At 41.1% G+C, this 57,671-nt stretch carries 43 protein-coding genes and 3 pseudogenes (1 of these 46 only partly in view); 18 read left to right on the top strand and 28 right to left on the bottom strand.

Translation table 11 applies throughout. From position 1 onward, the window contains the following. Positions 1–314 precede the first annotated feature (314 nt). From M0M83_RS04475 to M0M83_RS04545, 15 genes are all read right to left on the bottom strand, one after another. Positions 315–797, bottom strand: a complete 483-nt coding sequence (locus M0M83_RS04475; protein ID WP_213912913.1) for a hypothetical protein — start codon at positions 795–797, stop codon at positions 315–317. Continuing rightward, positions 787–1,605 carry a winged helix-turn-helix domain-containing protein gene (locus M0M83_RS04480; RefSeq protein ID WP_213912912.1) on the bottom strand — a complete coding sequence of 273 codons (819 nt, stop codon included), beginning with the start codon at positions 1,603–1,605 and terminating at the stop codon, positions 787–789. The genes M0M83_RS04475 and M0M83_RS04480 overlap by 11 nt, the downstream gene beginning before the upstream one ends. A 351-nt stretch (positions 1,606–1,956) precedes the next feature. Next, complete coding sequence (gene hpaC / locus M0M83_RS04485) at positions 1,957–2,475, bottom strand: 4-hydroxyphenylacetate 3-monooxygenase, reductase component (protein ID WP_125892066.1); 519 nt, start codon at positions 2,473–2,475, stop codon at positions 1,957–1,959. A 19-nt stretch (positions 2,476–2,494) separates the two neighbouring features. Next, positions 2,495–4,057: a 4-hydroxyphenylacetate 3-monooxygenase, oxygenase component gene (gene hpaB, locus M0M83_RS04490; protein ID WP_125892068.1), complete on the bottom strand. Its 1,563-nt coding sequence runs from the start codon at positions 4,055–4,057 to the stop codon at positions 2,495–2,497. A gap of 522 nt (positions 4,058–4,579) precedes the next feature. After that, positions 4,580–5,470 carry a 4-hydroxyphenylacetate catabolism regulatory protein HpaA gene (gene hpaA, locus M0M83_RS04495; RefSeq protein ID WP_102139502.1) on the bottom strand — a complete coding sequence of 297 codons (891 nt, stop codon included), beginning with the start codon at positions 5,468–5,470 and terminating at the stop codon, positions 4,580–4,582. A gap of 276 nt (positions 5,471–5,746) precedes the next feature. Next, positions 5,747–7,114: a 4-hydroxyphenylacetate permease gene (gene hpaX / locus M0M83_RS04500; protein ID WP_213912911.1), complete on the bottom strand. Its 1,368-nt coding sequence runs from the start codon at positions 7,112–7,114 to the stop codon at positions 5,747–5,749. 163 nt (positions 7,115–7,277) lie between these two features. After that, a complete protein-coding gene (hpaI, locus tag M0M83_RS04505) occupies positions 7,278–8,084 on the bottom strand; it encodes a 4-hydroxy-2-oxoheptanedioate aldolase (RefSeq protein ID WP_125892074.1) in 807 nt (268 codons plus the stop codon). A 10-nt stretch (positions 8,085–8,094) separates the two neighbouring features. Next, the gene (gene hpaH, locus M0M83_RS04510) at positions 8,095–8,898 is read right to left on the bottom strand and encodes a 2-oxo-hept-4-ene-1,7-dioate hydratase (RefSeq protein WP_125892076.1); all 804 of its coding nucleotides are present in this window, start codon (positions 8,896–8,898) and stop codon (positions 8,095–8,097) included. 120 nt (positions 8,899–9,018) lie between these two features. Then, positions 9,019–10,482, bottom strand: coding sequence for an NAD-dependent succinate-semialdehyde dehydrogenase (locus M0M83_RS04515; RefSeq protein ID WP_125892078.1), 1,464 nt, complete (start codon positions 10,480–10,482; stop codon positions 9,019–9,021). Next, the gene (locus M0M83_RS04520; protein ID WP_248467702.1) at positions 10,479–11,705 is read right to left on the bottom strand and encodes a Bcr/CflA family multidrug efflux MFS transporter; all 1,227 of its coding nucleotides are present in this window, start codon (positions 11,703–11,705) and stop codon (positions 10,479–10,481) included. The genes M0M83_RS04515 and M0M83_RS04520 overlap by 4 nt, the downstream gene beginning before the upstream one ends. Positions 11,706–11,745: 40 nt before the next feature. Next, entirely contained in the window at positions 11,746–12,129 is a 384-nt protein-coding gene (locus tag M0M83_RS04525; RefSeq protein ID WP_125892082.1) for a 5-carboxymethyl-2-hydroxymuconate Delta-isomerase, read from the bottom strand. A gap of 9 nt (positions 12,130–12,138) precedes the next feature. Further along, positions 12,139–13,020 carry a 3,4-dihydroxyphenylacetate 2,3-dioxygenase gene (gene hpaD, locus M0M83_RS04530; protein WP_248467703.1) on the bottom strand — a complete coding sequence of 294 codons (882 nt, stop codon included), beginning with the start codon at positions 13,018–13,020 and terminating at the stop codon, positions 12,139–12,141. A 249-nt stretch (positions 13,021–13,269) separates the two neighbouring features. Continuing rightward, positions 13,270–14,736 (bottom strand): 5-carboxymethyl-2-hydroxymuconate semialdehyde dehydrogenase, encoded by a 1,467-nt coding sequence (gene hpaE / locus M0M83_RS04535; RefSeq protein WP_213912907.1) that lies wholly within the window; start codon positions 14,734–14,736, stop codon positions 13,270–13,272. Then, positions 14,736–15,515 carry a fumarylacetoacetate hydrolase family protein gene (locus M0M83_RS04540; RefSeq protein ID WP_125892088.1) on the bottom strand — a complete coding sequence of 260 codons (780 nt, stop codon included), beginning with the start codon at positions 15,513–15,515 and terminating at the stop codon, positions 14,736–14,738. The genes hpaE and M0M83_RS04540 overlap by 1 nt, the downstream gene beginning before the upstream one ends. Then, complete coding sequence (locus tag M0M83_RS04545; RefSeq protein WP_248467704.1) at positions 15,515–16,144, bottom strand: fumarylacetoacetate hydrolase family protein; 630 nt, start codon at positions 16,142–16,144, stop codon at positions 15,515–15,517. The genes M0M83_RS04540 and M0M83_RS04545 overlap by 1 nt, the downstream gene beginning before the upstream one ends. Before the next feature lie 430 nt (positions 16,145–16,574). Here M0M83_RS04545 and hpaR point away from each other — a divergent pair, with 430 nt between their 5' ends. The 4 genes from hpaR (at position 16,575) to M0M83_RS04565 (ending at position 25,142) form a co-directional block, all read left to right on the top strand. Further along, entirely contained in the window at positions 16,575–17,030 is a 456-nt protein-coding gene (gene hpaR, locus M0M83_RS04550) for a homoprotocatechuate degradation operon regulator HpaR (protein ID WP_102139493.1), read from the top strand. A gap of 501 nt (positions 17,031–17,531) precedes the next feature. Continuing rightward, on the top strand, positions 17,532–19,205 hold the full coding sequence (locus tag M0M83_RS04555; protein ID WP_248467705.1) for a ShlB/FhaC/HecB family hemolysin secretion/activation protein: 1,674 nt from the start codon (positions 17,532–17,534) through the stop codon (positions 19,203–19,205). Positions 19,206–19,229: 24 nt separating this feature from the next. Continuing rightward, complete coding sequence (locus M0M83_RS04560; protein WP_248467706.1) at positions 19,230–24,527, top strand: DUF637 domain-containing protein; 5,298 nt, start codon at positions 19,230–19,232, stop codon at positions 24,525–24,527. A gap of 12 nt (positions 24,528–24,539) precedes the next feature. Beyond that, the gene (locus tag M0M83_RS04565; protein WP_213912901.1) at positions 24,540–25,142 is read left to right on the top strand and encodes a hypothetical protein; all 603 of its coding nucleotides are present in this window, start codon (positions 24,540–24,542) and stop codon (positions 25,140–25,142) included. Positions 25,143–25,278: 136 nt separating this feature from the next. Here M0M83_RS04565 and M0M83_RS04570 read toward each other — a convergent pair. Together M0M83_RS04570 and M0M83_RS04575 are read right to left on the bottom strand one after the other, a co-directional pair. Next, a pseudogene (locus tag M0M83_RS04570) lies at positions 25,279–25,473 on the bottom strand (choline transporter); the annotation flags it as partial. A 442-nt stretch (positions 25,474–25,915) separates the two neighbouring features. Further along, complete coding sequence (locus M0M83_RS04575) at positions 25,916–26,836, bottom strand: SEL1-like repeat protein (protein WP_213912899.1); 921 nt, start codon at positions 26,834–26,836, stop codon at positions 25,916–25,918. Between the two features lie 31 nt (positions 26,837–26,867). Here M0M83_RS04575 and M0M83_RS04580 point away from each other — a divergent pair, with 31 nt between their 5' ends. After that, entirely contained in the window at positions 26,868–27,347 is a 480-nt protein-coding gene (locus tag M0M83_RS04580; RefSeq protein WP_125895269.1) for an Hcp family type VI secretion system effector, read from the top strand. Here M0M83_RS04580 and M0M83_RS04585 read toward each other — a convergent pair. Next, on the bottom strand, positions 27,344–28,360 hold the full coding sequence (locus M0M83_RS04585) for a hypothetical protein (RefSeq protein WP_213912898.1): 1,017 nt from the start codon (positions 28,358–28,360) through the stop codon (positions 27,344–27,346). The two genes, M0M83_RS04580 and M0M83_RS04585, sit on opposite strands and share 4 nt — an antisense overlap. A gap of 307 nt (positions 28,361–28,667) precedes the next feature. On the opposite strand from M0M83_RS04585, the gene cdiI (M0M83_RS21965) reads away from it, so the two are divergent. Further along, positions 28,668–28,760: a ribonuclease toxin immunity protein CdiI gene (gene cdiI, locus M0M83_RS21965; RefSeq protein WP_423811129.1), complete on the top strand. Its 93-nt coding sequence runs from the start codon at positions 28,668–28,670 to the stop codon at positions 28,758–28,760. Between the two features lie 145 nt (positions 28,761–28,905). Here the strand turns inward: cdiI (M0M83_RS21965) and M0M83_RS04590 are convergent. Further along, a pseudogene (locus M0M83_RS04590) lies at positions 28,906–29,172 on the bottom strand (choline transporter); the annotation flags it as partial. Between M0M83_RS04590 and M0M83_RS04595 the strand changes: the two are divergent. From M0M83_RS04595 to M0M83_RS04605, 3 genes are all read left to right on the top strand, one after another. Beyond that, positions 29,153–29,431, top strand: coding sequence for a hypothetical protein (locus tag M0M83_RS04595; RefSeq protein WP_248467708.1), 279 nt, complete (start codon positions 29,153–29,155; stop codon positions 29,429–29,431). The pseudogene M0M83_RS04590 and the gene M0M83_RS04595 sit on opposite strands and share 20 nt — an antisense overlap. Positions 29,432–29,572: 141 nt before the next feature. Then, the gene (locus M0M83_RS04600; protein WP_248467710.1) at positions 29,573–29,968 is read left to right on the top strand and encodes a hypothetical protein; all 396 of its coding nucleotides are present in this window, start codon (positions 29,573–29,575) and stop codon (positions 29,966–29,968) included. 50 nt (positions 29,969–30,018) lie between these two features. Beyond that, entirely contained in the window at positions 30,019–30,378 is a 360-nt protein-coding gene (locus M0M83_RS04605; protein ID WP_248467712.1) for a hypothetical protein, read from the top strand. Positions 30,379–30,383: 5 nt separating this feature from the next. Here M0M83_RS04605 and M0M83_RS04610 read toward each other — a convergent pair whose 3' ends face one another. Both M0M83_RS04610 and M0M83_RS04615 read right to left on the bottom strand, forming a co-directional pair. Continuing rightward, a complete protein-coding gene (locus M0M83_RS04610; RefSeq protein WP_248467713.1) occupies positions 30,384–31,340 on the bottom strand; it encodes a DUF4225 domain-containing protein in 957 nt (318 codons plus the stop codon). Further along, positions 31,340–31,819 (bottom strand): Hcp family type VI secretion system effector, encoded by a 480-nt coding sequence (locus tag M0M83_RS04615; RefSeq protein WP_213912894.1) that lies wholly within the window; start codon positions 31,817–31,819, stop codon positions 31,340–31,342. The genes M0M83_RS04610 and M0M83_RS04615 overlap by 1 nt, the downstream gene beginning before the upstream one ends. A gap of 335 nt (positions 31,820–32,154) precedes the next feature. Here M0M83_RS04615 and cdiI (M0M83_RS21970) point away from each other — a divergent pair, with 335 nt between their 5' ends. Further along, the gene (gene cdiI / locus M0M83_RS21970; protein ID WP_423811129.1) at positions 32,155–32,247 is read left to right on the top strand and encodes a ribonuclease toxin immunity protein CdiI; all 93 of its coding nucleotides are present in this window, start codon (positions 32,155–32,157) and stop codon (positions 32,245–32,247) included. Positions 32,248–32,392: 145 nt separating this feature from the next. Here the strand turns inward: cdiI (M0M83_RS21970) and M0M83_RS04620 are convergent, their stop codons facing one another. The 4 genes from M0M83_RS04620 to M0M83_RS04635 form a co-directional block, all read right to left on the bottom strand. Continuing rightward, positions 32,393–34,399: a BCCT family transporter gene (locus M0M83_RS04620; protein WP_125893718.1), complete on the bottom strand. Its 2,007-nt coding sequence runs from the start codon at positions 34,397–34,399 to the stop codon at positions 32,393–32,395. Between the two features lie 420 nt (positions 34,400–34,819). Beyond that, a complete protein-coding gene (locus tag M0M83_RS04625; protein ID WP_125893738.1) occupies positions 34,820–35,086 on the bottom strand; it encodes a DksA/TraR family C4-type zinc finger protein in 267 nt (88 codons plus the stop codon). 71 nt (positions 35,087–35,157) lie between these two features. Then, positions 35,158–35,598: a GNAT family N-acetyltransferase gene (locus M0M83_RS04630; RefSeq protein WP_213912892.1), complete on the bottom strand. Its 441-nt coding sequence runs from the start codon at positions 35,596–35,598 to the stop codon at positions 35,158–35,160. Between the two features lie 142 nt (positions 35,599–35,740). Continuing rightward, the gene (locus M0M83_RS04635) at positions 35,741–36,064 is read right to left on the bottom strand and encodes a hypothetical protein (RefSeq protein ID WP_125893722.1); all 324 of its coding nucleotides are present in this window, start codon (positions 36,062–36,064) and stop codon (positions 35,741–35,743) included. A gap of 300 nt (positions 36,065–36,364) precedes the next feature. On the opposite strand from M0M83_RS04635, the gene M0M83_RS04640 reads away from it, so the two are divergent. Beyond that, positions 36,365–37,051 carry a DUF421 domain-containing protein gene (locus M0M83_RS04640; RefSeq protein ID WP_213912891.1) on the top strand — a complete coding sequence of 229 codons (687 nt, stop codon included), beginning with the start codon at positions 36,365–36,367 and terminating at the stop codon, positions 37,049–37,051. A 49-nt stretch (positions 37,052–37,100) separates the two neighbouring features. Here M0M83_RS04640 and cptA read toward each other — a convergent pair whose 3' ends face one another. After that, positions 37,101–38,810 carry a phosphoethanolamine transferase CptA gene (gene cptA, locus M0M83_RS04645; protein ID WP_248467715.1) on the bottom strand — a complete coding sequence of 570 codons (1,710 nt, stop codon included), beginning with the start codon at positions 38,808–38,810 and terminating at the stop codon, positions 37,101–37,103. Positions 38,811–39,171: 361 nt separating this feature from the next. On the opposite strand from cptA, the gene M0M83_RS04650 reads away from it, so the two are divergent. The 6 genes from M0M83_RS04650 (at position 39,172) to M0M83_RS04675 (ending at position 55,670) form a co-directional block, all read left to right on the top strand. Further along, complete coding sequence (locus M0M83_RS04650) at positions 39,172–40,350, top strand: ion channel (RefSeq protein ID WP_248467717.1); 1,179 nt, start codon at positions 39,172–39,174, stop codon at positions 40,348–40,350. 33 nt (positions 40,351–40,383) lie between these two features. Next, positions 40,384–41,016, top strand: coding sequence for a cytochrome c biogenesis heme-transporting ATPase CcmA (gene ccmA, locus M0M83_RS04655; protein ID WP_125893730.1), 633 nt, complete (start codon positions 40,384–40,386; stop codon positions 41,014–41,016). Next, positions 41,001–41,666, top strand: a complete 666-nt coding sequence (gene ccmB, locus M0M83_RS04660) for a heme exporter protein CcmB (protein ID WP_004914238.1) — start codon at positions 41,001–41,003, stop codon at positions 41,664–41,666. Before ccmA ends, ccmB begins: the two co-directional genes overlap by 16 nt. A gap of 428 nt (positions 41,667–42,094) precedes the next feature. Beyond that, on the top strand, positions 42,095–43,804 hold the full coding sequence (locus M0M83_RS04665; RefSeq protein WP_248467718.1) for a ShlB/FhaC/HecB family hemolysin secretion/activation protein: 1,710 nt from the start codon (positions 42,095–42,097) through the stop codon (positions 43,802–43,804). Between the two features lie 11 nt (positions 43,805–43,815). Then, on the top strand, positions 43,816–55,353 hold the full coding sequence (locus M0M83_RS04670) for a hemagglutinin repeat-containing protein (protein WP_248467720.1): 11,538 nt from the start codon (positions 43,816–43,818) through the stop codon (positions 55,351–55,353). A 2-nt stretch (positions 55,354–55,355) separates the two neighbouring features. After that, positions 55,356–55,670, top strand: a complete 315-nt coding sequence (locus M0M83_RS04675; RefSeq protein WP_036942875.1) for a hypothetical protein — start codon at positions 55,356–55,358, stop codon at positions 55,668–55,670. Between the two features lie 46 nt (positions 55,671–55,716). Here the strand turns inward: M0M83_RS04675 and M0M83_RS04680 are convergent, their stop codons facing one another. Together M0M83_RS04680 and M0M83_RS04685 are read right to left on the bottom strand one after the other, a co-directional pair. Next, positions 55,717–55,896, bottom strand: a complete 180-nt coding sequence (locus tag M0M83_RS04680) for a SymE family type I addiction module toxin (RefSeq protein WP_336432228.1) — start codon at positions 55,894–55,896, stop codon at positions 55,717–55,719. Positions 55,897–55,902: 6 nt separating this feature from the next. Then, positions 55,903–56,022 (bottom strand): annotated as a pseudogene (locus M0M83_RS04685) (helix-turn-helix domain-containing protein); the annotation flags it as partial. A gap of 63 nt (positions 56,023–56,085) precedes the next feature. On the opposite strand from M0M83_RS04685, the gene M0M83_RS21685 reads away from it, so the two are divergent. Further along, positions 56,086–57,671 carry the 5' portion of a VENN motif pre-toxin domain-containing protein gene (locus M0M83_RS21685; RefSeq protein WP_248467724.1) on the top strand. The gene runs 400 nt beyond the window's last position, so 1,586 of the gene's 1,986 nt are visible here — the first part of the coding sequence; the start codon lies at positions 56,086–56,088; its stop codon lies off the right edge, out of view.

A 57,671-nucleotide genomic window follows, 5' to 3' on the forward strand; every position in this document is an offset into this window, starting at 1 on the left:
GTTAAATTTGATAATCACAAAACACTTAACGTATTCATCAAATAGTTTTTAGCGTGGTCATTTCGACGAGGAGAATGTTACCCTTAATTTAAGTTTTTCGGAATAAAAATCTTCCGTTTTAATAAAAAACGAAATATTAATCTAATGTTGATTTTATATTAATGTTTTTTAATGTTTTTATTCTGAATTTGCTTTAATTGAAATGTTTTAATGTTTGTAGGTTTAAGGTATTTTAAGGTGATTTAATATGGTGGCGTGTTTTAGAAATAAAAAAAGCATCAAGATATAAAATCTGGATGCTTTTTTTCCACTAATTAGATAGTGCAAATAAAAAGAGGAGAGAAATTCTCTTCAAAAATATAATTTTTATCGCTTAACCTTTTTATTTTTACAAAGTAAAGTTGATTAATTTCAGGTACTCCTCGAATATTGAACTTACCTTTCGCCTGGTCACCGGGATCTGTAAATATATTTTCTACGCGTAAAAAAAAATGATCACCTAAAGTTTCTTTTTTAATTAGGTACTTTCTGGAAATATTATAATTTTCCCCTTCGCTATTGATTCTTCCATTCATAACAAAAGTATGCTGGTCAGGTTTGTTTTCATTAGGAATGACACTAAGCAGATAGTAGCCTTTTAAATCAGAGCGACTATCTGAGATGTTTATTTTTACAGTTGCCCTGCAGTTGGGAATGATGGGAGTATTAATGATGTGATAAGCATATAAACTTACAGAAACCAAAATTATAGCTATGGTTAGTAAGAATAATATTTTTACGGGTGATTTATCTGACATAAAAATTCTCACAGCTCACAGTTGTGTTATCTTTAGGTACAGTAGGGCAGTATGATAAAAACAAAAAGTTATCATATAAATTTTTATCATTGGCAATAATGCCTACATTATAATAAAAAACCGTTGCCGATTTTTTACAGTCGATATCTAGCTTAGTTAGTTCATTTTGAATTGTTTCAAAGCTGATTGTTGTGGTGTCTGGCTTATGATAACTATTTATGTAGCGGATACTGCATTGATCGATACGACCAACTTCAGGATATTCTGTTCGGCTTGCAAAGAAATAACTTTTAAATAGGTATAATAAGCAGAAAATAATGAGTCCAATAAGTGAAATTTCAACATATCGGTTATTTAACATGTAGTTTTTTTTATTTCCAGCCGCTTGGGTTTGAGTACCTTCGAGCATTTCCGATGAAGGGGTTATTTCCAAGTCAGTAGTAAATAATAATTCATCACTATTATCATTTATTTCCTCACGCCCATTCTCAATTTTTAGGCCAGCAGAAAATTTAAACCCAACTTTAGGTACAGTTGTGATAATTTCATCATCAGAAAAAGATGATAAATGGCGTCTGAGTACAGAAACACTACTATTTAGGTTATTATCAGAGACAACTTGGTTATGTTCCTCCCAAACCCTGCGTAATATGGTTTCTCGGTCAACGATATCATGGTTGTTTTGCACTAAAACTAATAACAAGCGATTTAGCGTGGTCGTTAGCTTTAAGGCATCATTAATATCGTCGGTATATAACAGCCCCTGATGACTGTCATAATTAATATGATTATTAATCAAATAGTTCATTTTTAGATTGATTCTATTTATAGTTAAAATATTTATATTATTTGAGTTTATACCTGTTATTTATGTTGTGTCAATTAAGCATATTTGGTGTAATTTTGAACTTGATTAAAAATCAAATGGTTATGTTTTTGTTTACGTATGCTATGTGTAAGAGAGGAAGCGTGGTTTGTTTTTCAGAATAATGCTATTTTTTAATGTTATTATAAAATAGCTAATATAGGTAAAAGAAATTTCAAGATGAAACATTTTATGGGGGGGAAGTTATTAGGTCACTATTATTTTAGTGAAATCATGGTATATAAAAAAATAGCCCCAAAGATAAGAGGCTATTTAATCTAAATACTTTAGCAATTAAGCGGTTGGCTCAAGTATTTGGTGCATAACAGGGTGGAATCTACGTTTGAAATAGACTAAGCCATGGCCTTCATCACGTACAATGATTTGTTTCATTTCAACCATATAGACAGAATGCGTGCCAATATCTTGAACTTGTGTGATCTCACCTTCAAGGTTGGCAAGGGCATTTTTTAACAGGGGTTGCTGTAAAATACCACTTTCCCATACACTCCAGCCGAAACGCTCTTCCATCGTTGAACCTTTCATGCCTGCGAAATGGCATGCGAGGTCTTCTTGTTCATGGCTTAGCACGTTGACACACAGGCGGCCATTCTTTTGAAATACCGCATTCATAGCGCTATTGCGGTTAACACAGACCATCAAAGTGGGTGGCGTATCTGTAACTGAACAGACTGCGGTAGCTGTGATTCCACAGCGACCCTCAGCCCCATCCGTGGTGACGATATTGACTGCTGCACCAAGACTTGCCATCGCATCTCTGAAACGCAGGCGATGTTCATTTTCTAAAGACATTTTGACCTCCTGCTGCCGATTATTTCAGCAGCGAATCTAACTGATTAATATCATTGTTGTTATGCAGGTGTGGACGTTTCCATCCGTGTTGATCGTAGTCTGATAAACAGCGATCAACCATATCTGTCATGGCTTTCATATTGCCAGAACCGTATGCATGACGCAGACATTGCAGGCGAATTTCATCTTGGCTCCCTGCGTAGTTAATTTCATACAGTTCGTGGCGGCCACCAAATTCACTACCGATTGCATCCCACATAAGTTTAAGGATCTTGATACGTTCAACGTGATCCATCCCATTAGAGCCGCGAACATATTTAGCTAAATACTTATCAATTTCTGGATTATTCATATCACGAACGCTTGATGGTAGGTAAATCAGGCCACTTGTCACGTTACTTTCAATGATATTCTTGATTTTGGTGTAAGCCATTGGTGCCATAACACGGTAAGTTTGGATGGCTTGTGTATCTGGTAGATAAGCACCGCCTTCCCATGCTTGCGCTTCAGAGGTCATTGCATCGGTTAATGACCAGAACAGATTGCGCCACGCGACCACTTCACCGAGATCGGCCTGTACACCACGGAAATCAATAACACCTGTACATTCTAAACTTTTTTGTAACAATCCGGTAATGAAGTCTAATTTAACCGCTAAGCGGACACAAGCTTGTAATGGGAATAAACGTGCAAAACCACCTTGAACTGCCCAATTACGTGCACGGTCGAAATCACGATAAATTAGCACGTTTTCCCATGGGATTAACACGTGATCCATAACGAGAATGGCATCATTCTCATCGAAACGGCTTGATAATGGGTAATCAAATGGTGCGCCAGTGGCACCAGCCACTAATTCATAAGATGCACGTGAGATTAACTTCACGCCATCTGCATCCATTGGTGCAACAAACATCAGGGCAAAGTCAGGGTTATCGCCCATCACTTGTGCGGAACCAAAACCGATAAAATTGTAATGCGTCAATGCCGAGTTAGTCGCAACGACTTTGGCTCCACTGACAATAATCCCTGCATCTGTTTCTTTTTCGAGTTTGATATAAACATCTTTCACTTCATCAGCAGGCTTATGGCGGTCGATTGGCGGGTTAACAATCGCATGGTTAAAGTACAGGCCGCTTTCTTGAATGCGCTTGTACCAATTGCGCGCGTTATCTGCAAATTGACCATAATATTCAGGGTTTGCACCTAAACAGCTGGCGAATGCCGCCTTATAGTCTGGAGTGCGTCCCATCCATCCGTAGCTCTGACGTGACCAATCTGCGATAGCGTCACGCTGTTGGCGCAGTTCATCGGCACTTTTAGCGAAGCGGAAGAATTTGTGAGTGTATCCACCGTTGCCTGTGTCGGTGTTCCAGCAAAGTTGGTCATGAGTCGTTTTATCATGAAGCGCATCATATAATTGTCCTATAGAAGCAGCTGAATTACGAAAAGCAGGGTGAGTGGTGACGTCTTTTACGCGCTCGCCATAAATATAGATTTCGCGGCCATCTTGTAAGCTTTTTAAATATTCTTGGCCATTAAAAGGGCGTTTAGCATCGGAACGAAAATCTTCTGGTTTCATGTCTACCTCGTTATCTCACAATGAGGGCTTGCATTGATAGGGCACAAAGGCTGCAAGCTAAATATGTTAATTTTATGTTTGTTTTGTGTTTCTTAATTGAATCGCTTTACGAGGAGGTTTTAAAGAGACTTTCTAAAGGTTCACTGGTACTTTTCGTTGAAAGGCGATTTTTGTGGGAGAAATGTGATCATCTCGATGTTTTAATATTAATATAATGCTTTATGGTGTATATAACGTATTGATTGTAATTGTTAAGTTGGTTTATTTCTATGTTAATGTTGTATTTTGTTTTAGTATGTTATTGTTCTTTTTTTAACCTGATAATTCACTTTTAGTTAAGCACTGTTGGCATTTTTATAAAATTAAAACAAAATGTATAAAACATCAAAAATGTTTTTAAAATGTAAAATATTTTGAGGGGTGATAGTTTGTAGGGACAGAGGAAAGATGGTTTGATATGTAAATAGAGAGGCTTGATGATTTTTTATCTAAATATAAGAATAAAATCACTAAGGATCTCTTTTAATGAATATTTTGTTCTCGCCATAGGCTCGGAGAGCACCCGACTAACCGGTTAAAAAACCGCGCAAAATAGGCGGGGTCTTTGAAACCGAGTTGGTAAGCAATCTCAGAAACAGGGCTATCGGAAAATAACAACATTCGTTTAGCTTCACGTAATATTCGGTCAAAAATCAATCTTTTCGGTGGCCGGTTAGCAAACCGCCGGCACATATCTTTAAGGCGTGACTCTGTGACATCAAGTTTTTTGGCATATTCAGGTACTGCAAGGTGTTCATGATAATGCAAGTCAATAAGCTGATTAAACCGCTGGAATAGACGATGTTCGCCTCTAACCCCCGTTGTTGGGTGTTCATCAAGTGGAATCGAGCGCAGCAGAAACGTAAATAACGCTTGGGCTAAAGAAGCGAGGGCTTGGTCTTTACCTATATAGTTATTAGCCGATTCACGTGCCATCAATGCCCAGTAATGGTTAAAGGTATCGATATCATCAGGTTTATCAGCAACAGATAAACATATAGCTGGAATATCCACTAAGTCGGGATTTGCTGGGTATAACGACCCCAGTAATGGCGTAATTAAATCCTGTCTTACGGTTAATACATGGCCATCAGTGTCTTCTTGAGTGAAAAATGCATGGGCAACGGATGGAGGCGTAAGAATAAATAATGGGGCTTGAACGGAATAGCGCGACTCATCGAGCTGCAAAGTAATATGGCCCGTAACCAAATAGTGCAATTGGAAGAAACCGTCATGGCGATGCGCTTGCATATCACGACCAAAGAAGGCCGCCATATTGCCAAAGGTTTGGTAATGGACGTCGTCGGTGCCTTGGGTTTCGTCGTAGTCTGTACTGATGTCAATATTCGTAATTAAAGTTGAGTTACCCTTCATTCTTCGGCTTGCAGCGTTGTTGGCCTCACAAGCCAACCCTAGTCACATACTTCAGTATGCTCCTAGGGATTAGCTTGCTTGCCGCTTAGCTGCAACTCGAATTGCTCTTCATTCTTTGGCCCGCAGCGTTGTTGGCTTCACATGCTAACCCTAGTCACATACTCGTGTATGCTCCTAGGGATTAGCTTGCTTGCCGCCTAGCTGCAAGCCAAATTATTTTGAGCAATATCCATGGTTATTGAGTTACAGCACTCTAATTTATTAAACCTTACATTTTTAAGGTGTTGCCCTTGGTCTTGAGTTTTTCATTGGGATAGCAATGACTAACAGCGCGCCGACCACCAGCAAACCAGCCACAAAATAGAGGCCTGAGTTAAAGCTACCGGTTTGGTCTTTTAGCCAACCAATTAACAGTGGACTGACGGCAGAACCTATATTACCCGTTGCGTTGATAACCGCAATACCGATGGCACGAGCACGTAAACTGATTGATTGGTCTGGGGTTGTCCAGAACACGGCCATCGCAGTAAATGAACCCGTTGAGGCCATAATAATACCAATTAATTGAATGACGGGATGGCTTGTCATCGCAGCGAGAACCCAGCCGGCAGCCGCAAATAAATACGGTAAAGCGGTATGCATTTTCCGTTCTTGTAATCTATCAGAGCGACGACTCCAATAGATCATCCCGAGAATAGTACAAAATTGTGGGATAGCGGTTAATAGCCCAATCATGGCATTACTACTGCCTTCATTGAAGCTTTGCATGATCTGCGGTGTCCAAATATTAATCGCACTTAATGTATTGGTTAAACAGAAATAAGCAACGGTGTACATCAAGATCACTGGGGTGAAAATTTCTTTCCATAAGCTTTTGTTCTGCAATGCGGTATGGCTTTTGGAGCCATGCGGCTGCACAAGCTCTAGCTGATCTTGGTCCATCATTTCTTGCAGTGTGTCTTTGTCTTCTTGGGTCAGCCATTTGGCTTTCTTTGGCGAATCATCAAGGTAGAACCAAACCAACACACCGAGGATCACGGATGGGAAGCCTTCCAGCAGGAACAGCCATTGCCAACCTTTTAGGTTTAAAATGCCATCCATACCTAGAATATAACCGGATGCGAGTGAACCGAATGCCATGGTGACAGGCATCGCAATCATAAACAAAGCATTAGCACGAGCGCGGAAATAGGCCGGGAACCAGTAAGTCAGATAAACTAAAATCCCAGGTAGGAAGCCCGCCTCTGCGACTCCCACTAACATCCGCAGGACGTATAAGCTCGTTGGCCCTGTGGCAAACATGGTAGCCGTAGATGCGATCCCCCAAAGTACCATGATGGTGGCTATCCAACGGCGAGCGCCAACAATCCCCAACATAATGTTACTGGGAATACCAAAAATCACGTAAGTGGCGTAAAACAAGGTAGCCGCTAAGCCGAACATGGTGGACGTTAGACCGATGTCTTTCCCCATGGTTAGACCCGCAAAGCCAATATTAATACGGTCTAAGAAGGAAAAAACAAATAGCACAAATAAAAAAACAATCAAACGTTTAAATAATTTATTAATTACCCGTTGCTGCGGCTCGGTTAAATTTTTATGTTGTTCAGCAGGGTTAGTGCTTGCAAGTTGTTGATTACTCATATTGTAGGGCCCTCAATTCTTTCTTTTACAGATTATTATAGGTACAAGGGACGAGTAGGCAGTCATGGTGCTGTCTGCCCAATGTTGCGATATTGATTTCTTATTTATCTAATTAAGTTATTTGTCTGTAGGGTTAAAATTAACTTATTTAGAGATAGTGTAATTAATAAACGCTTGGTGTACTTGAAGTCACCTCTGAGACGGTTTTACCAAACTTTGCGGCTAGCGCTTCTGCGGTACGAGCCAGTAGCGTGGTATCAACCCCGACGGCAACAAATAGTGCGCCGAGTTTCAGATAATGTTCAGCCACATCTGGGGCTGCCATCAAAATACCGGGTGCCAAGCCAGCCTCACGAATTTGTAAAATTGCCTTTTCGATTGCGGCTTTGACTTCAGGGTGGTTAGGGTTCCCTGAAAAGCCCATATCCGCACTAAGATCTGCAGGGCCGATAAACACACCATCGACGCCTTCAACTTTTAGGATCTCGGGAAGGTTATTCATGGCTTCACGAGTTTCAACCTGTACTATCACACACATTTCATCATTGGCACGGGTTAAATAATTAGGCACTCGGTTCCAACGGGAAGCACGTGCTAAAGCACTGCCGACACCGCGTATACCCGCTGGTGGATAGCGTGTTGCGCGTACCGCTTGTTTGGCTTGCTCTGCGTTTTGTACCATTGGCAGCAACAACGTTTGTGCGCCAATATCCAGTAATTGCTTAATAATGACCGGATCATTCCAAGGTGGGCGTACCACGGGTTGTGAAGGGTAGGGAGCAATCGCTTGTAATTGAGATAATGTCGTTTGCACATTATTTGGTGCATGTTCACCATCAATTAGTAACCAGTCAAAGCCTGCACCAGCAAGTAACTCAGCACTATATGGGCTGCACAAGCCAAGCCATAAACCAATTTGTGGTTGCCCACTTTTTAGCGCTTTTTTAAATTTATTTTCTAAAATATCCATGCCATTTTCCTTACACGAAGCGGCAGCTAATTGAACCCATATTGCCGTAATCAACGTGAAACACATCACCTTTACGAGCAGGAACAGGGCGTGTAAATGAGCCACCTAAGATAATTTGGCCTGGCTCAAGTTGCACATTATGCGGTGCTAATTTATTGGCTAGCCATGCCACGCCATTCGCTGGGTGATTGAGTACAGCAGCGGCTACGCCAGATTCTTCAATGACGCCATTACGATAGAGCAGGGCGCTAATCCAGCGCATATCCAAATCGCGTGGTTTGATTGGTCGGCCACCTAAAATCACCGCGCCATTCGCTGCGTTATCTGAAATGGTATCGAACACTTTACGTGGTCGATTGGTCTCAGGGTCGATGTTGTGACAACGCGCATCGATCAGCTCAAGGGCTGGGATCACATAGTCAGTGGCGTTATACACATCAAAGATGGTGCAGTTTGGCCCACGTAATGGCTTTGCGAGTACGAAGGCTAATTCAACTTCAATACGTGGCACGATAAAGCGGTCTGTTGGAATATCACAGCCATCATCAAAAAACATATCGTCAAGAAGCGCACCGTAATCAGGTTCATCAATTTGTGAACTTGCTTGCATGGCTTTGGATGTTAACCCAATCTTATGGCCTTTGAGCACACGTCCTTCAGCAATTTTCACGCCAACCCACTCTTTTTGAATAGCATAAGCGTCATCGATCGTCATTTCTGGGTGATCGAGGGATATTTGACGAATTTGCTCACGTGACTTTTCAGCCTGATTTAGGCGCTGTGCGATTTGTGAGATTACATCTTTTTGTAACATGCTGTTAATACTCCTATTCACCTATTCTATTTCGAGAGCAGCGCTGCACTAAAGCGCTTCGCTGCCACTCGAACTATTCAAGGTGTAAATTGAATGCGTACCCAGCGGTACTCAATTTAACTAATTGGAAAGACCACCAAAGCAGAGGTATTTCACTTCCAAATAATCTTCAATTCCGTAGCGTGAACCTTCACGCCCCAGACCAGACTGCTTAATACCACCAAATGGGGCTACTTCGTTTGAAATAATGCCTTCATTGATACCCACCATGCCGCTTTCTAATGCCTCTGCAACACGGTAGATACGACCGATATCTTTTGAATAGAAATAAGATGCCAAGCCAAATTCAGTATCATTTGCCAGAGCAATCGCTTCTTGCTCATCGCGGAATTTAAATAAAGGTGCCAGTGGGCCGAATGTTTCTTCTTTAGCGACTTTCATGGCTTCAGTGACGCCAGTGATAACGGTAGGCTCAAAGAACAGCCCCCCTAATTTTGCCGGTTTGCCCCCAGCGATGACTTTTGCACCGTGGGAAACCGCATCCGCAATATGTTCTGTGACTTTATCGACCGCGGCTTGGTTAATCAGAGGGCCTTGCTGGGAGTCAGCTTGTGTCGCAGGGCCAATTTTCAGCTCATTCACGGCTTTTGCTAAACGAGTTGCAAATTCATCGTAAACGCCTTCTTGGACTAAGATACGGTTAGCACATACACAGGTTTGCCCACTGTTGCGGAATTTAGCCGCTAACGCACCTTGTACGGCTGCATCTAAATCGGCATCATCAAACACGATAAATGGTGCGTTACCACCGAGTTCCAGAGACATCTTTTTGACCGTATTGGCGCACTGTTCCATCAGCAACTTACCGACTCGCGTTGAGCCCGTAAATGTGAGTTTGCGAACAATTGGGCTTGAAGTCATCACGCCACCAATAGCTTTAGCATCCGTACCTGGAACAATGTTAAACACACCAGCAGGAATACCCGCTTCTTCCCCTAACGCTGCCAACGCTAATGCAGATAATGGTGTTTCTGCCGCGGGTTTTAATACCATCGTACAGCCTGCTGCTAATGCGGGGCCGACTTTGCGAGTGATCATGGCATTTGGAAAATTCCATGGTGTAATGGCCGCAACCACACCCACAGGTTGTTTTATCGTCACAAGGCGACGCCCCGGTAAAGGTGATGGGATGGTTTCCCCATACACACGTTTACCTTCTTCTGCAAACCACTCAATAAAGCTGGCACCATAGGCAATTTCTCCCATCGATTCAGTGATCGACTTACCTTGTTCAGCACTGAGTAATTCAGCCAATTCCTTTTGGTTATCCATCATTAAACGGAACCATTTGTTTAAAATTTGGCTACGCTCTTTGGCGGTTTTAGCGCGCCATGCGGGGAGTGCTTTTTCTGCGGCTTCGATAGCTTGTTGGGTCTCTAACGCACCGACATTGCTGACGTTAGCGATAACCGCATTATTTGCAGGGTTAGTGACCTCAAACACACCTTTATTTTGGGCATCAACCCATTGGCCGTTGATATAAGCTTGTTGGCGAAATAATGTAGAATTGGTATTTATGCTCATTTTTCGTTGTTCTCCGAAGACACTGATTGGACTTGTGGGCGGATATTTTTAGCTGATAGCTGTTGGCTAACAAAACTTAACCCGGCACACAGCGCCATAACAAGTGCCATAGCGAATGGGGATTCATCTTGTAATACAGAAACTGCAACGCTGGCGACAGCCGCTAAGGCAAACTGAATGGAAATCGCAAGTGCACTGGCACTTCCTGCGATTTTCCCGCGATGTTGCAGTAAGAGTGACAAACTGTTGGTGCCGATAGCATTGACCATCGATAAGAACAGCACGACTAGAATAACAATTATGGGCAAACTTTGTTGGTAAAATAGGAGTAACAGCAGACCAAACGCTAATTGAAACCCACTTTGCATAGTCAGTATGCGCGTTAAACTATAGGTTTTTAGCAGTTTAACGTTCAGCAACAACATGACAATCATCCCCAAGATGTTACAGCCGAACAGCAAACCATAATGTTGTTCAGAAACACCGAAATAATTGATGTACACAAACGGTGAACCACTAATAAAGGCAAACATACCGGCAAAAGAGAATGCCATAGTGCCAATAATACTCAGTGCTTCTCGGTCTGTGAGCACCTGCGCATAATTCTTGAAGGCGACACAAAGGATATTTTCAGAATCGCGCTGGTGAGTTAGCGTTTCAGGGAGCAAGAAAAAAATCGCACACACCGAAGCTAAGCCAATCAACGCTAATAAGTAAAAAATCACTTGCCACTGAAAATGAACAAGTAAAAACCCCCCTAAAAGTGGTGCCAGTAGCGGGGCTATCATGGTCACAAGTGTCATTAATGACAGTACTTTAGGTAGCTCATGGGCAGGATAAACATCCCTTGCAATCGCTCTAGCCATAACAATGGCCGCTCCACTACCAAAAGCTTGCAGCGCTCGGAATACAATCAAGGTATTTGCGTTGGTGGCTTGTGCGCATAACAAACTGGCAATAGTGAAAATGGCAAGGCCACTTAACAACATTTTCCGCCGGCCAAGAAGGTCACTTAATGGGCCATAAAACAGCATTCCCACGCAGAAGCCAGCAAAAAAGGCGCCAAGGGTGTACTGCATTTGCCCTTGGGTGGCGTGTAATGCCATTCCCATTTGAGGAAGGGCTGGAAGGTACATATCGATAGACAATGGACCGAATGCCACGAGTGACCCCAGTAATGGGATCAAATAGTGCGGTATGTGTTTATCGAAATTTTTAACCATCTTGCCCTCTCAATAAAATGAAGAATAAAGCTTTAAACTCTTAGTCCTTAAACAAGGCATGAACATTGTTCTGTTTATAATTTAAAACAGGATCAAGCTCTTCCATGGTAAAAGACAGCGCCAGATAGCGTTTTGCCATTAAATCGGCAAAATGGACTTTGATCAGGTCGAAAATCATTTCCCCCGTTTTTTGCCTATCTTCAAGAGAGCGCCCGGCACCGATTTTTAGCGTCATATGGACAAATGCATAATCGTGTTTGCCATCAGCCATTTGCCAAGTATCTAGCCAAATTGCACGGCTACGAATGCCGCCTAATGGAAAAATACCGGTAGCAGCAAGGGCTTCATTCACTTGAGCAAACAGCTCTGGAAGTTTCGCTTCTTCACGAATGTTTTCTGTACATTCCGCATAAAAATGAGGCATAACCGTTCCTTATGCGTTGGCAGCTTGTTTATCAGTGATATAGCTAGGAAGCGGGAACACGGCATTAATTTGCCCGGTGCCTGAGCTGGCAAACAAGTCAGTTAAAACTTCCACTTTTTCAGCGTATTTATCCCAACCTAACATACCTAACAGCATCACGGTGTCGTGCATATGGCCTTCGCCATAGCAGTAATCGGCATACTCAGGCAACATTTTGCAGAACTCTCCAAAACGGCCTTCACGCCAAAGTTTGACGACGCGTTTATCCATTTGCTCATCAAATTCACGTGTGTAGCTATTCATACCGTCTTCGGCTTTTTGGTCATCAATAAAACGGTGTGATAATGACCCGCTCGCCAGTACTGCAACGGTTCCATCGTATTTTTCAATAGCAGTCAGTACGGCTTCACCTAATTTGCGGCTGTCTTCAAAACTATGAGAAGTACAGAATGCTGAAATTGAGATAACTTTAAAGTGGCGGTCACTATTCATGTAGCGCATAGGCACTAATGTCGCATATTCGAGGGTTAAGCTTGGGATTTCATGAGCTTGAGCACGAACGCCTAATTTACGTGCTTCTTCACCAATCATTTGGCCTAATACCGAGTTCCCATCATATTCATATTCCATATCGCGAATGAAATGTGGAAGTTCATTACTGGTGTAAATACCTTTGAAATGATCCGCACAGTTAATGTGATAGGCGCTGTTGACTAACCAGTGTGTATCAAAAACAATAATGGTATCAACGCCTAATTCACGGCAACGACGGCTGATTTCTTTGTGCCCATCGATAGCGGCTTGGCGACATCCAAAATTTTTACCTGGTAGTTCTGATAGGTACATGGATGGGACGTGTGTTATTTTTGCGGCGAGTGCCAATTTACCCATTTCATCCTCTCTTACCCGTTATATTTTGAGCTGTAGCGGTGTTGGCTTCACAAAACCACCCTAATCACATACTTATGTATGCTCATAGGGATGATTTCGCTTGCCGCCTAGCTACAACTCAAACTATTTAGGGTAAGGAACGCATTACCAATTATTTGTTGTAGCTATTAATTTTTTATGAATCATTTACAGTTCAAATTATTACAGGTTGTTTAATTGACTAATTGAATAAAAACTGTTTTCAGTAACCTATACACCCCAGCGAGGGATGTTGTGGTCTCCGTAGGAGATACAGACGTTCTTCATTTCTGCGAACACTTCGAAGCTGTATTCACCACCTTCACGGCCAACACCAGAGGCTTTGACACCACCGAATGGTTGACGTAAGTCACGCACGTTTTGGGTATTTACAAACACCATACCTGCTTCGATACTGCGAGAAAGGCGTAAGATCTTGCTGACATCTTGCGTCCAAATGTACGAGGCCAGACCGTACTCCACATCGTTCGCCATACGGAGACCATCTTCTTCAGTCTTGAATGGGATCAAACAAGCGACGGGTCCAAAGATCTCTTCTTGAGCAACACGCATGCGGTTATCGACATCCGCCAGAACGGTTGGGCGCAAGAAATGACCATTTTTCAGGTGTTCAGGAAGATCCGTTGGCTTATCTGGGCCACCCGCTAACAGGGTTGCGCCTTCTTCCATACCAATGCGAATATAACCGGACACTTTGTTCCAGTGTTGCTGGCTGATCAAGGCACCGACTTGTGTTTTCGGATCGTTCGGGTCACCGACGATCAGGCGGTTTGCGCGTTCAGCAAAACGTTTTACAAACTCAGGGTAAATGCTTTCTTGAATGAAAATACGGGAGCCTGCGGTGCAACGTTCACCATTGATAGAGAAAATCGTAAACAGCGCAGCATCCATTGCGCGTTCAATATCCGCATCTTCAAAAATCAGAACTGGGGATTTACCACCCAATTCCATTGAATATTTTTTCAGCCCTGCGTTTTGCATAATGGTGCGGCCTGTTGCCGTACCTCCGGTGAATGATACTGCGCGCACATCGTGATGTTTCACCAGCGCATCACCTGCTGTTGCGCCATAACCTTGGACGACGTTCAGGACGCCAGCAGGGATGCCTGCCTCAAGCGCTAATTCCCCTAAACGGTTGGCAGAGAGTGGAGACAGTTCAGACATTTTGAGAACCGCAGTATTACCCAGTGCTAAACATGGGGCGGTTTTCCACGTTGCGGTCATAAATGGCACGTTCCATGGGGAGATTAACCCACATACACCGACAGGTTGGATCAGGGTGTAGTTCATCATTTTGTCGTCAACCGGATAGGTGCGACCATTCATTTGTTGGCAAATTTCAGCAAAGAATTCAAAGTTGTGTGAAGCACGAGGGATCAACACATTTTTGGTTTGATGAATAGGTAAACCAGTGTCTTTGGTTTCCATTTCCGCAATTTGAGGAACGTTTTCATCGATTAATTCGCCCAGACGGCGCATTAAGCGGGCACGTTCTTTCATTGGGGTATTAGCCCATTTGGGAAATGCGTCTTTTGCTGCGGCGACGGCTTGATTGATTTCATCTTGCCCACCCGAAGCGACTTCAGCGAGTACTTCGCCAGTTGCTGGGTTGGTGGTTTGAAAATACTCTTTGCTAGCAACGTTTTTACCGTTGATCCAATGATTAATCTTAGTCATTACACACGTTCCTCATACTCTTTTTCGCTGATAATGGTGTTGACCAATCTGCCAACGCCTTCAACTTCAACAATGACTTCGTCACCCGGTACCACGTCAGACAGCCCTTTTGGTGTCCCCGTCGCAATCATGTCTCCCGGTTGCAGTGTCATAAAGTCACTGAGGTAAGCAATTAAAAATGGAATATCGAAAATGAGATCGGCCGTGGTGCCTTTTTGACGTAATTCACCATTAACATAGGTGTATAAAGCCAAGTTATGGGGATCTTTAATGGCGTCTTTATCGACGATCCAAGGGCCGATCGGCGTTAAGGTATCGCGGCTCTTAACACGTAAATTTGGGCGATAATAGTTCTCTAAATAGTCACGGATCGCATAGTCATTACACACGGTGTAGCCTGCGACATAATCCATGGCATCTTCTCTTGAGACCTTATGAGCCGTTTTTCCAATCACCACCACTAACTCAGACTCATAATGCATATATTCAACATTATCAGGGCGAACAGAAACTTGGCGGTGACCTGTTAAGCTACTTTCTGCCTTTAAGAAAATTAAAGGTTCTTCAGGCGGCTTAAATTCTAATTCGGCAGCATGGTCTGCATAGTTCAAACCAAGGGCAAATAACGTCCCTTGAGCAGGGGGTAACCATTCAACATCAGGAGAATCACCCGCGATCACATCCCCATTAGGTAATGTAATGGCTTCGTTATCACCAACAGTGACGGAATATTCAGTGCCTTTAAAAAGGATTTTGGCGCGTTTTGTTATAGTAGACATTATTTTCCTCCTGCTGCCACAACGGTATTTTTCAGGCTAGGAAAGCCTTCCGCTTGGATAACCACGTCATCACCGGGTTTGATGGTGACACGTTGCTGTGGTGTGCCGAGTAGGATCACATCCCCTTGCTTTAAGGTGGCAAAGTCACTTAATGCAGCCACTAACTCGCTAGCATCGCGGATCAGATCTTTAGTTGACCAGCGATCTACTTCTTTGCCATTTACTAGGGTGATGATATCGACAGGCGTATTTAATGACGTTGCGACCATTTTGCCAATTGGGCAGAAAGTATCACGGCATTTTGCTTTAATGGCAGGGCGATAGAAGGTGTCTTCTGGCAAGCTCACTTCATTTGCCAGTGCAAACCCAGCAATATACTGATGAGCATCAGCTTGACTGACTTTGCGTGCATTTTTTCCTATCACCAAGGCTAGCGTAGCGCCACTTTGTACTTCTTCACCTACAGGGTGCAAAATTTGCTCGCCTGAATTGATACGCGTATTACGCGGCTTAATAAACCACACCGGGGTTTTGGGTGGGGTCTTATAAGGGGCTTGCTGGAATGCCTCAAGCCAATGGCTAAGCTGGCTTTGATGATTGAGGGCAATGGCAAATACAGTGCCTTTCATTGACAACTCCTTAATGAAAAGAATTCAACTTTCGAGTAATTATTAACATATTAATAAAGTATAATTTTTAAATTAGCAATAGGTTTATGGAAATGTTAATTTTAATTGTGATCTCATTAACATAATTGAACTGTCTTTCTGTAAGGTGTTGTTATAAATAAAATTATTATTTTTCAATTTTTTTTTAGTTTACAAAAAATTAACTTTAAAGTTGGGTTTTAAATTATTTACTCATTAATATTTTAGGGTTTTTCTTTGAGATTGTTATTTGGCCGTGCTACTCTTAAATAAGGCAAATTGGCGATGTGGAAATTTATGGTGATAATCAACGGGTTCACTAAAGCATTGTGCCAATAAAGCACTGTGGCAGCCGCCATAAAATACCTAAACTGGGCTAAATAACGTTAATTAAGTGGTGAGTTTTAAGCTTATGCATGAATCATTGACAATTGCATTATTGCAGGCAAGGGAAACCGCAATGGGTTTTTTTCGACCGATATTAAAGTCGTATAATTTGACTGAACAGCAATGGCGTATCATTCGAGTTTTAGCTGATAAGCGTTCAATTGATTTTCATGAATTATCAGTCCAAACCTGTATTCTGCGGCCAAGTTTAACGGGGATCTTAACCCGCATGGAGCGCGAAGGTTTAATTTTCCGCTTAAAACCATTGAATGATCAGCGAAAATTATATGTCTCTTTGACACCGGCAGGGCAAGAGTTGTACGACAAAGCTCGGCAGGAAGTGGAAGAAGGCTATCAAAAAATTGAGCAGGCTTTCTCGCCAGAAAAAATGCAGCAATTGACTGCATTGTTGGATGAGTTAATCGCTTTAGAGAGCCCAGATTACAGTAATATCGCTGCTGATAAGAGAAAGAGCGCCTAAATTTTCGTCATATTTCGAACTCTAGCTGTGTTGGCTTCTTTCGGCTATTTGGGTCACATACTTGTGTATGTGGCCTAGAACCACTTCAATTGCCACCTTCCTACAATTCGAATTATTTTGAACATAGTTATTACTTAAATAATTCACTTTTCCCTTTAGATTCACTGAAGTTGAACTTCATTTATACTTTTAGTTGAGTAGCCAATCCCTCACTGTCATATCTTATTTGTAATTGTGAAATTACCTATAGGTTGCTTGTGACAAATTCTTCAGAAAAATCATTCCTAATAAAATCAAATGATTGATTTTCAGTATATAACGTTAGACTTTATCGTTAATTGCAATTTGGTCAAATTAATACAGTGAAATAGCGCAAAAAAACAATATTAAGAATGAAAGTATTAATTTTTAGTCATGGTGGATTTTTTTTATCTAAAAGCAGTTAATGAGAATAAGTTACATTACGGTAAATTTACTGTTCGTAACGAAAATTTAGATAATATGACAAAATATCAAATTATGTGGCGTTTATTATGCTTATCGTTGTTTATGATTTCGCCCTATGGCTACACGGAAAATCAATTATTCCCTTCCACGAATGAAAGTATTCAATTTGAACAAAAACAACGGTTAGAGTCGGAGTTAATCCAACGTAATCTATTGGAAAAACAAAGCACTATTTCCATTGAAGATGCATTGCCATCTCCTTCCCAAAATGAAATATGTTTCCTTATCAGTGAAATCCAATTTGTCGGCGCCACACAGCTCACCAGTAAAACTCAAACTCAGTTAACCTCATCTTATTTAAAACGCTGCCTCACACTGAGTGAAATACAAAAGCTCACCAAGCATGTAACTAATTACTATATGGAACAGGGGTTTATTACCTCTCAAGCCATCATTCCTGAGCAAGATTTATCCTCACATCAATTGTTATTACAAGTGATTGAAGGGCATGTTGAAACTATCGAGATTGAAAATTCCCCTAAGCGTTTAGTTCATCAAATATTTCCTCATCAACAAGGCAAAATATTAAATCTACGGCATATTGAACAAGGGTTGGAGCAACTCAACCGGTTATCGTCCGCTAAGTACACTATCGATATCCAACCAGGAAGCCAAAATGGCTACTCTCGGGTTATTATTCATCAACAAGGGAAAAAATGGCCTATCACGAGCCAGTTGAATCTCGATAACTCGGGTATGGAGGCAACGGGAAAACAGCTGCTTACCGGCGGTTTAACGGTAGATTCCCCATTAGGGTTTGGTGAGCAGTGGTCAGTCTCGGGCAATACCGATATGGATGGAAGTGTATCCCACCATAACCGTTATATCGTTGCGAATGTGAATGTGCCTTATGGTTATTGGTCTTACCGTTACCAATTTTATCGCAATAACACATTACAACCATTTCAGGCATCGGGCCAGCAATACCGTTATGAAGGCAAAAACACCAATCAGCAATTTGATATCAGTCGCTTAGTTTATCGTGATGGGAAGCAACGACTTACACTGCAAAGTAGCTTAAAACATAAAAATGCCAACACCCAGTTAGCTTCCCAAACCTTGAGTATCAGCAGCCCAACTTTAACCTCGCTCTCATTTACCCCGCAGTACAGCACCACGCTTGGACAAGGTTACTTCACGTTTAACCCTGCCGCTGAATGGGGAATATCCGCCTTTGGCGCCTCACCGGATACCCTCGCGAAAGATTCACCGCGCAGCCATTACCGCAAATTCAGTATAAGCAGCAGCTATCAGTATTTTTTCTCTAATGGTTTGACCTATTTAACCTCATTTTACGGCCAATATTCGCCCGATAACTTATACGGTATTGAACGCATAAGTATTGGAGGCCAGTACTCTGTCCGTGGCTACCACGAGCAGTCTTTAAGTGGTAACCGAGGCGGATATTGGCGTAATGAAATTAATAAAGACATCGCCAATACGGCAATTGGGCAACTGCGTTTTATCGGGGCTTTAGATTACGGGTTTATTGCCTCAGATAAATACCACGTTGAACATGACACTTTAGCCGGCGGAGCCGTTGGCCTCTCTTTTACCGGCAATAGCCTAATTTATTCTCAGTTTCTACTCAGTAAACCTTTGCATTATCCCTCACAACTTAAACCAGACAATTGGTCGGCTTATTGGTCGGTCTCATTTTCTCTGTAGCTTTACGTTTTTAAAGGATTATTTATGCTAAATGAACAGTTGCCTTCTCGCTCTAAGCGGATATTAAGTTACACCATTATTTTCTTAACCGTTGTCTACCCCTTACATCCCGCTTGGGGAGCCGCTATGACGGCCGCAGATAAAAACACCCAAATCAGCCAACAAAATAACGTCCCGATTATTAATATCGCCACGCCGAATGGAGCGGGAATATCCCACAATAAATTTCAACAATTTAATGTCGATAAACAAGGGGCGGTACTCAATAACGCCACCACTAATGTGAATTCCCAAATTGCAGGGCAAATCAAAGCCAATGCGAATTTAAAGGGAAATGCCGCTAATCTGATTATCAACGAAGTTACCGGCAGTAGCCGCTCAGAATTACAAGGTAAGTTGGAAGTAGCAGGCAAAGGGGCGAATGTCTTAATTGCTAACCCGAATGGGATTACCTGCAATGGCTGTAGCTTTGTGAATACCCCAGCGATTACCTTGACCACGGGAAAACCCATTCTGGATAACAAGGGGGCATTGTCTGCGGTTGAGGTGAAAAAAGGCAGTGTGGTTATTGGCGCCAATGGCCTGAATGCCGAAGCACAAACCTATGCCGATATTATCAGCCGCGCCACCGAACTAAATGGGCAAATCAAAGCCAAAAACTTGACCTTGATGCAAGGCACCAACCGTGTCGATTTTCAAAAAGGCATCGTAACACCGATTGCGGGTGAAGGGGCAAAACCCAGTATTTCCGTAGATACCAAAGCACTGGGTGGGATGTATGCCAACCAAGTGAAATTGGTGAGTACTGAATCAGGGGTGGGGATTAACCTCAGCAATGTGCAAGCCAACCAACATGACCTGACGTTAACCGTCGATGGGAAAATTACTCTTGCGGGTAATATCCAAGGGAAAAAAGACATTAATGTCAGCACCAAAAACCTGCAAATTAACGCCAATGCCAACGTGAATGCCGCCAAAGACATCACATTAGCGACCAACACCCTCGCCAATAACGGGAAAGTTACCGCAGGCAAGGATATGCGTGTCTTTGCTGATAACGTCAGTAACACAGGAAATAGCGCACTTATTCAGGCACAAGATAATTTGTGGATACAAAAAAATGCCAAGGGGGATTTGAGTACGCTGATTGAGAATAAGTCAGGGACGATAAAGACCAATGCGGGGGACTTGGTTGTTAGGACAAAAAAACTGACAAATACGGCGAATGCATCTCCAATAGAAATTTCCAATATCAATGCGACTACCAGTGATAAAAATGGCACTTATGTATCTTCTTTTTTTGGTACTAGGCAAGGAGTTGTATCAATTATTTCACTCTACCCTCGATTAGAAAATTTTCCCTATAAAAAATGGTTTGGGGAGATGGATTTGATCAGCAATGACAGCATTAATGTTGAACGAAAACAGTATTTGAATCTGGGAAATATTGGGACTATCGCATCAGGAAAGAATGCCTATATTAATGCAAATGATTTAGTTAGCGATTTTGGAAAAATTGCAGCAAAAAACAATGTGATATTGACAGGACAAAATGCATCAATATCCTCTTTTAACTCAGGCAAGTTAGATCTTTGGTATAAATATGATACATCTAATGTAGATTTAGGAAAATTTGCAGATGAAAGCGATGATGATGGAACTTATGATATTTTTTATGTTAGTGAACCGATAGATTTTAAATTAATCGATAAACTTTATTCTTGGGCTCCCGAAGCCTTAAATTATAAAACGATATCGGCAGGAAATAATGTTGTCCTTGATTTTAAAAACGCCATTAATCTTGAAAGTAAGCTTCCTAGCACCGAAAAACCTATAGCAAAAATAGTACAAGCAGGTAATACATCTTTTGCCGTTACCGCAAAAAATATTGTCTTAAATTCTAATAATATAAATATTTCTACCAACTTACAGTCTGAAAACGATCTGTCTATCATTGCAGGTCAAAACATTAATATTCATGATGCACAACTGGTTGCAAAACAATCACAAAGCCTAATTGCCAATAACGACCTTAACCTTAAACAGGTTAATTTAACGGCTAAAGACAGTACCTTGATTGCGAAAAATGGCAATCTTCAATATAGCTTAAATCCTGTCTCTGCGTTTAAAGATAATGTCTTATCTCCTCCGGTTATCAACGCCGCAAACTCGTTACATATCCAAGCGGGTAAAAATATCACTTTTGATAATGCGCAGTTAGCCAAAACGAATAAACTTACCCTCAGTGCCAATGACAATATTGTTATTCATCGCGATGAATCCAATTTCATGAAACTCGCGGTTTCAGAGCCTGTCACCAATATTAATGCGTTACTCACAAAAACAGGAAATTGGACAAGTTCAGGGGAAATAAACCTCACCGCAGGTAAAAATATTGAAGCGCATGGCATAGCCTTCAACAGTGGAAAATCACTGACGTTCAATGCAGGCCAAGATATTCGTCTAGGCTCAAAAGCCATTAAAGATGTCGATAACATATTTAGAACCAATCGCTACCCAGAATTACGTTCGCAACTCATCGCAAATGGTAATATTACGTTAAATGCAGCCCGTGATATTGACTTGCAGTCGGCTAACCTTCAGTCCAAAGACAAAATTATTGCACTTTCTGGCCGTGATCTTAAATTAACCGCTACCGCTTACTCTGCCATTCCCAACCCCAACGAAGATAACCAAGATGTACGTTATGTGACCTCGACACTTTCCGGTGACAAAGGCATCACACTGGCCTCCAATGGCGCACTCACTGCACAAGGTAGCACAATCAAATCCCTAGATGACATCACACTCTCAAGCGGTGGAAATGTACGCTTAGAGTCGGTCAAAACGAACTATCGTAAGCAGTCAGGGAAAAAATTTGAAGAGTTATATCGCCAAATTGGCACTGAAATTAACAGTGGTAAAACCCTGACCATTTTGTCTGAGGGGAGCATTCTGTTCCAAGCGTCTCGTCTCGTTGCCAAAGGTGCGATGGATATTGCGGCAAAAGGTGGGTACCTCTATGCCCAAGCCATGGAGGAAAGCAGTTACTTCGAAGAGTATAAAAAGAAATGCAATAGATGGACGCTTTGTATCACGAAAAAGGAAGTGAGAAAAACACGCAGTGATAAAACCAATAAAGTCACTGAATTTACTGCTGGTGGCGACATTAACTTATTGGCAAAAGATGATGTCACCTTAGAAGCCACCAAAATTAATACGGGCAAGAATGCCAAAATCACCAGTCAAACCGGTAAGGTGAATTTTAAGGCTGTCAAAAACTCGCAATTTGAACAGGTGATTACAAATTCTAACGGTTTTTATATCACCCAACGTAATAAAGGCTATACCTCAGATAAATGGGTTTTACCTGCATTGCATATTGGTGGAAAACTGACTGTTGATGCAGCAAAGGGCATTAGTGCAGACATCAAATCGAAAAATGGTCAGAGCTTAGAAAATGCCTTAGAGGCTCTTGGTCAAACAGAAGGTACACAGTGGCTTGCAGGCTTAAAAGACCATGAAGATGTGCAGTGGAACTTAGTTAAAGACGCCTATGACAGTTGGGATTATAAAAGCCAGAGTTTAAACCCGGTTGCTGCTGCGCTGATTATGATAACTGTTGCAGCGATGACGTCAGGTACAGCAACAAAATTTGCAGCTTGGGCCGCGTCGGGGAGTAGTGGTACGAGTGCTGCAGTGATATCAGGCGCGGCTTACTCTGGTATGACAGCTCTTTCAACACAAGCAGCGATCGCACTGGCTGAAAACCAAGGAAACCTATCCAAAGCGCTTAATTCACTAGGTAAAAGCGAAACAGTTAAATCTATTGTTGCTCAAATGGTGATCTCCGGGGCGCTTAATGGTTTAGATGTCAAAATGGGATGGACAAAAGGGAATCCGGGGAATGCTAAGTTACCTTTATTAAGTAATGGGGATTGGAATAAGGTTGCTCAGCGTGTTGCCGCGCAATCTGTGATTAGTTCAACCGTGAATACCACGATCCAAGGTGGCAGCTTTACCGATAACTTTAAGAGTGCCTTACTTAGTAATATTGGCAATCAGGTGAATGCGGAAGGTGCAAAGTTAATCGGTGATAACGGAGAAATTTTAGGGCATACAGGCAAATTATTAAGTCACTCAGTTGTTGCAGGGGTGAGTGCCGAAATCGCAGGGGGAGATGCCAAAGGTGCAGTTGTTGGTGCGTTAGCAGCAGAATTAGCTGCAATTTCATTGAACAGTAAATTGTTTGAGCCCAAATATATCAATGAGCAAGAAAGACAACTCGCATTGCTACAAGATGCTATCAAGGGTAATGACGCCAAAACTCAATTCACTAAAGTATTAGGTGGATTTGCAGGGGCATTAATTACCCATAAGCCAGAAGGCGCTTTTTCTGCCGCTAATTCTGCCGAGTTGGTATATACGTATAATTATACAGAGCATCAGTTACAGCAAATCATTATAGAGAACAATCTGGATATGATGGCGGCGGCTAAAGGAGATAAAGCTGCTGCACGACGTGTTGCGGCGCGCCAAGAAGCGGCAATATTTGTTGGTTTTGTTGCAGCAGGTGGATACGTCGCAGTTATTGGCGGCGAAATTGTTTTAGCAGCATCTCCTGAAATATTAGCTGCAGCAAAATTAGGAATGCAGGGATGTAAAGCAGGGCTAGTGCTCTGTTTCAATAAACTAGCCATTAGTTCAGCTGAAGTTATTGCCCCAGAAGCCGCTGTTTCTAGCGGAGCAGCTTTAGGAGCTGGTTATAAATTACTAGCGAGCTCTGAGGAGGCAGCCAAAGCACTTGCAAATACCACAATGAACAGTTCAAAGCATATGCTAATGGCTGGAAAACAAGATGCGAGTAAACTAAAGTCCCTCCTAAATGCTGAGAAACTACGTGTTGAGGCTAATAAAAAAGTTATTGAGGAAATTAATAAATTTTCATCTAAAAACAAAGCTAGAGATACAGCAACCATGGTTGCTGCATATGATATAAAAAAAGGCACTATCATTGTCAAAGGTAGCGTAGGTAATAAAATTGAGGCCGATATGCTTCATAAAGATACAATAACTCTTCTCAAGAAAAAATTGGGAGGAGCTGATGTTGGGACTAAAACTATTTATTGTAATAATATTGTTGGGGGGTGTGGAGAGGTATTAGCTGCTGACCAGCTAATAAGGAAAGGAGTTAATCCAACAGATATAAGGATTTCGCAAGCATATAGACCTAGAGATGCCCATGGATTCGATATATCAGAAGTTCCCCCAGAAGCGCTTGTACCTACTTGTAAAAATTGTGTCAAAGTATTTTTAGAATAATAAGGGATATCTATGGAATTGCAGCTAGATAACAATTGGTCACCCGATTTTGCTTGTAACTATACTTGGGTCGCCGGAGATAAAAATGGATTGCTTTCCTTGATGTTAAGTAATGGTTATGGTTGGCTCCCAATAGTTTTACTTAACTCATCTATTAGCAAAAATGATATTAATCTTTTATGTGAATATATAGATGGGGAATCAACAGACTATGTCAATGAAATAAATTTGAATGGCAGTTATACAGTTGATTTATACTCAAGCTATTCTTATGTATCATATCGCGATAAGAATGAGTTAATAAAAAGTTTTAATTCTAGACTTGAAAATAATAAGAACTGTATTGCTTCACTAGCTACCAAAATGGGAATGTTTTGTTATGAGGCTTTAGAGTTACCTTCTGAAGGTGAAAACTATCCAATAGGTTATGATGGTGAAACAAAAATGGGAGATTATTATCGTTTTATTGTTCCGACAGTATTTTTAACAATAGATGATATTCCTATCCCTCTTAGAAATTATATTGTTGTCTCAGATACTATTGATTTCACTGTAGACCAGTTATTTGATAACGACAAAATTAGTGAGTATTTTCCTCGTATGTACCATGGTTAAGATTATGGGCTATACGAAAAAATAAAACATGGCGAAAGTTTGGAATGTATCATAAATAACCGCCATCTTTATATAAAGATGGCGGTTATTACTGTATAAACTTCAGTCTTTAATGTTCACTCGCACTTTTTTAGGGTTACTTACTCAATAAGTTCAAGAAATGAATATGTTTTTCATATTGGTCTAGGATATCGTGAATGATCTGCTCTTTTTCCCAGCCCATCACGTTATAATCTTGCCCACCTTCTTTTAAGTGAATCTCAGCGCGATAGTAGCGTTGCTCTTCGCTCTTTTCTTCATCACTTTCTGTCCCCATACCCGATAACGCAAATGGTAATATCACGTTAAATGCCGCTCGCGATATGGATTTGCAATCTGCTAATCTTCAATCCAAAGACAAAATCATTGCACTTTCCGGCCGTGATCTTAAACTATCCTCAATTGTCGCCTTGCTAGAGCTCGAATTATTTTGAATATCAATTTGTTTTCGTCATATTTCGTATTGTGACATTGTTGCTGGTGCTGGCGTGCGGATATACCTAATCGTTATGCAGCCATTTTGGTCGGCAGGCGTTGGTCTATCACATTTTGAATCACATTTAGCCGTTTCACATCTTCCAATGTAAAAAATTCCGCTCTATAAGCAGTCATGTGACCCCCTTAATAGTTAGCCTACGTGACGGACATCTTAACTTAGCCCAGAGTGGACATTACTAAATTGGAGCCACAGCGTTGGATAGCTTAAGCACCTTTATGTTAAATTCAGACATTAATTACTCTTTTTCTATGAAGTTTTTATTTAAGAAATCAATGCGCTTTTGGATATCTTCATAACCTAGTTGATAAGCTCTTTGATATAATTCGACAGCTTTTTCATAATTTTGGGGTACACCGAGTCCTTCCTCATACATTAATCCAAGATTTACCAATCCACTAAATTCATCTTTGCTAGCTGATTTTTGATAAAGTTCAACCGCTTTATTGATATCGCGTTTTACGCCAAAACCATATTTATATAATAATCCCATAGAGTTCATAGCCACAGGATCACCTTTTTTTATGGCAATTTCATAACATTTTATTGCTTCATCATATTTTTCTAAATTTCCATACAACATACCTAGCCGTGTAATCGCGTAATCATTACCTGATTGTATCGATTCCTTATACCACTTCTCAGCCAACTCCGTATTTTTTTCTCCTCCAAGACCATCACTATATAAATCTCCCAGACTCATCATGGCATAACTGGAATTATGTTCTTTAATGGCTATTTCATACATTTCTTTTGCTTTAACATAATCATGATTTAATTCATATAACATTCCTAAATTATTGTTTGCTGAGGATGAACCTAATTTTGCAGCTTTTAGATAAAGCTCAATAGCCTCTTCTTTTTTTCCTTGATCTTCTTTGAGCATAGCTAACAGATTAGTCCCTCTCGCACTGTTTTTATCCGCAAGTTGCTGATAAATTTCTTCTGCCTTTTCGAGATTTTTTTTCACACCAGTGCCCGTTTCATAAAAACGCCCCACCATAACTAAGGCATCGTCATCCCCTTTTTGAGCCAAGGTCTCACAGGCTGCAAAGTTCATTTCTTCGGGGATGCATTTAACCTCGGATTCAGCATGAGCCAATACAGGGTTGCATAAGACTAAGAATAAGGTGACGACTGCGAATTTATTGTTTAACATAACCAAAATTTACCTACAAATGGACTTATTAATGGCTAATTTAATCTATCTCACATTAGAAGGGAAACAACAAGGGTTGATATCACGTGGTTGTGGAACTCTGGATTCAATCGGAAATCGTTTTCAAATAGGGAAAGAAGACTCAATTTTTGTCACCGAATTAAACTTTTCCGTATCTCGAGCTCAAAACTTGTCGCATCAACCCGTAGAATTCACCAAACTGATAGATAAATCATCGCCGTTATTGTTAATTGCCGTTTCAAATAATGAAATCCTCAATCTGGTTTTCGATTACTATCGCACAGCTCAAAATGGCGGAATTGAAAAATATTTCACGGTAAAATTAAACGAGGCCTCTATTGTTGACTACTCACACCAATGCCCAAACAATATTTTACGTAATGATATTGAGCCTGAAGAGCGGCTGACGATTCGATATCGTGATATTACAACCGCTCAAATAATGGCGGGTACATCGGGCTACAGTATCTCCGATGATAGCGTCTTTTAATTTTTATACTTGTTGATTAAATGGCGAATTTCAGCAACAAAAGCATCATCACTCGCGGCATTGCTTGGGCTAGCCGCCAATGTGATTAACGGGCTTAATTCCTCTTCAACAAAATAATATGCCATGGTGATTTGACTCTTATCCATTGCATCATAGACGGCGCGATTTTTATTTTTTAGCCTTCTGGCCGCTTCAGACATTTTCTCAATCGTTCCATAACTGTATATAATCGTTGCCACGATAACGGTTCGACTTATCACCTTCTTAGGACCGCCGAACGGTTTAAAAAAAGACCGATGCTTTGAAACAATCGCGGCAACAATCCGAGTGATTATCGCAGTGACAATAAAATTACGAATTTTCGATTCGGTCATAACTTCAGCGCCAACGCCGATAGCAAAATTTTTAACTCCTACATCTATGTCCCGTTTGACATTAAATCTATCTTCAAAGTTAATTATTTGATTTTGATTAGATTGCGTCTTTACCATTTGAATATAATCAGATAATTTTTGTTTTCGCGTTGGTGGCATTTGGTTAACGATTGAGTCAATAATAATATTGACGACCTCAGAAAGATTCTCATAGGGGTCATTAATAAATCGTAATAAATAAATCGCCTCAATATTTTCTTGCATGACTCGAGGATTTCTAGAAATTCGAGATTTAAGCAGAAAGTTCATTCCCATCAACGGAGGGGGCAAAACACCAAGATACGCAGCGGTATCTTCTATTCTTTTGACACCCTTAGCGGATGTCACACCGAAATCTTCGACTCTTTTCACCCAGGGATTATTTAACGCATTATCAACAGTTGGGGGATTACCTTCACACCGATAATAAATCGATTCATCTAATCCTGTCGGGGGTAAGCAATCTTTTGAACGATTATGTGCATTCTGAAGCTCACGTTTTATTTTTTCAAAGATAGCGAACCGTTTTTTTTGGGCTTTATTTGCATCGATGATTTGACCGTTATGACAGTAAAACCACTCTAAATCCCCACACTGCATACAATCCCCCACCTTATCCTTAAGTTAAACTTAAATCATAAATGAAAGAGAATTAAATGAATACATTTAACTTTGTATTTATTGATTACCATAAGACCCATTATGCTAAACGAGCAAGTTTAGAGAATAAAACAGCCCGTTAGACATCATAAAACCGCCTCAGCGCGTTTTTAGCAACACTGAGATTGAATGCGAAAACACACTGAAATCGTAGAAAAACATAAACCTGTTTTGTGGTGATTAACGATTTAACCAACCAAGTCAACGCGGATGGTAACCGAATCAATTAGAAAAAAGACACTTGGTCATGTCTGTCTATTTGAGGGATAAAACTTTCTTCTACTATGCCAGATTAGCTTGTGAAAAATATTTAAAAGTTCATCCTGAAGCGCTTAGCTAGCGTCAGTACTTTATTATCAAAAATGCAAATGTCATAAAATAGGATCCTATTGCATTAATTGACAATCGAATAAACACAGGCGGCTATAATTTTAGCCGCCTGTGAATTCTTATAGATGCATTTTAGGTAGTGCTTCTTTTTTGGTCTACTTACCCAACAAGTGCAAGAAGTGAATATGTTTTTCGTACTGATCAAGAATATCGTGAATGATTTGCTCTTTTGCCCAGCCCATAACATCGTAGTCTTGCCCACCTTCTTTTAAGTGAATTTCAGCGCGATAATAGCGTTGTTCTTCGCTCTTTTCATCATCACTTTCTGTCCCCATACCTGCTAAAGCAAAGGCTGGTTGAATGTAGTAACAGGGGAGAAATTCATAGAAAAAGTTTATATCTTTGCCTAAATCGACTTCAAAGCTAAATTACCAGTCCTTCCCACATGATTTAAATAACAGAGCAGTCGGTTTCTATATCTCAATTAGCAACAACGGCAATAATGCGAAGCTCAAGTTGTGTTTTAAATTCATCGCAAATGGCAATATCACGTTAAATGCCGCTCGTGATATTGACTTGCAGTCGGCCAACCTTCAATCCACAGACAAGGTCATAGCGCTTTCAGGTCGTGATACTAAACTATCCTCAATTGCCGCCGTGCTAGAGCTCGAATTATTTTGAATACCAATTTGTTTTCGTCATATTTCGCATTGTGGCATTGTTGCTGGCACTGGCGTGCGGATATACCTAATCGTTATGTTTTTATTGCTTTATGTGAAAAAAAATGGCTTACTAAAGTCAAATGCTACATAAGGAAATCACATGAAACGCAAAATGATCATGAGAATAATTGGGTCTGAACAGGAGATAATCACGAAAGATCTTTCAAATTCAAAAAATGATGCAGTCCTAATTAATTCAATTAGTTATTCTAGAGAAAAAGATGAAAATGGCACTCCAATTCTGCGATTGACGATTGATAAAGACTGGGATCATTCAACAGCCTCAATCTTTGACGCGATCAAAAACGATGAAAAAATAGATATTACGATTAAATATTTTATTGAGGGGGAAGAACCTTCTATTATCAATTATAACAATGTCATTATTGACCGTATAAAATCGTTATTTTGTGCTGACGGATTCAATTTCGATGATAACCTTGCGATAAGACAAGGTAAACTGTATGAATTAATTCAAGTGATTTCATATAATTAAATTTATCAGTGGTATTCTATTGCCATCTTTTCATTACAAGAAAACTAATTATGAATGATAATAAATCAGAAGAAATCATTAAAGAATTAAAAAAAGAGGATTTAGATAAATTATCTTTAATTTACTCCTCTAGAGAAAGGAATATGGATTTCCAAACATGGATATACAATCTATTTGTTAAAACAAAAATGTTGTTTCCATTTTTAATGGCATTCTCAATCAATGAAATATCCATCATTTTTTTAACTGAAAAATACAAATTAATTTCTACATTAATATTAATCATCGCATATTCAATACCTATGTTAATAATTTTATTTATATATTCAATAATAAATAAAATACCTTTTGTTTTCTACCTAAAAATGAAAATAAAGTTATTTTTCAGATTGAAACCGTTCAAATTTTAAAAAAATCAATTGTTTTCATACTGTTCTAAAATTAATTTAAACTTAGCAATTGAAGATCCAGCGGCAACGGCTAATAATATCTTGTTAGATGTATTAAGTTTTCTTTTATAATTTTCGCGAGTCCATCTAAAAATTCGAAAACCGGCATTATCAGGAAAAAGTCTTTCAAAAACAGTAACTCTTCTTAATCCACTCTGTGTTTCTGTTGGTAAGTTTCTTATTTGATTTCTTTTTTGTGGATCTACAACTTTATATGCTGCAAACCCCACATAAAGAGAAGTTATAAAATCCAGCTCATAATATACTTTTTTAGCAGTTACTTTATCCCCTCCAACAAGGTTAGCGCCTCGTTCTATACCTAAAAGTGTTATATTATCTCCTATATTAACTTTACCCTCTGTAAATTCATATACAATATCAGATAAGCCCTGATGAATTTTCCCTCCTCCTATCCCCATACTTAATATTCCAGCGCCTTTCATTGTAGTACTACGTATTCTTGAACCAACTTTATATGTAAAAAAACCAGCAGCTGTTTGTAATGCACCACCAAGGATATCTCCTGTTTTTTCTCCATAAAAAGCCCATCCTTCACCTGAAAAACTCTTTGTCTCATTGTAGATATTTTTGTTTTTCTTTCTTAGTTCAGCATAAGCTAATTTTTCTGATTCATATTCGAGTTTAATTTCCTCAGTGTATTTATATATATCAGGCCAATTTCCTGTTGAACCTATGTTTTCTTTAACCCAATCCCTTGTGCCATCTATTCGTTGATGCCTAGCGTTGTTATTATATAAAGCAATATTAAAATCAGCTCGAATCAACCTTATCACTTCATTTATTTCACTTCTGTAACCTTGTTTACAGTAGGGGTCGTCAAGAAAATACCTTGCAGATAACTCAGATATTTTTCTTAATTCATTTGCATACCATTCAAAGGTCTCTTCTGGGCTAGAGAACATTAAAAGCTCCTTTCTTCCCATATACTGTATGTACTAGTACCAGCAATAACATGCTCCCAGGTAACCGATTTAAATCGAAACGATACAGACTCTTCTGGTTGGGCTTGATTGTGAGTAACAGAATTAGGATAAAAACAATTTAGGTCAACAATTGAGGCATCTGTCAGCTTTATTTTATAATATAGCTCTAACCCACCATTCATTGATGTTCTATAAAAAGCAAAGTCGCACGTTAATATCTCACTCGATGTTAATGCTTGAGAAAGTAGTGGGGAAGACTTATCAATTGGCTTACGAATACTAATAGGCTGAAAACTGACATTTTGATGCATCGATAAATTAGAAGATAATTCATGAATAAGGATTTCATCTTCATGTCCCTTTTGATACTTATTCCCGATAGAATCTATCGTTGAGCATCCTTTCGAGATTAAACCTTGTTTATTTCCTTTTAGCGTAAGATAAATTATATTCGCCATTTTAAGCATTCCCTTTGTCATTAAAGTTCAATATAGATAGTTCACAATACCATACGCGTTACTTAAGTTAAATATCATAATTGAGCATAGGTTGCGTTTACCTTGATTTTAAAATTTCCATAAGACCTATTATGTTAAACAGGCGAACTTAGTGTCTAAAACACCCGTTAGACATCATAAAACCGCCTCAGCGCGTTTTTAGCAACACTGGGATTGAATGCGAAAACACACTGAAATCGTAGAAAAACATAAACCTGTTTTGTGGTGATTAACGATTTAACCAACCAAGTCAACGCGGATGGTAACCGAATCAATTAGGAAAAAGACATTTGGTCATGTCTGTCTATTTGAGGGATAAAACTTTCTTCTACTATGCCAGATTAGCTTGTGAAAAATATTTAAAAGTTCATCCTGAAGCGCTTAGCTAGCGTCAGTACTTTATTATCAAAAATGCAAATGTCATAAAATAGGATCCTATTGCATTAATAGACAATCGAATAAACACAGGCGGCTATAATTTTAGCCGCCTGTGAATTCTTATAGATGCATTTTAGGTAGTGCTTCTTTTTTGGTCTACTTACCCAACAAGTGCAAGAAGTGAATATGTTTTTCGTACTGGTCAAGAATATCGTGAATGATTTGCTCTTTTGCCCAGCCCATCACATCGTAGTCTTGCCCACCTTCTTTTAAGTGAATTTCAGCGCGATAATAGCGTTGTTCTTCGCTCTTTTCTTCATCTGTTTCAGTCCCCATACCCGATAACGCAAATGATGGTTGAATATAGTAACGAAGGCGAACTTCGTATAAAAAGTTCATATCGTCGCCTAAATCGACCTCAAAACCTATTCGGTCATCTTTATCGGTATGGATATGGCATACCGTACCTTGCTTAGCCAGTTCTTCAGAGACCATTTCCATCGATGGCTTCACAGATTCTTCCATAAAGCGTTTAACATGTGCACGTTTAGGGAAATAGACAATGTTACGTAAACGTCGTTGCCATGGAATAGGGTTACGGCTCGCTGTAGGAGCAATCGTTGCTAATTGCTGGCTATCGCGTTTATAGGCATCAACGCGTAACGCTTTAAATAACCCATAAATAGAAATTAATAGTACGATTGCAAATGGAAGTGCGCTAGCAATAGTCAGTGTTTGCAAGGCTTGCAATCCACCGGCTAATAACATTGTAATGGCAACAACACCCATTAAACCTGCCCAAAAGATACGTTGCCAAACTGGCGTGTTGGAATCGCCGCCAGAGGCTAGTGTATCAACAACCATTGCACCTGAGTCAGCTGAGGTCACAAAGAATACGATAACCATCAACATAGCAAAAAAAGATAAAACTGATGAGAACGGGAAATAATTAAGGAATTCAAACAAAGCGAGAGACACGTCTGCTTGAACGGTTTCAGCTAATAGTGTTGCACCTTTATTTTTAATTAGATCAATCGCTGTGTTACCGAAGAATGTCATCCACATCAATGTGAAACCTGCGGGGACAAATAGTACTCCCATAACAAATTCACGAATGCTACGGCCGCGAGAGATACGGGCAATAAACATACCGACAAATGGCGACCAGGATAACCACCATCCCCAGTACAGTAGCGTCCAACCACCTAACCAACTGCTTGATTTGGGTTCATAGGCGTAAAGATTAAACGTTTTACTAACTATTTCAGATAAATAACCGCCCGTATTTTCTACAAAAGATTTTAATAGTAATACAGTAGGACCTAAAATAACCACAAGGAGTAATAATAGAAATGCTAAGCCAAGGTTTAGCTCGGATAAAATACGGATCCCTTTATCTAATCCTGAGACGACAGAAATAGTCGCTAAACCAGTAAAAGCAATAATTAACCCGACTTGTACCATTTCATTAACGGGTAAACCAAATAAATGGTTCATCCCAGCATTGACCTGTAATACGCCAAACCCTAATGAGGTCGCGACACCAAATACGGTACCAACAACAGCAAACACATCAACTGCATGGCCAATAGGGCCATAAATACGCTCTCCTATAATAGGATACAGAGCGGAACGTAAGGTCAGCGGGAGGCCATGACGATAACTAAAAAATGCTAAAATTAATGCGACAATGGCATAGATAGCCCAAGCATGTAACCCCCAATGGAAGAAAGTTAAACGCATCGCTTCTTTAGCAGCTTCAACGGTTTGTGGTTCACCGACTGGCGGATTGAGGTAATGCATTACAGGTTCAGCTACCCCAAAAAACATGAGCCCAATTCCCATACCAGCGGAGAAAAGCATAGCAAACCATGACACATAGCTAAAATTAGGTTGGGCATGGTCTGGCCCCAATTTTATTTGCCCATAACGAGAGAGTCCCAGATAAGTCACACTCAGAAGAACAATAGCGACAGCAAGAATGTAGAACCAGCTAGCGTTATTAAATAAATTTTGTTGAAGATGACTTAGATGAGATTCTGCGACTTTTGGCATTAAAGCGGCAAAGCCGACAATAACCAGAATAATGATGGCAGAGCTATAAAACACAGGGGGACTTATTTTAGAACGAATTTTTTTAGAATCAGTATCAATTTGACTCATAACAACCTTCTTTTGTTTTATTTTATTTTTGGCATACCGATATCGACAAAGTATGCAGCGAGCTGTCCTTCTTTATGAAACAGTGAATAATGATGAAAAAGTTCCCTAAGGAAACGAAATAGAAAGAACAATAATATGGTGTTGATGACAGACTAAACTGCCTAATTTAGTAATAAAAATCCGAGCTTTTCTTACCCTCATCAGTTAAAAAATAGGCGGTTATACTGCCATGATATGGATGAATGATCAATATAAACGGGGAAATAAGATTAAGAAGAGTATGGAAATATCATGTTAATTATCATTTAATTAATAATTAACAATGTAATATTTACATGTTTTACCAATAAGTTAACGTCAATGAGTGAAAGTGAGGACTAGATAAGTAAAAACGACAGACAAATTGGAAGGAAAATGTAATTAGCGTAATTGGCTATCCTTACTGCCACGCCGGTTGTAGCCACTAAATGCAGATTGTTTTTTATCTAATTCATTTTGGCAGTTAATGCAGAATTTAACACCCGATAATGCTAAACGGCGAGCCTCAGGAATAGCCGCCCCACATTCCTCGCAAAACTCAGCGCTTTCACCGGAGTGTAATTGGCGACGCGCTTTCGCTACCGCATCATCAAGAGTGGCATCAATTTGTTCTTGAACCGCATCTTCATTTGCCCAGCCATTTGCCATCATTCACCTCGACTTGATTGAATATTGACCTTATGTCAATATAGAGGTAAGAAAATTTAATTCAAGGGCAATTATTGCTCTAAAGATAATGTCATGTAAATGTGGTCCATTCCCTCTTCATCATACATTTCACCTTCTATTTGATATCCAAGAGTATGGTAAAAATTAATGGCAGTATGTTGTGCAGAGAGTGTGATCTTACTGTAATGATGGGAACGACCATATTGCTCTACAAATGTCATTAATTCACGTCCAAGTCCTTTACCGCGATGTGTTTTTTGAACTGCTACGCGGCCTACTTTGATGAGGTTATCGTCAAGTAGCACACAACGTAATACCGCAGTAGGCTGCCTATTTAAATACAAAACGACATGTAAAGCGGACTCATCATATTCATCGATATCGATATCAGCGGGGAACCCTTGCTCTTGAGTAAAAACTTGTTGGCGTAGGTTGAAGGCATCGGTGAGGAGTTCTGGGTTTGCATACCCAATGCTATGTTTAATTTGCATAAGTTTTCCTGGGAGCTAACGAGTAAGATGTGCAATTATATCGTGAAATGGCGAATTAGTTAGGAGGGTTTTGGTGCATTTCTGAGGAAAATAAGAATGCAGGCATTTAAAGCCCACATTCTTGAAGGGGACCGGGGGATAATTATTTTTTATCCGCTTCAGCGTCATTCTCTGCCTTGAGTGATTCCGTTTTTTCTTTCATATCGGTTGCTACTTCATCGGCTTTATTAATCGCATCTGTTTTGACTTCTTGGCTCAGCTCTGATGCATTTTGTTTCAGCTCTTCGGCTTTATTTTGAGCATCTTCTGTCAGCTCATTAGCTTTTTTTTCACCATCTTCTTTTAATTGCTGGGCTTTTTCTTCTGCTTGTTTAACGGTGTCACTTGGTTTTGATGAGTCATCACAGCCTGCGATAACTGTAACCATTCCCGCGAAAAGAAGTGAAGTGATGAGTTTTATATTCATAAACATATCCTTAGCACGATGCTGGTAAAAATGGTATTGAAGCTCGATATTGGCATAATCGCCAATGTGTATATTTAACTATAGTTGAAATTAAGTGAGTTATAAAACAATTAGATAATCAATTGAAGTTGTTGTGTTTTTTCGTTGTTAGAACAAATGGATGACTATTTTTTTGAAAGTCATCTCTTGTTCCATGCTATAGAGTTATAAAAGATAGAGAATCAAGCTAAACTGATTAAACTTATTATTAAATAAATAATGAAAACAAATGTATGGCTTAGAAAATAAAGGAATAGCATTATGGCGTACTATTATTCGTTGATTATTTTAAAATTTATTATTGGTTTTGCCATTGTTATCACTCATATGAATCTATCGGGGAAAACACAGCTTTCCCAAATGACTCCTATTGATTTTATTGGTAATTTTGTCTTAGGGGGCATTATTGGTGGGGTGATTTACAGCGATACTATCCCACTGTATCAATATGTGACTATTTTAATTATCGGCGTCTTGTTTATTAGCATTTTGAACTTTTTAACGAAAAAATTTAACTTTTTTCGTAATGTGGCGATTGGTAATCCCATACCCATTATTAAAAAAGGCCAATTTATAATGGAAAATATTTTAGAGAAGGCTAATAAGATAGATCTTATCAATATTTCATCTCGAATTCATGCACAAGGCATTCATTCCTTTCAAGAAATTTATTATGCACAAATAGAACCTGATGGGCAGCTAACTATTATTTGTGATGAAAAAAATATGCCATCAGTGATCCTGATAAAGGAAGGGGTTATTAGAAACTATGATTTGGAATCCATTGAAAGGGATGAGGCTTGGTTAATGCAACAAATTGAATTACAAGGTATTGAATCAATAAACGATATTTTTTTAGCTGAGTTTTGGCGTGGTGAAGTCACGTTTATTTTGCGGGATGGTAAAATAAACCGCAAGGGTACACAGCATCTGAAAGTTATAGCTTAAATGAATAAGTCGGTGAAATGCAGATAACATTTCACCGACAGAGAGTTAATTATTGTTTTAAATCATCATAAAGCATTAATGAGGATTTATTATCTGGGTCACCAATATAACGAGGCTGAGGCTTAAATGCCTCATTAAACAGGCTTTTTTCGGGTTCAAACCCGGTATAGTTTAAACCTGCTAAATCAGACCACGCATAGATAAAGTCCATATTACTGAATGGTCGGGCTGTTTTATCATTTAAATCAAATTGATGTGTCGCTAACCACTCAGGTGATTGCCAAACAAGGAAAGGTACATTATAAATAATCCTACTTGGCTTACCTTCACTGCGGCCTAACATTTCATGGGGCGGGGTATCATAAACATCTTCACCGTGGTCTGAGAAAAATACCAAAAAACCATTTTCTTTTGAAGAATCAAAGTCCTTGATTAATGTTGAAACAACATAGTCGTTATAATATTGCGCGTTATCATAAGCGTTATAATCTTTTACTTCGTCATCATTTAGATTAGCAGGAACCACGCTGTCTTTATCTTTGAAAATAGCTTTATCTTCCGGGTAACGGAATTCATAGCGCATATGTGTCCCTAACAGATGAACAACAATAAATTTCTTTTCTGCAGGGTCTGCAAGCGCTTCCTTGAATGGAGAAAAAACCACGTCATCATAAATACGTGAGCTTTGCGCCATGTCATTGTTCAAATAATATTGCTTATCTGTTTGGCGAGAGAACGCCGTTAACAAGGTATTACGCTCAGTCATTGTCTGCTGGTTAGTGATCCAAAACGTTTTAAAACCTGCTTGCTTCATCATGTTCATGATAGAAGGGCGTGAATTGAAAAGTTCAGGCTCTGTTTGTGTCGCAAACGTCAGAATTTGCTGTAGTGCCTCAATAGTATAAGGTCGCGACGTCACAACATCATTGAATACGGATAAATTAGCAGGATAATCGTTAGCTAGCTCATCTAACTCAGGGGTAGTTGGGCGCGAATAGCCATATAGACTCATCCTATCTCGGCTAGTGGACTCACCAATCACCAACACAAATGTGCGGGGAGTGTCACCGTTTGCATCGACGAAGTTTTCTAATGGTGGAATTTTACTGTTGTCGCGGATTAACTCCTCCATGTTTGCCAGCTGGTTTTTATATAAAAGGTAACCACTCACAAACTGCCATGGTGCAGCATAGGCGAGCTTACTATTTAAATAAGACGCGACATTAGCTATTGGTCGGTCTTGTTTAATGCCTTTGTTATAATAAGGAATTCCGAACAAAATAACTAAAATCAGCAACGAAATACCGATGCGTCCTGGTTTTGGTAATGTGACTGGTTTTAGGCGTGTCCAAAGGAAGATTGCAACGACAGTGTAGGCGAGTATGACACCTAGCACTTCGAAGCTAAAATATTGCTTAAGGAATTCGCCTGCTTCATTGGTATTGGTTTCAAACATCACAAACATGACACTTTGGGATATTTGATGCCCATAAACCACAAAATAAGCGAGAGCAACAACCGAAGAAAGCCATAAAACAATCCCAATCAGCCCTGCAACTAGCTTAATTTTTTTAGGAAATAGTAAGGCAGGAACCAACCAAAGAGAGCTATAGAGTAGTGAATCTCTTAGGCCGATGGAATTACTTTGCCCTGTTACTAGCACATACAGTTGTAATAGGGATGAAAAATACCAAAAGTAGACCAATAACCAGAACAGCGAGGCCCAGCTAAATTTTTCCGAGTGTGTAGTGTTACCCATAGGTTTTTAAACTCTTGTTTTCTATTATTGTTAAGTCGAATTGAAAAATAATTGAGAAATCGATTTTTAGATATAAAGACGTAGTTTAAGTTCCAAAATATATTCTTTATAAATAATAATTTCTTAATAATCCAGTAACGTTATGTTTATTAGTGTTTTTTTCAAAGAGCGTGCTTGATGTTCATGGGGCAATTATCGTGATATTCCATTATAGACGATGTTTGGCACGCCATTAGCCAAAATAGTAAAATGGCGAATTAGCATTTGTTATCGTCTTTATGCCATTGATACTATCCTTTGACCTATTTATGGTATATAAGAAAATTTGGTGAATGCACTGCGTGAAGGGTGAGAGCAATACATGTTAGATAACTCATTTGTGGCTTTTTTGAAATCACCCCTATCAATTAGGGTGCTTCTTTCATTGCTAATTATTATTGATGGCGCAATGATTTTAAAACCCGTGTTAAGCGCTTACACCGACTATATTGATTGGCGTGAGTCTGGGCTAACACAGTGGTTGAAATCACTGGGTTTTATGAAATTGCTGGATATCCCGCGATTTTTATTGGGAATTTCACTGATTTTCCTATCGCTATTTATGGTTAACGGAGCCCGTATCGCTTGGGTGTTTTCACTATTTTTACTTGGGATTATTTCATTTGTTGACCTGCGGTTAACACAAGAAAACATACATCAAGGTTATTTTTCCCTCTTTTTATTGGTTGCTTTGTGCCTTTTTTGGAAGCTATATCATCACCATAGCTTAACCAGTGCCGGGTTTGTGGCAATAACCTGTATTATTGCATTATTGCTGTATTCCATTTTTGGTACTTTATATATTGGTGATGAGTTTTCACCAGTCGTTAAAGACGGCACAACGGCCTTTTATTTTGCTTTAGTCTGCATGACAACGGTCGGGTTTGGTGACATTGTCCCGGTTACGGTTGATGCGCGTATATTCACAGTGACAGTGATTATTTTAGGGATCACAATTTTTACCACTTCAGTGGTTTATATTGTTGGGGTGTTAGCTAAAGGTACGAAAGAAATCGTGCGTAAGAGGTTTTCTTATATGAAAAATCATTATGTGGTGATTGGTAGCACACCAATGGCCGTCAATGTCTATCAAGGGCTGAAAAACCGAGAACTGCCGGTGGCCGTGATTTGCCAAGAAAACCATCGCAGCCATTACCCTGAAAAGGATAATATTGTGACCGGTGACCCAACCAGTTCCGAATTGCTCGCCGCAGCTAATGTTAAACATGCAAAGTGTGTGTTAGTGATGACAGATAGCGATTCGCTCAGTACTTTCGCTTTATTGGGAGTGAAAGAGCAAGCAGGGGAAGGTAGCTCGGTAAAAACCGTGGTGTTAATTAACCAAGAAAGCAATATGGATAAAGTTCGCTTACTTAAGCCTGATATGTTGTTTTCATTATCTACGCTAGGTTCAGAGGTTTTGATGCAAGTGCTTTGCGGTGAAGCAATATCGAGCGACTCGATTAGTGATATGCTGTTGAACAAAGTTGCAAAAAGCTAACCTTTAAAATAAAAACAACAGGAATTGTGCTGCATGCTAAGTGCTCAAGATGTGAGTTGCCTTCGGCAAAATAGGGTTCTATTTCACCAGCTAAATTTTACCGTTCAGCCCAGTGAGATCTTGCAAGTTGAAGGGCCTAATGGTGCGGGGAAAACCACCTTGTTACGCATGATGGCGGGGCTATTAAAACCTGATGAGGGTGCGGTTTGTTGGAATAATCAATCGATTGAAAAACTGAAAGAAGAGTTTACGCGTCATCTACTTTATTTAGGGCACAAACCCGCAGTGAAATCATTATTGACCCCGTATGAAAACCTCAAATTTTATTACCGAATGCATAATAAAAGCAGTGAAGGTGACCGTATTTGGGCCGCTTTAGAGGAAGTTTCGCTAATTGGTTATGAAGATATCCCTGTAAGTCAATTGTCTGCGGGCCAACAGCGGCGTGTTAATTTAGCGAGGTTATGGCTTAGCGAAGCCCCTCTGTGGGTACTTGACGAGCCTTTTACTGCAATTGATGTTGCGGGAGTGGCGCGTTTAACAGAACGTTTTCATCAACATGCAGAGCAAGGGGGGATTATTTTGTTTACCTCTCACCAAGCGATGTCAGGGCAATTTGGCTCACTAAAACTGACGGGTGGGGTTGAAACATGTTTTGGTTATTAATTAAAAGAGAACTTAAAATTGCTTTTCGTGGTTTTTCTGAATTGGTTAACCCGTTGTGGTTTTTTTTAATTGTAATCACACTATTTCCTCTTAGTATTGGTCCTGAACCTCAGTTATTAGCACGTATTGCGGTCGGGGTATTTTGGGTTGCCGCTATTTTGTCTTCGCTGTTATCGCTAGAGCGCTTATTTAAGGATGATTACCTCGATGGCTCCCTTGAACAGCTGCTTTTGGCCCCACATCCCTTATTTATTACCGTTTTTGCTAAAGTCATTGCACACTGGTTAGTCACTGGGCTGCCCTTGATCTTGCTATCCCCTGTTGCTGCATTAATGCTGTCTTTCAGTGCAGATACGCTATTGGTGCTAGCCGGTACGTTATTACTGGGGACGCCAGTATTAAGCTTTATTGGCGCGATAGGCGCGGCATTAACGGTTTCTTTAAAAAAAGGTGGCGTTTTAGTTAGCCTGCTAGTTTTACCGCTGTATATTCCTGTGCTTATCTATGCAACAGGTACAATGGAGGCGCATAGCTTTAAAATGCCGCTAGATGGCTATTTTGCCATTCTCGCAGCGCTGTTTGCCGCCAGTATTACTTTTTCGCCACTTGCGATAGCTGCTGCGTTGAAACTTAATATTAGCAATAGTTAGCCGCTCACCTCTTCTCATCAATGGGTAATTAGGGTGTAGGTATGCCCTAATTACCGATCTTTCCTACCTTCTTTTTTATAAAGTTGTAATAATTTATTTCAAATGTAATTGGTTAGGTTTTCTTTACTCTTTATAAGGGAGAGAGCACTACAACTATTTGATTTTTAGTCACTAAAAATTACGCCTTAAGGTACATTTTTGATGTTTATTTGGCTTGAATAAAAGATTCCCTACAAGTTAAACTTGTTTTTGTTTTTATAATCAACTGATATATAAGATTATTTTATTTTTATTGAAAGTGATTGGTTATTTTAAAATTAAGTAGACAATTAACAAAAAATGCGAAGCAATTGGATTGTTATTTAAGAAAAAGTATGTAAAGTTGCGTATATTAACTTAATCTAAATCCAAATTATTAAAAAAAACTAATGCTTAATATACGTACCTTACTGAACGGATCAATTTGTTTTGCCTTTTGTTTTCCTGCTCTTGCAAAAGCGTCATTATTGAAACCAGATAACACAGATAACTTGTTCAATCGTCAAACGCATCAGCAACAAACGTTACAACAGCAGTTTGATGCAAAATCTCCCGATGTGAACTTATCTGCCTCCATTGCAAAAACACGTCTGCAATTTCCGCAAGAGACCCCTTGTTTTTTAATTGAGCAGGTTATTGTCAGTGGACAAGATACTTTCCCACATTGGGTACCTATCGAAAGGCTAGCGGGTCAGGCTGTTGGTCATTGTATTGGTGTTGATGGCATCAATTTATTAGTCACTGACGTACAAAATCGGCTGATTAGCCACGGCTGGATCACCAGTCGTGTATTGGTTCCTGAACAAGATTTATCAACAGGCGTTCTGCAATTAGTTGTCATGCCAGGCAAAGTACAAAAAGTCATTTTTACTGATGACTCATCACAATACAGTACGCTGTATACCGCAATGCCAGCCCATTCAGGTAATTTATTGGATTTGAGGGATATTGAGCAAGGCTTAGAAAACCTACAACGTTTGCCAACTGTACAAGCATCGATGGAAATGATCCCCGGTGATGGCCCGGGTGAAACCCAAATTGTGATCAACCGTCAGCAATCACGCTATTGGCATGCGGGCGCGTGGGTGGATAATACGGGTTCAAAAAGTACCGGTAAAAACCAAGCGGGCGTGATGCTTGCATTGGATAACCCGACTTCTCTCAGCGATCTTTTCTATCTTACAGCGACTCGCGATTTAAGCTTTTCTAGCGATAAAGACACTACCAACTACAGCGCGCACTACTCGGTGCCATTTGGTTATTGGCAGTTTGCCACCACCGCGAGTGATTATGAATACACTCAAACTATTGCTGGTGCAAATAGTGATATTGAATATCGCGGTAAAAGTAAAAGCTTGAATTTGCAACTGAGCAATGTGCTTTACCGTGATGCCACAGCGAAAACCACCGCGACCTATGATCTGAATTTGCGCGAAACCCGTAACTTTGTGCAAAACACTGAAATTGAAAATCAAAAACGGCGCACTACAGCGTGGAAGTTAGGTCTAAACCATCGCCAGTATGTGGGGCAATCAACCATTAATGTGGGGGCAAGTTACCAACACGGGACGCGTTGGTTTGGCGCTATGCCTGCTTTTGAAGAGTTTCGTCGTAAAGACTCTCAAGATTATGCGACAGCCCTCGCGATTGTGATGCAGTTTAACGCATCAGCTAGCATTCCTTTTACAGTGGCCGAACAATCGTTGCGTTTTGATACCCAGTATTCGCGTCAAATAAGCGACCGTCCCTTAACGCCTCAAGATCAATTTAGTATTGGTAACCGCTGGACGGTGCGCGGCTTTGATGGTGAGCGTACACTCAGTGCGGATGAAGGCTGGACACTTCGTAACACCTTATCATGGTCACTGCCTATTCCGGCTCAAGAGCTCTACGTTGGCGCTGATTACGGCAAAATCAGTGGGCGTTGGACTAACCAGAATCTAGGGACTCACCTTGCGGGTGGGGCGATTGGCCTACGTGGGGCAATAACCCCTGCCAATTTGAGTTATGACTTATCTATCGGTACTCCCTTCTCTAAACCTGATGGTTTTAGAACCGACCCTGCCACTTTTGCTTTCTCTGTAAACTGGAATTATTAAGGACTCTCAGGATGAACAAGTTATTTTACCGCCTAATTTTTAATGCTGCTCGCCAAATGGTGATGGTGGTTTCAGATATTACTCGCAGCCATCGTGCGGGTCCTGCGGGTTCGAGTGAAAATCACGTAGAGAAAGCAACAAGTTGCCGAGTGCGCTGGTCAGTTAAACCGATAGTCACTTCTTTGTGGTTTACATTAGGCATGGTGAGCTTTAGCGTTTCGTCATCGACCATCGTTGCAGATGGTAAGGCTCCGGGTAACCAACAACCGACCATTGTTAATACGCAAAATGGTTTACCGCAAGTTAATATTCAAGCGCCTAACCGTGATGGCGTCTCTCGTAACCAATACAGCCAGTTCGATGTTGATCACAAAGGGGCGATCCTCAATAACAGCAGCACCAACACAAATACACAGCTTGGTGGGATGATCCAAGGTAATGATTGGCTCGCTAAAGGGGAAGCCAAAATTATCCTCAATGAGGTAAATAGCCGTGACCCGAGTCAACTTAATGGTTTTATTGAAGTGGCAGGGAAAAAAGCGGATGTGATCATCGCCAACCCTGCGGGGATCACCTGTAACGGTTGTGGGTTTATCAATGCCGATAAAGCTTTGCTATCGGCGGGAAAAACTTTAATTGAAAACGGTAAAATCAAAGGATTTGAGGTCGATAAAGGCAGTATCAACATTCTTGGGAAAGGCTATAACGGCAATGGTACCAACTACACCGCGTTGATTGCCCGCTCAGTGAATATCAATGCGAAATTACATGCCAAAGATTTAGCGATCACGACAGGGAAAAATACCGTGGCAGCGGATGGAACAACCATTCTTAAAACGGATAATTCCTCTGCCGATGATAAGCCTGAATTTGCTTTAGATGTTGCCGTATTAGGGGGGATGTACGCCAATACTATTAAAATGCGTGGGACAGAGCACGGTGTAGGCGTGCGTAATGCGGGGCATATTGGGGCACAAGCCGGGGATATTACCCTGTCAGCGGATGGGAAAGTAGGTAACTCTGGCGTGATCACCGCTAGCCAAAATATTGCCCTGACTAGCCAAGATGCTATCAATAATACCGGTACTATACTGGCGCAAAACGATATCCAGCTCAAAGCGAAACAGGCAATAACTAACACCGATAAAGGCCAAATCGTTGCAGGGCGTGATGCAGCAGTTCATGCAGAGCAAATTAACAGTGATCGTAGCGCTTTATTAGCTGCAGGGGTTGATAGCAAAGGTAAGCTGACCTCCGCGGGTTCATTAACAGTTAAAGGAGATAAATCGGTCGCATTACAAGGGGATATTGTCGCCAAAGACACCTTGACCGCGACAGGTAGTTCACTCGATTTGTCTGATTCTAATACCCAAGCCAACAATATTGTGTTGATCTCAACGACAACCGATATTCGAACGAAAAATGCGCACCTAAAAGCCACGAATAAAGCCACATTGACGGCTAAAACGGGCATTGATAATCATCGCGGCGAGATTGTTGCCAATGAGCTCACGTTAATTGCACCTGAGTTAATTGATAATCAGCAAGGCAAATTGGTCCAAACGGGTAACTCAAAAAATACCTTAAATACCAAGCTATTAAACAATCAGCAAGGGGAAATTAACCTTGCAGGTGATACTTCAATCACGACGCAGCAGTTAAATAACCAGTCTGGGCAGTTACTCAGCCGTGATGGCAAGGTTGATATTCAAAGCAAAAACCTGAGCAACCAACAAGGCACGATACTCGCATCCGGTAAACAAGGCCTGATCATCAAAACAGATACGCTTGATGGGCAGAAAGGGGAAATTCTGACCAGTGGTGCACTGGGGTTAACCGCAAAATCGGCCAATCTTGACCAAAGTACAACACAAGCAGAACACATTAATTTACAAGCAAATACGTTATCTCATCGTCAAGGCAATATGCTGCAGACAGGTGATAAAACGCTGAAACTCAATGTAGCTAATGGATTAGATAACAACCAAGGGAGTATTGCATCCAAAGGTGATCTGAATTTACAAGCAGGGGCCGTTGACAACACGGATGGTAAAATCCTCACTAGCTCGAACCATCGTTTAGACCTAACATCTGCTGGTGAATTGAATAATACTCGTGGGGTTATTCAAACCGATAAGTACCTGATGATTAAAGCCGATAAGCTGATCAACCAGCAAGGTAAAATGAGCAGTTTATCCGGTGCTGCTTTATTAACGGCAAATCGTTTAGCAGGTGAAAAAGGGACTATTTATACGCAAAATGCATTGCGCATAGAAAGTGCCGATATCAATTTAAACCAAGGCTTCACGCAAGCAGGCCAAGTTTCTATTTTAGCCAACAACTTTACCCATCAGGGTGCCACCTTGCTGCAAACTGGGGAAAGTAAAACTGAGCTACATATTCAAAACCAATTTGATAACCAGAAAGGTGAAATTTCCAGTAATGGCCAAATTGATATTGTGGCAAACGGGCTAAACAACCAAGACGGCAAAATTATTGCGGCAAAATTAGGCCATTTGACGTTGGCTATTCAACAGGCGCTGAATAATACACAAGGGACATTATTAGGCAATCAAGGTATTCAGCTAGCAGCGGAACGCTTAATTAACCAATCCGGTAAAATTATTGCCAGCTTTGGTGATAACCAATTGGCACTTAAGCAGTTGGATGGTGAAAAAGGGGAAATTCTCTCAAAAGGAAAACTGGCTTTAACGGGGGATGAACTTAATCTCAATGACGCGGTGACGCAGGCCGATAACATCCAAATTGAAGGACAAAACCTGTCTCATCAGCGTGGGAAAATGCTGCAAACGGGCAGTGAAAAAGGGCAAATCAAGCTTGCTCAAACCCTTGATAACCAGTCAGGGAATATTAGCAGCCAAGGCACACTAAGTCTTGATGTCAATACGCTTGCTAACCAGCAAGGTGTTGTGGTCGCGGCAAAAGTCGGGGCACTAATCCTAAATGCGAAGCAGAGCGTAGATAACACCCAAGGCACCTTATTTGCCGAACAAGACTTTACCCTTAACACACCGTCGTTCACCAATATTGACGGTAAAGCCATTAGTAAACAAGGGAATATGCTGCTGACCACTGAAGAATTGCAAGGTCAGCGTGGTGAAATCATTGCTCAAGGCGATTTATCACTAAGTGGTAAAGGCATTGACCTAACAGCTGCAAACACACAAGCACAGCACATCCAACTCACTGCGAACCGCTTAATTCATCAAAAAGGCACCATGACCCAATTAGGTGAACAACAGGGGGTCATTGAGGTATCCCAATATGTTAATAACAATGCTGGGGATATCAGTGGTAACGGCTCTTGGCTGATCAAAACTAATACCCTTGATAATCAAAAAGGTAAAATATTCAGCGCAAGAATGGGGCAGCTTGATTTACAAATTCAACAAGTGCTGGATAACACGGGTGGAGCATTGACCGGCCGGCAGGGTGTATTTGTGGAAACCCAATCATTGATTAACCGCACAGGTAAAGTGATTGCGAGCATGGGGAATGTCACCTTAAATAGTCAATCACTAGACGGTAATGAAGGTGAAATACTGGCAGCGAACACCTTGAATATTGAAGGTGGAATGCTTTCGCTAAATCAGGCTGTCACCCAAGCAGATCATATCTTAATAACGGCAAATACCCTTGATCACCAAGGCGGGAAATTATTACAAACTGGCGATAAAGCTGGGAAAATTAATTTACAAGGGAAGCTGAATAACCAAGCGGGTGAAATAGGCAGTAATGGCGACTTTTCATTAACCGCCAATAGTCTTGATAATCGTGATGGACAAGTCATCACTGCAAAAAATGGTCAGCTAGACATTGATTTAACTCGTGAATTATTAAACCAAAGCGGGGCACTCATTGGTGAGAATGGGCTGAACATAACGGCAAGTGATATCGAAAACCAGCAAGGAAAATTGGTTGCTCGCCATGGTGATGCAAAACTGGATGTGGCTAATGGTATCAATAACCAAGCAGGGTTAATTGCCGCAGAGCAACTGTTGCAGATGAGCAACCAAGCACTACAAAACCAGTTGGGTTATTTACAAGCAAATACCATTGATATTAATACCCATAACCAGCGGTTTGATAATACACAAGGCTCGTTGTTAGCCCAGCAAACATTGACGTTAAATAGCGGACAAATTGACAACCTACAAGGCTCCATTCAGTCTGGTAGTGACATGCTGATTGATACTCACGGTGAGCAGCTTAATAACACTCAAAGCGGTGACAATAAAGGCATTTATGCACAAGGCGGGTTAACCCTAACAACCGGTGAGCTCAATAATGAGCAAGGCCGACTTGTGGCGAAAAATACGCTTAAGCTGAACAGCCAAGGTGTTAATAACCAGCAAGGTTTAGTGGGCAGCCAGTCTGAGCTCTCAATGTCAACGCAGCAACTGGATAACCGTGAAGGTGTGATTAAAGGCCACTCGGTGAGTATTGATACACAGGGCCAGAAACTGACGAATCTTGCGAAAAAAGCCGATCAAGGCATCTTTGCTAGCCAAAATCTAGCGATGACAGTTGGAGAGCTAATCAATCGCCAAGGGCAAATACAAGCGAACCAAATCTCCCTCGATAGTCAGAAAAAACGTGTTGATAATACGGAGGGGGAAATTCTTGCCGTCAATAATTTAACGGCAAACACGGGGGCACTGGATAACCAACAAGGTCGACTTCAAGCAGGAAAGCAGCTCACACTCAACACCCATGGTGAGCAGATAAACAATAGCTTTACGCAAAAAAATGGTGGTTTATTAAGTGGGGGCGGTTTATCGATTGACAGTGGCAAACTGCTTAACCAGCAGGGGCAAATTCAAAGCTCAGGAGCGGCATCACTCACCACGACAGGTATTGAGAACCAGAACGGACAAATTTTCGCTGGGCAGTCGATGGATATCAATACCCAGCAGCAGGCATTGCTAAATCAGCAAGGGACATTAGCGAGTAATGGCAAGCTTGAATTGAATACTGGGGATTTAAATAATACCCAAGGTGTGGCTCAAGGAAAACTTGGACTCACAGTGAATGCTGAGCAAATTGATAACCAAAAAGGGTTATTACTGAGCCAATCGGCGTTAAAAGTGACAGGAAAAAACCTCGATAATACTGAGGGGGTTGTTCAATCTCAGGGGAGTACAACGCTGGATATTCATCAACGGATTGATAACCAGCAAGGGCAGGTTTTGTCCGGTCAAAACCTGAACGTAAATACCCAACAACTCAATAATATGAGTGGTGTTATTCAAGGTCTCAATAATGTTGAACTGGTAGTCAAACAGCAAATTGAAAACCAGCAAGGCTGGATCAAAGCCAATGAAAACCTTGATATTTCTGCGGAGTCTATCGATAACAAAAATACAGCTCAAGCAGGTAAAGGCCTTGAAGGGGCAAATGTTAACCTCAGAACCACACATTTAGATAACCAAAGCGGGGCGGTTCGTGCAGGGCAAGCGATTGAAGCGAATATCGCACAAAGCCTGAATAACATACAAGGGATGCTATCTGCGGGAACGGATTTGAATGTAACCGATAAAGCGCAAGGTAAAGTCCTAGCAGTATCAAATCAGCAAGGGGTGATAGTCAGTAATGGCTCTGCCACGATCACGGCGAACCAGTTAACAGGTGAAGGTAAACTTATCGCGCAAAAAGCGTTATCGCTCACCTTCAATCAACTATTTGAAAATACGGGACGCATTCAGGCAGGTGAAAACCTAACGGCTAATTTTGCTCAAGGTTTTACCAATAAAGGGTTAATTTCTAGTCTTGGCGAGCTGGTTTTAAACACAACGACCGTTATTAACCAACTTTCAGGTGAGATCAGTGGGCAAAGTACTCGTATAAAAGCCAGTGGTCAGGTACACAATACTGGGCTCATTGATGGCGTATTAACCCATATTGTTGCTAATTCCTTAAGTAACTTAGGAACAGGCCGCATTTATGGTGATTTCCTAGCCATCGCAGTAAATAGCTTAGTCAATGATAAACAAGGAGATAAAGCAGCAGTTATTGCTGGGCGTAAAGAGGCCAACCTTGCAGTTGGTGAACTGTTGAACCGTGATCACGCTTTAATTTACAGTGATGGTGATTTAACCATCGGTAGCCAATTAAACGACCAGCTAAAAGCCACCGGTCATGCTAAAAGCGTGAAAAACCACAGTGCTAACATTGAAGCGGCAGGTAACCTCACACTAAAAACGGATTTACTTGAAAATAAAGATATCCATTTACAACTGACTGACGAAGCCGTGGAAGTGAGCCGTGAACATTTCGACTGGTACGATTTTGGTAATGGGCGACGTTATAAAATTCAGCCGCGTAATGGCAACCAAACGCGTTACGCTATTAATGAAGATGGTACGCTGAACAAGGAAGTGGGTATTCATTATGAAAAATCTAATCGCTGGCGGATGTTTGAGTATGGTAACTGGACTAAGAATTTTTATGAATACGATTACGACCGTATCATTTATGAAACCCAAGTTATCAAACGCGATGCCGCATTGATTACGAGTGGAAAGCACTTGACGATTGATGGTCAGCAGCTGAACAATGAAAATTCACGCGTTGTTGCGGGGCAAAACCTGATCTTAACAGGCTATGATCTCAACAACGAAGAAGCACAGGGTGTTCGCCGTATCTTTGAAGATGGAAATACGATTTATCGCTATAAAGGCGGTGGTAAATGGAAAACGCGTACTAGCACGTCAAAATACCAAGGGGTTAATAGCGAAGAAGATTTAGCCTTACATCTATTAGAGGTTGCCGAGAACGCGGGGGGGATCAATAAAACTCAGCTCGATTCAGTGAAAGTGAACCAACTGGATGGGCAAGCCGAACGTGTTTCTGACGCTAATCAACAAGAAAACCAAGGTACAGCTGTTACTGAGCAGGCGTTAAAAGATAGCAAAAACACGCCATTAGACCTGAAGCCAGGCCAACAAATGGAAGTGGCGCAGTTACCTTCAATTTCAGACAAAGTGGATGTTAAAGACGACAAATCGGTTGACTCATCATTACACGTTGATGATGCCAACATCGGTAACGGAGCTGACATTCAAGGGCAAACTGATGTAGGCAAAGGGGAAAATATCACTGCGGAGACAGGGCCTCAGGGGAAAGACAACCTCGATACCGTGATAAGAACCGTTGGGCCAAACACTCAATTACCCGACAATAGTCTGTTTAACTTAACACCGGGTAGTGATAGCCAATTTTTGATTGAAACCGACCCGCGTTTCACTAACTACAAGAAATGGTTGTCGAGTATTGATATTGTCACCAATGAGCAGCTCCATAAGCGTTTGGGGGATGGTTACTATGAGCAACGTTTAGTTCGTGATCAACTGATTGAAACCACAGGACAGCGCTTATTAGGCAACTACAATAGTGATGAAGAGCAATATCGCGCGCTGCTAACTAACGGTGTTGCGTTTGGTAAGCAATTTAACCTGACTCCGGGCATTGCATTATCACCAGAGCAAATGGCGAACTTAACCACAGACATCGTGTGGATGGTGAATAAAGAAGTCACACTGCCGGATGGCCGCGTTGAAATGGTTAGTGTTCCGCAAGTGTATGTCCGAGCCCGTCAAGGGGACTTAAACGGTAATGGTGCATTGTTAGCGGGGCGTAATGTTTCCGCCAACATGACCGGTAATATCCTTAATAGCGGTGAAATCAGTAGCCGTGAACTGACCGATTTACGTGCTGAAAATATCGAAAATAGTGGGCGCATTCAAGGTAAAGATGTACAACTTGATACCCTAAAAGATATTAAGAATATCGGTGGGGAAATTCGTGGATTAGACAGCGTTTCTCTTTCAGCAGGTCGCGATATTCTCAGTGAAACTGCGCAGCGTGGTGATGGCCAATCACAATGGCTCGATCGTCCTGCCAGTATTTATGTCACAGGTGATAATGGCCAGCTTATCTTAAAAGCGGTACAAGATATCAACTTGATAGCCACAGATGTCGGCAATTTAGGCGTTGATGGCAAAACTTCCATTATTGCGGGACGCGATATTAGTTTAGAAACTCGTGATGTCAGCTCGGCATTTGATTACACGCATAATTCAAGCAATTACTATCGTGGGGCTAATAGCACTGAAGTCGGCACGCAAATCCAAACTAAAGGGGATTTAACCTTATCGGCTGGGCAAGATCTTTCCGCTCGTGCAACGACTGTGACCAGCGGTGGAGAGCTGGCGATCAATGTTGGACGTGACATCAATATTTCCTCTGGTATTGAAACTAGTGACTATGCGAAACACACAAAAAGCACGGATAAAGGCTTTTTATCAAGCACGACAAAAGAAACTCATGATGAGGTGAACGAACGTACCGCTATCAGTAGTACATTTAGCGGCGATAGTGTGAAAGTGACCGCAGGGAACAACGTCAATATCGAAGGGAGTAATTTACTTGGAACCAACGATGTCAATGTTACCGCTGGAAATCAGTTAAATGTGACCACTTCTGATGAAGCGTCCCATGAAACACATATGTCGAAAACAACCAAGTCAGGCCTGATGAGCACTGGCGGCATTGGTTTCACGGTTGGTTCAAATTCACAAAAAGTGACCACCGATACGGATAGTAACCAGAAAAAAGGCAGTGTGATTGGGAGTACGGCAGGCGATGTGACATTGACCGCAGGTGGTACAGCAAGCATTCATGGTAGTGATGTGATCGCGGCGAAAGATATCAATGTGATCGGTAGTGATGTGAATATTACGGCGGCTGAAAATAGCCGTACCGATATCACCACAGTGGAAACCAAATCCAGTGGGTTGACGGTTTCCCTCGGCGGTGCAGCGGGCAGCATGTTAGATGGAATGGCGCAGACCGCGAAATCGGCAAAACAAGAAGATGATGGACAATTAGCGGCCCTTAAAGGGATGAAGGCAGGTCTACAAGGCGTTCAGGCTCAACAAGCGGGTGAGCTAGCAGGTTTGAAAGAAGGCGGCAGTGTAGCAGATGCCTTTGGCGTTAATGTGTCATATGGCAGCAGTTCGTCTAAATCGACCACCAAAACCGAGCAGCATACGGCGTCAGGTAGTAGTTTAAGTGCGGGGGATAACATCACCCTTACTGCGACGGGTAAAAAAGAGGGTAGCCAAGGGGATCTGACAGTACAAGGTAGCCAACTGGATGCGGATAAAAACGTCACGTTAACCGCCAAAAATGATATCAACCTGACCAGTGCCACCAACACGCAAAAAGTGGATGGGAAAAACGAAAGTAAAGGCGGCTCAATCGGTGCGGGTATCAGTACGGGCGGTTGGAATGTCAATGCGAGTGTGAATAAAGGCAGCGGCTTTGAAAAAGGTGACAGCCAGTTCTACACCGATACCGAAGTGAACGCAGGCAAACAACTGACCCTCAACAGCGGCAAAGATACCACGCTGACAGGCGCACACGCGAGTGGGGAAACTGTTAAAGCCAATGTGGGCGGGGATTTAACTTTATCGAGCCAACAAGTTACTGATAAGTATGACTCAAAGCAACAGGGCGGCAGTTTAAGCGGTAGTATTGGAACAGGCTTAAATACCACCGCTTCAGTGAATGTTAATAAAACCGAGATGCACAGCGATTATCAATCGGTAGATAAACAAACGGGTATTAATGCAGGCAAAGGCGGTTTTGATATCACCGTCGGTAATCATACGCAACTCGATGGAGCGGTGATTAGCAGCACTGCGGACGCTGAAAAGAACAAGTTGGATACGGGCACGCTGGGCTTTGGGGATATCAAAAATAAAGCTGAATACAAGGTGGATAGCCAAAGTGGCGGCTTTAGCACAGGGGGCTCTCCATTTGCAGACCAGCTTGCGGGTAATGCCGCAGGCTCCTTGCTGACCAATGTGAATAACAAAGGGAAAGACAGCAATACGACACACTCAGCGGTGTCAGAAGGCGAGATTACAATTCGAGATAAGGGTAATCAGAAACAAGATATCAACGAGTTAAGCCGTGATACAGATAATGCCCATGAGAAGCTCAATACGATTTTTGACAAAGAAAAAGAGCAAAAACGGATAGAAAAAACGCAGTTAGTGGGCGAATTAGGTAAGCAGATTACTGATATTGCGGTGACGAATGAGACGATTAAAGCTACGAAGGATGTAGATAGAGAGCACCCTGAGTTGAGTGGCAAGGAAAGAGAAGATGCTATTCAAGCTCAAGTTAACAAATCTGAATGGGGTGTCGGAGGGGATAATCGCCGTATAGTCGAGTCAGGCACCGCTTTGATTCAAGGGCTTATCAGTGGAGATGTGAATAAAGCGGTGGCGAATGCGAGTGCGCCGTACATTGCGAATGAAATCGCCAAAAATATTCCAGAGAAGAACAAAGAAGGACGCATCATTGCCCACGGTATTGCGAATGTTGCATTAGCGCTGGCAAAAGGTGAAAATGCAGGGGCACAATCGCTCGGAGCAATGACAGCGGAAGCGGTTGGAATGTTATCTGAGAAACTGTATAACAAACCAGCTAGCCAACTGACGGAAGACGAAAAAGCGACAGTCAGTGCATTTGCGAGTCTGGCAGCGGGTATTGCAGGCGGTTTAGTGGGTGGAGATACCTCGAGTGCAGGGAATGCAGCCCAAGCAGGGAAGACGACGGTTGAGAATAATGCACTGAGTCTGCCACATGGACTGGCTGATTATGGACAATCGGCGTTCACACTCGCCGAGTCAATGGAAAAGAAAGGGTATAGCATCCATGATGTTAATGCTGCTCTAAATGACTTTGCGAAAGGTGATCACCCAGAAGGACAAGATCCTGCAAGAGGCTTCCTTGAAGCATGGGGGAATATGGTCGGTATTCCATTAGACGTATTTTGGTCTAATGAGCAAATGACCCCAGAGAAAGCTGCCGAAATATTAAGTGGCTCACCTCCAACAACAACAGCTAAGGCATTACAATTTACAGCGGCAAAAGCTTATTTGGCATTTGCGAAAAGCGGCAAAGAAATGCCAAGTTGGGATGCAGGAAAAGGTGAGTATAGCTTTAAAGATGCAGGGAAAGTAACAGATGTTAAGCATCCAAATAATCAGTTTGATGGTAAAACTGTATATGATGCCAGCGGCTCCGTATATGAAGGTGGCGTATGGAAACCGAAAGTAACAAATGGCTCTCAAAATGCAATAGATAAAGATCAACTGGCTAACCCTATCACTCAGTCTCGTATAAATATTCAAAATGGTAATGCAAAAGCTGGATGGGAACATTTAGTTAAACGCCATTTTTCTGGTAAGCCTAATGCTAGCCAATTTACGATTAGTCAATCAGAAGTTAAATCATTGCTTCAAAATCCTGATGTTACAAAGGTTCCGATTAGTAAGATACAAACATCAGATAATAAAGCAACTGGGCAGAAAGAGATATTGTACCAAAGGGTAGTTACGTTAGATAAACCTATTGGAATTGATAAGTTTAGCAATAAACCCACAAATACAATGACTATTCTTACCGACAAGCATGGAAATTTAGTAACAGCTACACCTGGAGTGATCGATTAAACATGAAGAATGAAAATAATGATGAATTGATAAAGTTTAAAGAAATAGAAAAAAATATTATTTTTCCATTTCTAGCTAATGAGTTTACGCATATTGATTCCGCAAATATTCTATATCAAGGAATTGATCAGTATGTTGAAATCTACGGATATTTAATAAATAAAAAGTATGTCATTGAATTTGATCTTTCAACTATAGACCATTCTATTAGTAAAAATGAAATATTGACAGTAGAAGACTATGAAGCAAGTTTAAGAGGAAAAGGTAGAGCTAAAAGGGATGCTCGCGATTTTTTAAGGCGATTAATGAGCAGCTAAGATAGAGATCCCTATCCATATAGGGTCGGGATCTTCCTTAACGATCTCACTCCCCCTCAGCCAGCCGGATAATCAACTGTCCGGCTTGGCGAGTGAGGGGGTAGTGACTACCTACCTCAAACCCCAGCTCATTCAGCCACTTACCACTTAAGGTGAGTTGTGGGCTGGGGTTGGGTTTACCGCGGTTCGGGGTGTAACCCACTGTATACTGTCTGGTTTTGACCACTTCCAATTAATTACTCTTTGATGTCCACCGTTTAGCATCATGCATATGTAAGATGCTGTTAATCACGGTCTCAATCGCTTCTCTCTCTTTCTCGTCTAGCTGTGAAATCGCGTCAAACTGTCGCTTATTAATGCAGGCAAAGGCGGTTTTGATATCACCGTCGGTAATCATACGCAACTCGATGGGGCGGTGATTAGCAGCACTGCGGACGCTGAAAAGAACAAGTTGGATACGGGCACGCTGGGCTTTGGGGATATCAAAAATAAAGCTGAATACAAGGTGGATAGCCAAAGTGGCGGCTTTAGCACAGGGGGTTCTCCATTTGCAGACCAGCTTGCGGGTAATGCCGCAGGCTCCTTGTTGACCAATGTGAATAACAAAGGGAAAGACAGCAATACGACACACTCAGCGGTGTCAGAAGGCGAGATTACAATTCGAGATAAGGGTAATCAGAAACAAGATATCAACGAGTTAAGCCGTGATACAGATAATGCCCATGAGAAGCTCAATACGATTTTTGACAAAGAAAAAGAGCAAAAACGGATAGAAAAAACGCAGTTAGTGGGCGAATTAGGTAAGCAGATTACTGATATTGCGGTGACGAATGAGACGATTAAAGCTACGAAGGATGTAGATAGAGAGCACCCTGAGTTGAGTGGCAAGGAAAGAGAAGATGCTATTCAAGCTCAAGTTAACAAATCTGAATGGGGTGTCGGAGGGGATAATCGCCGTATAGTCGAGTCAGGCACCTCTTTGATTCAAGGGCTTATCAGTGGAGATGTGAATAAAGCGGTGGCGAATGCGAGTGCGCCGTATATTGCGAACTACATCGGTCAACATATCGAAGATGATAAAGGGAAAATAGCCGCACACGGTATTGCGAATGTTGCATTAGCGCTGGCAAAAGGTGAAAATGCAGGGGCACAATCGCTCGGTGCAATGACAGCGGAAGCGGTTGGAATGCTGTCAAAAGAACTGTATAAGAAAGATGTGAGCCAACTGACGGAAGACGAAAAAGCGACAGTCAGTGCATTTGCGAGTTTGGCAGCGGGTATTGCAGGCGGTTTAGTGGGTGGAGATACCTCGAGTGCAGGGAATGCAGCCCAAGCAGGGAAGACGACGGTTGAGAATAACTTCTTAAGTCCAGATGATAACGATAAAAGAGATAAAGCACTAGAAGATCAAAAGGCTGGAAAAAACCTTAAAGAAGCCTCTCAAAATATTATCTATTTAACAGATAAAGATAATTATACCGACAAATTACTCTATCAGTATGGTCAAGGTACGCTAGATAAAGCAGGCGAAGCCGCATTAACTGAATACCTTAATGCGTATGCTACACAGTTGCAATTGAGGGGAATGAGTGAAGCGGATGCATTCAAAGCAGTAGAACAAATATTGAAGTACCCAAGCAGTGCAACACCTGATTTATCAGCAGAATACAATAAGGCATTAGGACAACTCAGCACCGAAGAAAGACATGCATGGCAAGCGATGATTGGTACTGATGCGTTATTAGCTGGGCCGGGACGAGCCAGCCAATTAATGCGGTTAGCGTTGATTTCAGGCGGTTCTTATCAAACTGGAACTGGTATTGCCCAAATCGCAGATGGAAAAATAGCTGATGGCTTAATCAATGTTGGTCTTGGTAGTGCAGCTGTATCAGGCGGCTACTTAGGAAATAAAGTTACTACAGGTAAGCCGAGTGGTGGGATAGTTTCTCCAGAAACAAATGTTTGGCAAACAGGGACAATCGGCAATGTAATAACTAAATC

Origin of the sequence: Providencia rettgeri (assembly GCF_023205015.1) — a bacterium.
Lineage (GTDB): Bacteria > Pseudomonadota > Gammaproteobacteria > Enterobacterales > Enterobacteriaceae > Providencia > Providencia rettgeri_E.

Coding starts and splice junctions, on each gene's coding strand:
- M0M83_RS04670 (WP_248467720.1), top strand. CDS start 43,816: ATGAACAAGTTATTTTACCGCCTAATTTTTAATGCTGCTCGCCAAATG.
- M0M83_RS04525 (WP_125892082.1), bottom strand. CDS start 12,129: ATGCCTCATTTTTATGCGGAATGTACAGAAAACATTCGTGAAGAAGCG.
- ccmA (WP_125893730.1), top strand. CDS start 40,384: ATGCTAAGTGCTCAAGATGTGAGTTGCCTTCGGCAAAATAGGGTTCTA.
- M0M83_RS04580 (WP_125895269.1), top strand. CDS start 26,868: ATGGCTAATTTAATCTATCTCACATTAGAAGGGAAACAACAAGGGTTG.
- M0M83_RS04625 (WP_125893738.1), bottom strand. CDS start 35,086: ATGGCAAATGGCTGGGCAAATGAAGATGCGGTTCAAGAACAAATTGAT.
- M0M83_RS04620 (WP_125893718.1), bottom strand. CDS start 34,399: ATGAGTCAAATTGATACTGATTCTAAAAAAATTCGTTCTAAAATAAGT.
- M0M83_RS04560 (WP_248467706.1), top strand. CDS start 19,230: ATGCTAAATGAACAGTTGCCTTCTCGCTCTAAGCGGATATTAAGTTAC.
- hpaD (WP_248467703.1), bottom strand. CDS start 13,020: ATGGGTAAATTGGCACTCGCCGCAAAAATAACACACGTCCCATCCATG.
- M0M83_RS04475 (WP_213912913.1), bottom strand. CDS start 797: ATGTCAGATAAATCACCCGTAAAAATATTATTCTTACTAACCATAGCT.
- M0M83_RS04480 (WP_213912912.1), bottom strand. CDS start 1,605: ATGAACTATTTGATTAATAATCATATTAATTATGACAGTCATCAGGGG.
- hpaC (WP_125892066.1), bottom strand. CDS start 2,475: ATGTCTTTAGAAAATGAACATCGCCTGCGTTTCAGAGATGCGATGGCA.
- M0M83_RS04630 (WP_213912892.1), bottom strand. CDS start 35,598: ATGCAAATTAAACATAGCATTGGGTATGCAAACCCAGAACTCCTCACC.
- ccmB (WP_004914238.1), top strand. CDS start 41,001: ATGTTTTGGTTATTAATTAAAAGAGAACTTAAAATTGCTTTTCGTGGT.
- hpaA (WP_102139502.1), bottom strand. CDS start 5,470: ATGAAGGGTAACTCAACTTTAATTACGAATATTGACATCAGTACAGAC.
- M0M83_RS04650 (WP_248467717.1), top strand. CDS start 39,172: ATGTTAGATAACTCATTTGTGGCTTTTTTGAAATCACCCCTATCAATT.
- cdiI (WP_423811129.1), top strand. CDS start 32,155: ATGTCTGTCTATTTGAGGGATAAAACTTTCTTCTACTATGCCAGATTA.
- cdiI (WP_423811129.1), top strand. CDS start 28,668: ATGTCTGTCTATTTGAGGGATAAAACTTTCTTCTACTATGCCAGATTA.
- M0M83_RS04605 (WP_248467712.1), top strand. CDS start 30,019: ATGAATGATAATAAATCAGAAGAAATCATTAAAGAATTAAAAAAAGAG.
- M0M83_RS04540 (WP_125892088.1), bottom strand. CDS start 15,515: ATGTCTACTATAACAAAACGCGCCAAAATCCTTTTTAAAGGCACTGAA.
- hpaE (WP_213912907.1), bottom strand. CDS start 14,736: ATGACTAAGATTAATCATTGGATCAACGGTAAAAACGTTGCTAGCAAA.
- M0M83_RS04555 (WP_248467705.1), top strand. CDS start 17,532: ATGACAAAATATCAAATTATGTGGCGTTTATTATGCTTATCGTTGTTT.
- M0M83_RS04515 (WP_125892078.1), bottom strand. CDS start 10,482: ATGAGCATAAATACCAATTCTACATTATTTCGCCAACAAGCTTATATC.
- M0M83_RS04600 (WP_248467710.1), top strand. CDS start 29,573: ATGAAACGCAAAATGATCATGAGAATAATTGGGTCTGAACAGGAGATA.
- M0M83_RS04520 (WP_248467702.1), bottom strand. CDS start 11,705: ATGGTTAAAAATTTCGATAAACACATACCGCACTATTTGATCCCATTA.
- M0M83_RS04565 (WP_213912901.1), top strand. CDS start 24,540: ATGGAATTGCAGCTAGATAACAATTGGTCACCCGATTTTGCTTGTAAC.
- M0M83_RS04575 (WP_213912899.1), bottom strand. CDS start 26,836: ATGTTAAACAATAAATTCGCAGTCGTCACCTTATTCTTAGTCTTATGC.
- M0M83_RS04585 (WP_213912898.1), bottom strand. CDS start 28,360: ATGCAGTGTGGGGATTTAGAGTGGTTTTACTGTCATAACGGTCAAATC.
- M0M83_RS04615 (WP_213912894.1), bottom strand. CDS start 31,819: ATGGCGAATATAATTTATCTTACGCTAAAAGGAAATAAACAAGGTTTA.
- M0M83_RS04665 (WP_248467718.1), top strand. CDS start 42,095: ATGCTTAATATACGTACCTTACTGAACGGATCAATTTGTTTTGCCTTT.
- hpaB (WP_125892068.1), bottom strand. CDS start 4,057: ATGAAACCAGAAGATTTTCGTTCCGATGCTAAACGCCCTTTTAATGGC.
- M0M83_RS04610 (WP_248467713.1), bottom strand. CDS start 31,340: ATGTTCTCTAGCCCAGAAGAGACCTTTGAATGGTATGCAAATGAATTA.
- M0M83_RS04545 (WP_248467704.1), bottom strand. CDS start 16,144: ATGAAAGGCACTGTATTTGCCATTGCCCTCAATCATCAAAGCCAGCTT.
- hpaR (WP_102139493.1), top strand. CDS start 16,575: ATGCATGAATCATTGACAATTGCATTATTGCAGGCAAGGGAAACCGCA.
- cptA (WP_248467715.1), bottom strand. CDS start 38,810: ATGGGTAACACTACACACTCGGAAAAATTTAGCTGGGCCTCGCTGTTC.
- hpaH (WP_125892076.1), bottom strand. CDS start 8,898: ATGTTACAAAAAGATGTAATCTCACAAATCGCACAGCGCCTAAATCAG.
- hpaX (WP_213912911.1), bottom strand. CDS start 7,114: ATGAGTAATCAACAACTTGCAAGCACTAACCCTGCTGAACAACATAAA.
- M0M83_RS04635 (WP_125893722.1), bottom strand. CDS start 36,064: ATGAATATAAAACTCATCACTTCACTTCTTTTCGCGGGAATGGTTACA.
- M0M83_RS04640 (WP_213912891.1), top strand. CDS start 36,365: ATGGCGTACTATTATTCGTTGATTATTTTAAAATTTATTATTGGTTTT.
- hpaI (WP_125892074.1), bottom strand. CDS start 8,084: ATGGATATTTTAGAAAATAAATTTAAAAAAGCGCTAAAAAGTGGGCAA.
- M0M83_RS04675 (WP_036942875.1), top strand. CDS start 55,356: ATGAAGAATGAAAATAATGATGAATTGATAAAGTTTAAAGAAATAGAA.